This window comes from Comamonas sp. 14P8.1.4 (genome assembly GCF_057799285.1).
Window position 1 is genome coordinate 1 of record NZ_JBYOKN010000015.1, and the last position, 57,671, is coordinate 57,671.

At 60.6% G+C, this 57,671-nt stretch carries 43 protein-coding genes and 1 tRNA gene (1 of these 44 running past the window's edge); 15 read left to right on the forward strand and 29 right to left on the reverse strand.

Annotated elements, in window-relative coordinates; translation table 11 throughout:
• Positions 1-98: 98 nt before the first annotated feature.
• The gene (gene katG / locus AC27VO_RS15255; protein ID WP_488667570.1) at positions 99-2,282 is read right to left on the reverse strand and encodes a catalase/peroxidase HPI; all 2,184 of its coding nucleotides are present in this window, start codon (positions 2,280-2,282) and stop codon (positions 99-101) included.
• Positions 2,283-2,714: 432 nt separating this feature from the next.
• The gene (locus AC27VO_RS15260) at positions 2,715-3,257 is read right to left on the reverse strand and encodes a LuxR C-terminal-related transcriptional regulator (RefSeq protein WP_488667571.1); all 543 of its coding nucleotides are present in this window, start codon (positions 3,255-3,257) and stop codon (positions 2,715-2,717) included.
• Between the two features lie 78 nt (positions 3,258-3,335).
• Between AC27VO_RS15260 and AC27VO_RS15265 the strand changes: the two genes are divergently transcribed.
• The 4 genes from AC27VO_RS15265 to AC27VO_RS15280 all read left to right on the forward strand — a co-directional run bounded on the left by AC27VO_RS15265 (position 3,336) and on the right by AC27VO_RS15280 (position 6,672).
• Positions 3,336-4,055 (forward strand): CoA transferase subunit A, encoded by a 720-nt coding sequence (locus AC27VO_RS15265; RefSeq protein ID WP_488667572.1) that lies wholly within the window; start codon positions 3,336-3,338, stop codon positions 4,053-4,055.
• A gap of 1 nt (position 4,056) precedes the next feature.
• Positions 4,057-4,695: a 3-oxoacid CoA-transferase subunit B gene (locus AC27VO_RS15270; RefSeq protein WP_488667573.1), complete on the forward strand. Its 639-nt coding sequence runs from the start codon at positions 4,057-4,059 to the stop codon at positions 4,693-4,695.
• Positions 4,696-4,796: 101 nt separating this feature from the next.
• On the forward strand, positions 4,797-6,146 hold the full coding sequence (locus AC27VO_RS15275; RefSeq protein WP_488667574.1) for an HD-GYP domain-containing protein: 1,350 nt from the start codon (positions 4,797-4,799) through the stop codon (positions 6,144-6,146).
• Positions 6,147-6,438: 292 nt separating this feature from the next.
• Complete coding sequence (locus AC27VO_RS15280; RefSeq protein WP_488667575.1) at positions 6,439-6,672, forward strand: DUF6566 family protein; 234 nt, start codon at positions 6,439-6,441, stop codon at positions 6,670-6,672.
• Between the two features lie 157 nt (positions 6,673-6,829).
• Here AC27VO_RS15280 and selD read toward each other — a convergent pair whose 3' ends face one another.
• The 13 genes from selD to fdnG all read right to left on the reverse strand — a co-directional run bounded on the left by selD (position 6,830) and on the right by fdnG (position 24,875).
• Positions 6,830-7,897 (reverse strand): selenide, water dikinase SelD, encoded by a 1,068-nt coding sequence (gene selD, locus AC27VO_RS15285; RefSeq protein ID WP_488667576.1) that lies wholly within the window; start codon positions 7,895-7,897, stop codon positions 6,830-6,832.
• Positions 7,898-8,088: 191 nt separating this feature from the next.
• Positions 8,089-8,781 (reverse strand): fimbrial biogenesis chaperone, encoded by a 693-nt coding sequence (locus tag AC27VO_RS15290; protein ID WP_488667577.1) that lies wholly within the window; start codon positions 8,779-8,781, stop codon positions 8,089-8,091.
• 19 nt (positions 8,782-8,800) lie between these two features.
• Positions 8,801-10,159, reverse strand: coding sequence for a fimbrial protein (locus tag AC27VO_RS15295; protein WP_488667578.1), 1,359 nt, complete (start codon positions 10,157-10,159; stop codon positions 8,801-8,803).
• A gap of 14 nt (positions 10,160-10,173) precedes the next feature.
• Entirely contained in the window at positions 10,174-12,774 is a 2,601-nt protein-coding gene (locus AC27VO_RS15300; protein ID WP_488667579.1) for a fimbria/pilus outer membrane usher protein, read from the reverse strand.
• 1 nt (position 12,775) lies between these two features.
• Positions 12,776-13,522: a fimbrial biogenesis chaperone gene (locus tag AC27VO_RS15305; RefSeq protein WP_488667580.1), complete on the reverse strand. Its 747-nt coding sequence runs from the start codon at positions 13,520-13,522 to the stop codon at positions 12,776-12,778.
• A gap of 66 nt (positions 13,523-13,588) precedes the next feature.
• Positions 13,589-14,221, reverse strand: a complete 633-nt coding sequence (locus AC27VO_RS15310; RefSeq protein WP_488667581.1) for a fimbrial protein — start codon at positions 14,219-14,221, stop codon at positions 13,589-13,591.
• Between the two features lie 1,317 nt (positions 14,222-15,538).
• Positions 15,539-15,634, reverse strand: a tRNA-Sec gene (locus tag AC27VO_RS15315).
• 62 nt (positions 15,635-15,696) lie between these two features.
• On the reverse strand, positions 15,697-17,628 hold the full coding sequence (selB, locus tag AC27VO_RS15320) for a selenocysteine-specific translation elongation factor (protein ID WP_488667582.1): 1,932 nt from the start codon (positions 17,626-17,628) through the stop codon (positions 15,697-15,699).
• 56 nt (positions 17,629-17,684) lie between these two features.
• Positions 17,685-19,100 carry an L-seryl-tRNA(Sec) selenium transferase gene (gene selA / locus AC27VO_RS15325; RefSeq protein ID WP_488667583.1) on the reverse strand — a complete coding sequence of 472 codons (1,416 nt, stop codon included), beginning with the start codon at positions 19,098-19,100 and terminating at the stop codon, positions 17,685-17,687.
• Positions 19,101-19,171: 71 nt separating this feature from the next.
• Positions 19,172-20,146, reverse strand: coding sequence for a formate dehydrogenase accessory protein FdhE (gene fdhE / locus AC27VO_RS15330; protein WP_488667584.1), 975 nt, complete (start codon positions 20,144-20,146; stop codon positions 19,172-19,174).
• 106 nt (positions 20,147-20,252) lie between these two features.
• Positions 20,253-20,879, reverse strand: a complete 627-nt coding sequence (locus AC27VO_RS15335; protein ID WP_488667585.1) for a formate dehydrogenase subunit gamma — start codon at positions 20,877-20,879, stop codon at positions 20,253-20,255.
• Positions 20,876-21,805, reverse strand: coding sequence for a formate dehydrogenase subunit beta (fdxH, locus tag AC27VO_RS15340; protein ID WP_488667586.1), 930 nt, complete (start codon positions 21,803-21,805; stop codon positions 20,876-20,878). The genes AC27VO_RS15335 and fdxH overlap by 4 nt, the downstream gene beginning before the upstream one ends.
• 13 nt (positions 21,806-21,818) lie before the next feature.
• Positions 21,819-24,875 carry a formate dehydrogenase-N subunit alpha gene (fdnG, locus tag AC27VO_RS15345; protein ID WP_488667587.1) on the reverse strand — a complete coding sequence of 1,019 codons (3,057 nt, stop codon included), beginning with the start codon at positions 24,873-24,875 and terminating at the stop codon, positions 21,819-21,821.
• A 367-nt stretch (positions 24,876-25,242) separates the two neighbouring features.
• Between fdnG and mnmH the strand changes: the two genes are divergently transcribed.
• The 3 genes from mnmH to AC27VO_RS15360 all read left to right on the forward strand — a co-directional run bounded on the left by mnmH (position 25,243) and on the right by AC27VO_RS15360 (position 27,926).
• Positions 25,243-26,304, forward strand: a complete 1,062-nt coding sequence (gene mnmH, locus AC27VO_RS15350; RefSeq protein ID WP_488667588.1) for a tRNA 2-selenouridine(34) synthase MnmH — start codon at positions 25,243-25,245, stop codon at positions 26,302-26,304.
• A gap of 90 nt (positions 26,305-26,394) precedes the next feature.
• On the forward strand, positions 26,395-27,285 hold the full coding sequence (locus AC27VO_RS15355; protein ID WP_488667589.1) for a pirin family protein: 891 nt from the start codon (positions 26,395-26,397) through the stop codon (positions 27,283-27,285).
• Between the two features lie 134 nt (positions 27,286-27,419).
• On the forward strand, positions 27,420-27,926 hold the full coding sequence (locus AC27VO_RS15360; protein ID WP_488667590.1) for a retropepsin-like aspartic protease family protein: 507 nt from the start codon (positions 27,420-27,422) through the stop codon (positions 27,924-27,926).
• Between the two features lie 218 nt (positions 27,927-28,144).
• Here AC27VO_RS15360 and AC27VO_RS15365 read toward each other — a convergent pair whose 3' ends face one another.
• Positions 28,145-29,740: a methyl-accepting chemotaxis protein gene (locus tag AC27VO_RS15365; protein WP_488667591.1), complete on the reverse strand. Its 1,596-nt coding sequence runs from the start codon at positions 29,738-29,740 to the stop codon at positions 28,145-28,147.
• A 242-nt stretch (positions 29,741-29,982) separates the two neighbouring features.
• Here AC27VO_RS15365 and AC27VO_RS15370 point away from each other — a divergent pair, with 242 nt between their 5' ends.
• On the forward strand, positions 29,983-30,201 hold the full coding sequence (locus tag AC27VO_RS15370) for a hypothetical protein (protein WP_488667592.1): 219 nt from the start codon (positions 29,983-29,985) through the stop codon (positions 30,199-30,201).
• A 75-nt stretch (positions 30,202-30,276) separates the two neighbouring features.
• Here the strand turns inward: AC27VO_RS15370 and mmsB are convergent, their stop codons facing one another.
• The 8 genes from mmsB to AC27VO_RS15410 all read right to left on the reverse strand — a co-directional run bounded on the left by mmsB (position 30,277) and on the right by AC27VO_RS15410 (position 36,586).
• Complete coding sequence (gene mmsB, locus AC27VO_RS15375) at positions 30,277-31,176, reverse strand: 3-hydroxyisobutyrate dehydrogenase (RefSeq protein WP_488667593.1); 900 nt, start codon at positions 31,174-31,176, stop codon at positions 30,277-30,279.
• Positions 31,177-31,238: 62 nt separating this feature from the next.
• The gene (locus AC27VO_RS15380) at positions 31,239-31,382 is read right to left on the reverse strand and encodes a hypothetical protein (protein ID WP_488667594.1); all 144 of its coding nucleotides are present in this window, start codon (positions 31,380-31,382) and stop codon (positions 31,239-31,241) included.
• A 4-nt stretch (positions 31,383-31,386) separates the two neighbouring features.
• Positions 31,387-31,776, reverse strand: coding sequence for a TfoX/Sxy family protein (locus tag AC27VO_RS15385; RefSeq protein ID WP_488667595.1), 390 nt, complete (start codon positions 31,774-31,776; stop codon positions 31,387-31,389).
• Positions 31,777-31,779: 3 nt separating this feature from the next.
• On the reverse strand, positions 31,780-32,370 hold the full coding sequence (locus AC27VO_RS15390; RefSeq protein WP_488667596.1) for an MOSC domain-containing protein: 591 nt from the start codon (positions 32,368-32,370) through the stop codon (positions 31,780-31,782).
• A 48-nt stretch (positions 32,371-32,418) separates the two neighbouring features.
• Positions 32,419-33,585, reverse strand: coding sequence for an acyl-CoA dehydrogenase family protein (locus AC27VO_RS15395; RefSeq protein ID WP_488667597.1), 1,167 nt, complete (start codon positions 33,583-33,585; stop codon positions 32,419-32,421).
• A 74-nt stretch (positions 33,586-33,659) separates the two neighbouring features.
• Entirely contained in the window at positions 33,660-34,088 is a 429-nt protein-coding gene (locus AC27VO_RS15400; RefSeq protein ID WP_488667620.1) for a lysozyme inhibitor LprI family protein, read from the reverse strand.
• Positions 34,089-34,150: 62 nt separating this feature from the next.
• Positions 34,151-34,870, reverse strand: coding sequence for a lysozyme inhibitor LprI family protein (locus AC27VO_RS15405; RefSeq protein ID WP_488667598.1), 720 nt, complete (start codon positions 34,868-34,870; stop codon positions 34,151-34,153).
• A gap of 192 nt (positions 34,871-35,062) precedes the next feature.
• Complete coding sequence (locus AC27VO_RS15410; protein WP_488667599.1) at positions 35,063-36,586, reverse strand: CoA-acylating methylmalonate-semialdehyde dehydrogenase; 1,524 nt, start codon at positions 36,584-36,586, stop codon at positions 35,063-35,065.
• A 134-nt stretch (positions 36,587-36,720) separates the two neighbouring features.
• Here AC27VO_RS15410 and AC27VO_RS15415 point away from each other — a divergent pair, with 134 nt between their 5' ends.
• The 6 genes from AC27VO_RS15415 to rssA all read left to right on the forward strand — a co-directional run bounded on the left by AC27VO_RS15415 (position 36,721) and on the right by rssA (position 48,979).
• On the forward strand, positions 36,721-37,620 hold the full coding sequence (locus tag AC27VO_RS15415; protein ID WP_488667600.1) for a LysR family transcriptional regulator: 900 nt from the start codon (positions 36,721-36,723) through the stop codon (positions 37,618-37,620).
• A 140-nt stretch (positions 37,621-37,760) separates the two neighbouring features.
• On the forward strand, positions 37,761-40,934 hold the full coding sequence (locus AC27VO_RS15420) for a bifunctional diguanylate cyclase/phosphodiesterase (RefSeq protein ID WP_488667601.1): 3,174 nt from the start codon (positions 37,761-37,763) through the stop codon (positions 40,932-40,934).
• A gap of 202 nt (positions 40,935-41,136) precedes the next feature.
• The gene (smc, locus tag AC27VO_RS15425) at positions 41,137-44,661 is read left to right on the forward strand and encodes a chromosome segregation protein SMC (RefSeq protein WP_488667602.1); all 3,525 of its coding nucleotides are present in this window, start codon (positions 41,137-41,139) and stop codon (positions 44,659-44,661) included.
• A gap of 27 nt (positions 44,662-44,688) precedes the next feature.
• Positions 44,689-45,885, forward strand: coding sequence for a cell division protein FtsZ (locus tag AC27VO_RS15430; RefSeq protein ID WP_488667603.1), 1,197 nt, complete (start codon positions 44,689-44,691; stop codon positions 45,883-45,885).
• 18 nt (positions 45,886-45,903) lie between these two features.
• Complete coding sequence (ligA, locus tag AC27VO_RS15435) at positions 45,904-48,009, forward strand: NAD-dependent DNA ligase LigA (RefSeq protein WP_488667604.1); 2,106 nt, start codon at positions 45,904-45,906, stop codon at positions 48,007-48,009.
• Position 48,010: 1 nt separating this feature from the next.
• On the forward strand, positions 48,011-48,979 hold the full coding sequence (gene rssA, locus AC27VO_RS15440; protein ID WP_488667605.1) for a patatin-like phospholipase RssA: 969 nt from the start codon (positions 48,011-48,013) through the stop codon (positions 48,977-48,979).
• 54 nt (positions 48,980-49,033) lie between these two features.
• On the opposite strand, the gene AC27VO_RS15445 is transcribed toward rssA, so the two are convergent.
• Positions 49,034-49,318: a hypothetical protein gene (locus AC27VO_RS15445; protein WP_488667606.1), complete on the reverse strand. Its 285-nt coding sequence runs from the start codon at positions 49,316-49,318 to the stop codon at positions 49,034-49,036.
• Positions 49,319-49,456: 138 nt separating this feature from the next.
• Here AC27VO_RS15445 and AC27VO_RS15450 point away from each other — a divergent pair, with 138 nt between their 5' ends.
• Positions 49,457-51,958: a YgiQ family radical SAM protein gene (locus AC27VO_RS15450; protein WP_488667607.1), complete on the forward strand. Its 2,502-nt coding sequence runs from the start codon at positions 49,457-49,459 to the stop codon at positions 51,956-51,958.
• A gap of 39 nt (positions 51,959-51,997) precedes the next feature.
• Here the strand turns inward: AC27VO_RS15450 and AC27VO_RS15455 are convergent, their stop codons facing one another.
• The 4 genes from AC27VO_RS15455 to AC27VO_RS15470 form a co-directional block, all read right to left on the reverse strand.
• Positions 51,998-54,448 carry a putative bifunctional diguanylate cyclase/phosphodiesterase gene (locus tag AC27VO_RS15455; RefSeq protein ID WP_488667608.1) on the reverse strand — a complete coding sequence of 817 codons (2,451 nt, stop codon included), beginning with the start codon at positions 54,446-54,448 and terminating at the stop codon, positions 51,998-52,000.
• A 17-nt stretch (positions 54,449-54,465) separates the two neighbouring features.
• Positions 54,466-56,001: a methyl-accepting chemotaxis protein gene (locus AC27VO_RS15460; protein WP_488667609.1), complete on the reverse strand. Its 1,536-nt coding sequence runs from the start codon at positions 55,999-56,001 to the stop codon at positions 54,466-54,468.
• A gap of 109 nt (positions 56,002-56,110) precedes the next feature.
• On the reverse strand, positions 56,111-57,028 hold the full coding sequence (locus AC27VO_RS15465; protein WP_488667610.1) for a CoA transferase: 918 nt from the start codon (positions 57,026-57,028) through the stop codon (positions 56,111-56,113).
• A gap of 207 nt (positions 57,029-57,235) precedes the next feature.
• Positions 57,236-57,671, reverse strand: partial view of an amino acid aminotransferase gene (locus AC27VO_RS15470; RefSeq protein ID WP_488667611.1) — the 3' end only. The gene runs 761 nt beyond the window's last position; only the last 436 of its 1,197 coding nucleotides appear in the window; its start codon lies off the right edge, out of view; its stop codon occupies positions 57,236-57,238.

Genomic DNA, 57,671 nt, shown 5'->3' on the forward strand with positions numbered 1-57,671 from the left:
TGCGTGGATGGGGTGCGGCTTTTCTTGGGCATAAAAAAACGCCCCGAAGGGCGTTGGTGAAGTGGGCGGAAGTTCAACCTTGCGCCCATCTCTGTCTTTTACTTCTTCAGATCGAAGCGATCCAGTTCCATGACCTTGACCCAAGCGGCCACAAAGTCCTTGTAGAACTTTTGCTGGTTGCCCGCTTCGGCATACACCTCAGCCAGAGCGCGCAGGATGGCGTTGGAGCCAAAGACCAGGTCTACACGGCTGCCGGTCCACTTCTTGGCACCTGTCTTACGGCATACGCCTTCGTAGTCGCCGTTTTCCAGGGCTTTCCACTGTGTGCCCATGTCCAGCAGGTTGACGAAGAAGTCGTTCGTCAACTTGCCAGGTGCCTGTGTCAGCACGCCCTTGTCGCTGCCATCGGTGTTGATGTTGATGGAGCGCAGGCCGCCGACCAGGACGGTCATCTCAGGGGCTGTCAGTGTCAGCAGCTGGGCCTTGTCGATCAGCAGGGCTTCCGCAGGGGCCGCAAACTTGGCCTTCAGGAAGTTGCGGAAACCGTCAGCCACAGGCTCGAGCACGTCGAACGATGCTGCATCAGTTTGTTCGGCGGATGCGTCAGTACGGCCGGGTTGGAACGGCACAGTGATCTGCACGCCTGCATCCGCCGCAGCCTTTTCGATACCCACACCGCCCGCCAGCACGATCAGGTCTGCCAACGAGATCTTGAAGTCAGCACGGATGCTCTCCAGCTTCTCCAGCACCTTGGCCAGTTGCGCAGGGTTGTTGGCAGCCCAGTCCTTTTGAGGGGCCAGGCGAATGCGGGCACCGTTGGCGCCGCCGCGCTTGTCAGAGCCGCGGAACGTCGAGGCAGATGCCCAGGCAGTACCCACCAGCTCTTGCACGGTCAAGCCCGAAGCCAGCAGCTTGGCCTTGATGGCATCGATCTCTGCTTGGCCCACGGGTGCGTAGAACGGTGCAGGAATGGGATCTTGCCAGATCAGCTCTTCCTTGGGCGCTTCAGGGCCCAGGTAACGGGCACGTGGACCCATGTCGCGGTGGGTCAGCTTGAACCAGGCGCGGGCAAAGGCTTCGGCAAAGGCCTGTGGGTTTTCCAGGAAGCGGCGCGAAATCTTCTCGTAGGCTGGGTCCACGCGCAGGGCGATGTCCGAGGTCAGCATCGTCGGCTTGCGCTTGGCACCACCCGCATCGGGTGCGGGGATCACGTCACCGGCATCCTTGGCTACCCATTGAATGGCGCCTGCGGGGCTCGTGGTCTTTTCCCACTCGAAACCGAACAGGTTTTCAAAGAAGAAATTGCTCCACTGGGTGGGGGTTTGCGTCCAGGTCACTTCCAGTCCGGAGGTGATGGCATCCTTGCCGTGGCCGGAGCCAAAGCTACTCTTCCAGCCCAGGCCTTGGGATTCCAGGGCATCGGCTTCAGGGTCGGCTCCCACGTGGCTGGCTGGGCCGGCACCGTGTGTCTTGCCGAAGGTGTGGCCACCAGCAATCAAGGCCACCGTTTCTTCGTCGTCCATCGCCATGCGGGCGAAGGTGTCGCGAATGTCATGGGCCGACGATTGGGGGTCACCATTGCCGTCCGGACCTTCGGGGTTCACGTAGATCAGACCCATCTGCACCGCGGCCAAGGGGTTGTCCAGATCGCGCTCACCGCTGTAGCGGCTGTTGGGGTTGTTGGTAGGGGCCAGCCATTCTTTTTCAGAGCCCCAGTACACGTCTTGGTCGGGTTCCCAGGTATCCGCACGGCCACCGGCAAAGCCGAAGGTGCGGAAGCCCATGGTTTCCAGTGCCACGTTGCCAGTCAGCACCAGCAGGTCAGCCCAGGAGATTTTGTTGCCGTATTTTTGCTTGATGGGCCACAGCAGGCGGCGCGACTTGTCGATATTGACATTGTCAGGCCAGCTGTTCAGGGGGGCAAAACGCTGCTGACCACGGCCTGCACCACCACGGCCGTCCTGCATGCGGTAGGTACCGGCAGAGTGCCAAGCCATGCGGATGAACTGAGGGCCATAGTGGCCAAAGTCAGCAGGCCACCAGTCTTGGGAATCGGTCATCAAGGCGCGCAGGTCACGCTTGAGGGCTTCGTAGTCCAACTTTTTGAATTCTTCGGCGTAGTTGAAGTCTTCGCCCATGGGGTTGCTTTTGGCGGAGTGCTGATTGAGCAAATCCACGCGCAGCTGGTTGGGCCACCAGTCACGGTTGGTGGTGCCACCACCCTTGGCAGCAGTGCCGGAGTTTTGGCCTTGGTGGAAAGGGCACTTGGATTCTGTAGTCATGCGTGATCTCCGTTGTTACGTGACCTGTTGGGACAGGCTCGGGGGGCGAAAATATCAATAAATTATTGATATTGGAAGCTTTAATCGATAGCTTTATGCAATCGATTGATGAATTATGCAGTACGAATGCCGTGCAGGGGGCCTTTTGCGGTATTGAAATTTCTTAGCTGGGCCATAGACAAAACCTCAGACAGATCAGGAGGGGGCATACGCCACGCACGATGTGCTGCACATGTGCACCAGACCAGTCTAGAGCGCCTGTTTTCTGCAGGCAAGCGCACTACATCAAACACGCAGCTTGAACGAGCCAATGGCAGTTGTGCCTGAGGATTTCCCCGACGCAGGTGTTTCCACGGGGCAGTGCCTGCATGGGGGGCAGTTGCAGCCTGGGTCTGCGTGTTGGGCACATGGCTATGGCCATGGGGATCACCATCATGCGGTCAGCAGCTTGTGCACCAAATCGGCAGTGGTGAGGGCGTCGTACTTGCGCATCAGCCGTGCGCGGTAAATTTCTACCGTGCGGTGGCTGATCAGCAGGGCGCGACCAATTTCTTTGGACGTCAGCCCTTCGAGCAAACGTGCGGCAACTTCCCGCTCACGCCCTGTCAGCGTGGCTTTGACGGGGCGTTGCTCGCTCATGTCTTCAAAGCTCCAGATGCCCGCTGCATGCGGGTTCTCGCGGTCCAGTGCGCGCCCGCTGACATGGCACCAAAAAGCTTCTCCGCTGCCGCGCTTCATGATGCGGTTGTCGGAGTAAGTGCCTCTGGCGTTGAGAATGGGCGCCATGCGTGCACCCTGGCGCTCATATTCATCGGCAGTGGGGTAGAGCAGCTGAAACGATTGCCCCACCAGCAATTCGCGGGAGATGCCAAACATTTCGCAGACCCGCTGGTTGCAGTCCACCATGATGCGGTTGCGTGAAATCACCAGCCCCACGGGCGCGAGGTCAAAGGCAAGGCGGTGATCAAGCTCCATGGTGCAACTCTCTAAGAAATACTACGTATGCTGCTACGTAGTATCGTATGAAGCAGTGATCGCAAACAAGGAGACAACGTGAAAAAACTCTATCCTTCCGCGCAAGCTGCCTTGCAGGGCGTGGTGGCGGATGGCCAACTGCTGGCCGTTGGCGGCTTTGGTCTGTGTGGCATTCCCGAAGCGCTGATCGATGCATTGCGCGACAGCGGTGTCAAGCAGCTGACCGTGGTGTCGAACAATGCGGGGGTGGATGGTTTTGGTCTGGGCAAGCTCCTGGAGACGCGCCAGATCAAGAAGATGATTTCGTCTTACGTGGGTGAAAACAAGGAATTCGAGCGCCAGTACCTGGCAGGCGAGCTGGAGCTGGAATTTACCCCGCAAGGCACGCTGGCCGAGAAGCTGCGCGCAGGGGGCGCTGGCATTCCGGCATTTTTTACCAAGACGGGCGTGGGCACTCTGGTGGCAGAAGGCAAGGAGCTGCGCGAGTTTGATGGCGAAACCTACGTGATGGAACGTGCCATCGTTACCGACGTTTCGCTGGTCAAGGCGCACCGCGCGGACAAAAGCGGCAATCTGCAATTTCGCCTGACGGCGCGCAACTTCAATCCGGCGGCTGCGACAGCTGGCAAGGTGTGCATTGTGGAAGTGGAAGAGATCGTGGAAGTCGGTGAGATTGCGCCGGACGACATCCATCTGCCTGGCATCTATGTGCACCGCATCGTGCACAACCCGCATCCGGAAAAGCGCATTGAAAAGCGCACCATCACCGAGACAAAGACCGAGAAAGCAGGAGCTTGATATGCCTTGGACGCAAGATCAAATGGCCGCGCGTGCGGCGCAAGAGCTGGAAGATGGCTTCTACGTGAATCTGGGCATTGGCATTCCCACGCTGGTGGCCAACCACACGGGAAGCAAAGAGGTGTGGCTGCAGTCTGAAAACGGCATGCTGGGCATTGGCCCTTTCCCCACCGAAGCGCAGGTGGATGCTGATTTGATCAATGCGGGCAAGCAGACGGTGACCACGATTGCGGGCTCCTCCATCTTTGGCAGCGACCAGTCGTTTGCCATGATTCGCGGCGGCAAGATCAATCTGTCCATTCTGGGCGCCATGCAGGTGTCCGAAAAAGGCGATCTGGCCAACTGGATGATCCCCGGCAAGATGGTCAAGGGCATGGGCGGTGCCATGGACCTGGTGGCGGGCGTCAAGCGCGTGATCGTGCTGATGGAGCACGTTGCCAAGAAAAAAGATGGCACCACCGACTTGAAGATCCTGCCCAACTGCAGCCTGCCGCTGACCGGTGTGGGCGTGGTAGACCGCATCATCACCGACCTGGGCGTGATGGATGTGACCCCGCAGGGCCTGCAATTGGTGGAGCTGGCCGATGGCGTGAGCTTTGAAGAGATTCAGCGCCAAACTGGCGTCACGCTGCTGCGTTAAGACCACAACCCCAGCGCATAGGCATCCAGCCCGCCATTTGGCCGGCTTTTTTGCAGCCAGCATCCACTAATATCAGCATTGTTACCACTTTATTACAGAGCATGGATTCGCAGACCGCTGAGGCAGCAGACACCGTTTTGGACAGCGCATCGTTAATCAACGACCCGCATTACTTGCAGGCCGTCTCCAAAATGGCCGACGCACAAACGGTGACGACGGGTGGCGCCATCTACTCCGCCAGCGGGCTGAAGCTGCTGGACACCGGGGTGCGTGTGGACCACCACCTGTATGAGCGCCTCAAGCAACACCGCCTGTCAACGCCCATTGAAGAGCTGCTGCAGGCCCAGAACGTGGTGGATATTCCCAGCCTGGAAGCGCAGGTCATGCTGCTGTCTGGCTCCACGCTGCTGGGGCAGCAGCTGTCTGCGCACCTGGGGGCGCAGCACTACATGCTGCTGGAGGTGCTGCGGCACATGCCGTGGCCGCAGCAGGCCAGTTTCAAGATGACGGTGATGCGCCATGAGCTGCCTGAGCTGTTTGAGCACAGCGTGCTGATGATGATGTCTGCCGTGTTTCTGGCCGTCAAACAGCGCCTGTCGATGCCCGACTGCGCAGAGCTGGCCGCTGCCGCACTGCTGCACGATGTGGGCATGCTCTACATGCCGCCAAGCTGGAAGAACGTGCGCCACAAGCTCACGGCGCCAGAGCGCAAGCAGCTGGCGGCGCACAGCATCACCGGCATGCTGGTGGTGCGCGAGGCCGGCGTGTATTCGCAGCGCGTGGAAGCGGCGGTGCTGGAGCACCATGAGCGCCTGGATGGCAGCGGCTACCCGCGCCACGCCAAGGGCGAGGCCATCTCGCCTTGGGGGCGCATTTTGATGCTGGCCGAAGTGATTTCGGCCTTCTACAGCAAGTTCACGGATATGCCGGCGCAGCGCCTGTCCCTCATGCTGCGCATGAACCACCGCCGTTTTGATGCAGCGCTGACGCCGCACGTTTACGCGCTGCTGGCCAACGATGCGGGCCCCGTGGGGACAGCGGCGCACACCAGCGCCGAGGTGCGCGAAGTGATTGCCACCTTGGGCGCTGTCATGCAGCACTGGGAGCTGTGCAAACGCAAATTTCCCCAGGGCTGGCAAGCGCTGCCCGGGGCTGACGCGGCCCATTACGTGGATGCGCGATTGCAGGGCTTGGAGAAAGCGCTGGCCGAATCTGGCTCTCACCCGCGCCAGCAGGCCGACTGGCTGCAGATGTTTGAGGATGACGCCAGCAGCATGGCCGAGCTGGTGCTGATCAACAAAGAAGCCCTGTGGCAAGCCGACAGCTGTGTGGATGCCTGCGTGCGCCAGTGGCCGCAGTTGTTGACGCCCGCCAATGCGCTGCAAGAAGCGGTGGCGGACTGGCTGGTCAACTGCCGCACGGTGCTGGGCGCGCACGCTGCGGCACAGTGAGTGCGGGGTGTGGCGCAGATCGGTCCCAGTGGGGTGGGGGCGCACAGCAGTAGGCGCGGGGTCGCGGTAGCCTTGCTTTTTTTATAGCTGCTAGCGCTGGCCCAATCGTCATTTCAGCGTCTTTTGTACCGCATGTTAAGAAAGAACATGCGCAAGCTGCTCTTGTTTTGTTGTCATCGCACTGACACAAGCACCGCTTAAGCTGGTGCCTGCCCACACACAATGAAACATGCAGCACAGCCGCAGCGGCGGCGCACAGACGCTGTGGTGTCACAGCGGAAAGGACAGTTTGATGGAACACCACCACCTTCAGCGCACCACCGTAGAGCGCTTTACCTTTGTCTCGAACGCGCAGCACGCAGATGGCGCCGGGTTTGTCTCGCAGCTGAGCATTGACAGCGGGGAGGGCAATGCCCGCAGCCAGCGCTTTTTCACCTTCAGCCCAGTATTTGAGACGGCGGAATGCGCCATTGCCTACGCGCAGGAGCAGGCGCGCCACTGGATGCAGCACAAAGCCTTGGCATAGGCGCGGTGCACGACGCGTGCCCCAGGCCTGCGTTGGCGTACTGCACCATGCCCATGAAGAAAGCCCTTGGCCATCAGGACAAGGGCTTTCTTCATGGGCACAAGAGCCAGCCCGGCGCGCAGCGCTCAGACCACTGCGTATCAGGCAACTGCGTGTATCAGGCCACGTGCACCTGGGCCGCACCAGCGGCCATGTGGCCCACCACGCAGGCGTCGGCAAAGCCACCACTGCGGAAAATAGCCAGCACCTGGTCCACCGTCTCGGGGGTGCACGACACCAGCAAACCGCCGGAAGTCTGTGGATCCGTCAGCAGCGCGCGCTGGGTATCGGTCACTGAATCGGCCAGCGCAATCGCATCGCCGTACGAGGCCCAGTTGCGGCCTGATGCGCCAGTGAACACGCCTTGCTCGGCCAGCGCCATCACACCGGGCAGCACGGGCAGGGCGGCTACATCCAGGTGTGCACTCAGCTGGGCACCGCGTGCCAGCTCTAGGCTGTGGCCCAGCAGGCCAAAGCCTGTCACATCGGTTAAGGCATGCACGCCGTCCAGCTTGGACAGCTCGGCACCAGGGCGGTTGAGCTGGGTGGTGGCCTGCACCATCGATTGGTAACCTGCATCATCCAGCAGGTTCTTTTTGAGGGCGGCCGACAAAATGCCCACGCCCAGGGGTTTGCCCAGAATCAGCACATCGCCAGCCTTGGCATCGGCGTTGCGCTTCATGTGCTTGGGGTTGACGATGCCAATGCCCACCAGGCCGTAGATCGGCTCCACCGAGTCGATGGAATGGCCCCCCGCCAGCGGAATGCCCGCCTCCTGGCAGACGGAGGCACCACCTTCCAGGATGGCCGCAATAGTCTCGTGCGGCAGCACATTGATGGGCATGCCCACAATCGCCAGTGCCATCAGTGGCGTGCCGCCCATGGCGTAAATGTCGCTGAGCGCATTGGTCGCTGCAATGCGGCCAAAGTCACGTGGATCATCCACGATGGGCATGAAGAAGTCGGTGGTGGCAACAATGGCCTGCTCATCGTTGATGCGGTAGACGGCGGCGTCATCGGCCGTTTCTGTGCCCACCAGCAAATTGGGGAAAAACTGCTTGGGCAAGGTGCTCTGACCAATCAGCTTGGCCAGCACGCCGGGAGCAATCTTGCAGCCACAGCCACCGCCGTGGGACAGTGAAGTGAGGCGAGGGACGCTGGCGGTGGTGTCAGAAGCTTGTGTCATGGTGATTCAATGGCTGCACGCAGCACTGAAAGTGGCTTGCACAGAGAAATAGGAATGGGCGATATTGTGCGCCAGTTGCGGCCTAGCATGGCGGATGCGGTTATGGACGCTGCATGAGTCCACAACCGTAAACCCGGGCATCACACCAAATCAATGGAAACGGGGTGCACTGGAGGCCGCGGTGGCGCAGCTTAGCGCAAGTCAAATGTACTGCGCTGCACATTGCCACCATCATCGATCCAGCCATACTCCAGCGTGCCGGGCAGCTCCAACGCGCGCGGAGACACAAGCGGTACATCCCGCTGCGTAAAGGGCGCAATCAGCTGGGCAGGCAACAGTGGCTGTGCCGTTGGGCGCTGCTGGACACCGGTCAGGGTGATGAAATAGGGGCTGGGGTTGATGATTCTGAGGGTTTCGGGGGCTGTGGTGTTGGCTTTAAACATGAGCTGGCGCGCTCCAGTGTCGCTTTCATTACGCAGTGCATGGGGGCGGTAGAAGACTTTCATTTGGGTGCGCAGTGTCACGGTCAGCTGTGCCGCAGTGGTGTCCGTGGGCTGGGGCGGAATCTCATAGATGTTGAGCCAGTAGAGGGATTCGCGATCAGGCGGCACCGTGTCGCCGGTGGGAATAAAGCGCAGGCTGCGTTGCTCGCCAGGTGCCATGCGGAAGATGGGCGGCAGCGGAAGCAAAGGGCCCTGGGCATTGGAAGGGTCAGCAGCCAGTGCACCGTCGTCTACCCAGACCTGCGTGAGTACGGGATAGGGATTCTGGTTGACCAGCAGCAAGGAAGCTTCTCGATCTGCTTCGTGAAACACCACGCGCGTGCGCTCGGCAGTGACACCTGCAATGGCTGTGGGGGCGAGCAGAAGGGCACAGGCCGCCATGGTTGCTGCCCAAAGCTGCTTATTGCACACGGATGACCACTTCTGCGGTGGCCTGGACTTTGCCCGCTGTGACCGGTGGCTGTGTGCCTCTGTCGAGTTTTTCCAAGCGGGCGCGAAATACTTCACGGTATTGATCGATGCCGTTACTGCTGTCCACCTTGTTGGAGGCCGGCCCGACCACAGGGTACCAGCCCTTGGCATTGGCTGCCGAGCTGCCCAGAGCCGAATTTTCGTTTTGCAGCAGATGGATGGGGCTGCCATCGCGCAGTATCCGTATGCCAACGCCGCCTGCAGTGCCTGGGGTGCCGTAGTTGTCTGCGACCAAGTGGCTCAGGCCACCTTCGGCGTTGGCCAAGCCCAGCGTGTTGGCTGCACTTTGCGCACCAGCTGATGCCTTGATACCCATGGCGGTGCCATTGATCGCGACGCTGGAGGCAGCTCCGGATTGGCAGCGGAAGCTCACTTCAAATGCAGCTTCGTGGTTGGCCCCGTTTTGGATTTCTCCCACGGAGATAGAAGAAAACGTCACCTGGGGGGTGACATTGTTCACCGTGCACGTGGGGTAGCGTTTGAGGGTTACCCGGTTGTACAGACCAATAGCGCCGGGCCAATTAGTGTGGAAACCGCTCCAGTTGCCATTGTGGGTTTGGCCCACATTGGGGTAGGAAAGCCCAGGCCCTTTGATGGCGATATAGGCTGCGGGCTGGCTGTAGGCATACAGCTGCGAAGGGGTGTTGGGTGAGTAGTAACGCGTGTTCTCCAGCGGTGCGCTGAAAAGCTCCGCCCTCACAGCGCTGAGGTTTTTTGCTTTCACCAGCTGAAAACCACGGGAATCGATATCAAGGTTGGTGAGACGGCGCTCGCGCCAGATATCGGTAAAGAACTGCCCAGTTTCCATGTGGGTCAAGCGAAGCAGCACGTTGGGCCATGCAGTGCGATAGGCTGCCTGTAGTCCAATGGAGTTGCCCACCGCGTCGCCGCCTGCGTACCAGCCGCTGAACTGGTTGTCTGCATTGGTGGAAAACATCTCATACACGGCATCGCCTGCGGCACAGCGGAAGAAGACCCTCTCGGGGTCATACCCCGCAGAAAACCCATACATGGCAAGTGGCGCCACGGAGCTGGCAATCAAGGTGGGGTAGGGCTGAAAGCTGGGGTCGCTGACGTTGATGACAGTCGGCAAGCCCAATGAGCCGTTGCAGGTGTCACAAGCTCCGCTCCAGCTCGATGCGGTGCCTTCACCGGGACGAATCTGGTTGTTGCTGGTGGTGGTGGTACTTCCAACGCTGGTGACTTTGTAGCAAGTCGCCCATGTGGGCAGGGTGAGCAGTGCAGCTGCCAGCCCGAAACACCAGGATAAATGTAGGCGTCGTGACATAAATCAATCCTTGGTCAACCGCCGGTGGTGGTGGGTGCACAGATGGCCTCCAGCCGGATCAGCCGCTGGGGTTTCCTGTCTTTAAGGGCGTAGGGCAGCTGGCAGTGTTCATGGGGGGCATGGCCCCACTGCACACGCAAGAGCGCACTTTTGACATCGGTGCGCACATAGATTTGCCCGCCTTGACCGACGATGCCAATGTTGGTCCCATCGGCATTGAGAACGTTGGCGCCCAGTGGCACAGGGCTGCCATCTTCAAGACGTGCAGTGAACAGCAAGGCTTGGCCGAAGGAGGTTTGGAAGGGCACATGCACGACAGCACCCGCGTAAGGGGCAACCTTGCGTTCAGACTCGATCAGTTCAGCATGGTCGCTGATGCCTCTGGAATCCAAACTGATGGGGTTGTAACGGTAGGGAGTCAGCGAAGGGGCCAGTGCAAAGCCATTGGCATTGACTTGGGCACCTTGACCGCCGCGTACGGTAGCGCCCGCAGCGCCTTTGGCTTCCACCAGCGCAAACGTATCGCCTACATAGGGCCCTAAAGTCACGTCTCCCCGGTGAGCGACCAGTGCGCCGCGCACACTGGCATTCATTTGCTGGTAGTTTTTGCCGGATGCATAGCCCCCCCCCAGGGTGGCATAGGGCAGGCGCTGTTGCACGGTGCTGCTCCAGCTGGTTCCCAGGCCATCGCTGTCATGGTTGGCGTTGATGCCATAACTGGTGGTTTGCTCTTTGCCTAGGGTTCCATTCAAGCTGGCTTGGTAGAGCGTTCCGGGCATATCGCCCGAATGGCTGGAGGCCGATGTGCTGAGTGTTGGCGCACGGCTGCTGTGCCCCAGCGGGATGGACACCGTGAGCATCACGGTATGGTTGCGGCGGCCGAGTGTGCCCTGTTCTGTCGGGCGCAAAGGGTCGTAAGGCAAAGGATTCCAGAGGGTGTCGTTCAGCTTGGTGTACGACAGGCTATAGCTAATGTTGCGATAAGTTCCCGTGTAGCCGAACTGCAGCTGCCGGTTGCGATTTTTGCCGCCGTAGTACGTACTGGTGGCACCGGAAAGGTACAAGCTGCCATAGTCTCCCAGACTTTGGCTAATCAAGAGCGTCAACTGATTGCGCTGCTTGTAGCTGGGAGAATTCCAGTCTTGCCCTCGGTGTCCATAAGCACGCGCCCCGAGCACATCCCCGAGTTCACGGTAGCCATCGGTGGAGTGGCGGTAACCGGCCAATGTCAATGTCGTGGCGGTGCTTTGAAAGGTTCGACTGTAATTGACGCCCACACGCCAGCCTTGTTTGCGCGTGTGATTCTCTCGAGTGCTGGAAAAGGTGGCATTCAGGCCCCAGGCACCAATGCGGCTTGCCAAGACAGCGCCGCCGAGCATAGCCCAGTAATCCTGCGCAAGCTGAAGACCCGAGTTGAGCGTCAGCTGATTGCTGATGCCGCGCTGGTAGGTCATATCTGCGAACAGGTCATGGCTTGCCCCATAAATGCGGGCCTGACCCACTGCCAGGCTGTAGCGTGACAGGCCGGGCCGCATCGACTCGGGCACGGAGGAAAACGGCACTGTAAAAGTCGCCACGCTGCCATCTGCTTCAATCACTTGAACATCCAAATCGCCAGCATGGTTGGCACCGTAGAGGTCTTCAATCAGGAAGGGGCCAGGTGCAACTTGGGTCTCGTAGATTTTTTGCCCGTTTTGTTGGATGGCAACGCGTGCGTTGGTTTTGGCAACTCCCCGCACCCTTGGTGCATAACTGCGTTGGGATTCAGGCAACATTCGATCATCTGATGACAGTCGCAATCCCCGGTAGCCCATGCTAGAAAAAAGGTGCCCCTCTGTGTAGTTGTCTCCCAAGGTCAGCTCACTGCGCCACTTCGGTAATGCGCGCTGTGCATAGGTGCGGATGGCATTCCAACTGGTGGAGGTGTGCTGTGCGTAGCGTGAGTGGTTAAAACTGGACTGGTGCCTGAGGCGCCAGAGGCCAAAATTAATGCCTGTGTTCAGGCCGACGAAAGCATAGTCGGAGTGCCCGGACAATGCACCGCCGTAGCGCGCGCTGTACATGCTGGCGTCGTAGTTGGCAAACAGCATGGTGTTACCTGCATCCCAGGCCTCTGGGCTGACATAGCCGCGGGGGCGGATGTGCAATGCAGCTTGCGGAATCTGCAGGTCCAGCCGCAGTCTGGCGATGTCCAGCTTGTAGGCGGAGCCCGGCAGGCGCTCCTGTAAAGTTCGGCAGCTGTCTGCAGGCAGGGTCGGGCTGGAATCGGGTTTGGCGCCTATGCGCTGTGTGAGAAATAACTCCTTAAAGCAGGGGCCGATGGTGTGGGAGGGGGCTTGTTCCCTAAACTCCACCGCGTCGCGGGTGATGTAGTCGCCGTTGACGTAAAGATCGACGAAATAAGTGCCTTCATCGATTTGATCTGGGTTGTTAAATCGCGCAAGTTGGCCGTTGCCCAAACGCGAGCCCATCAGCAACTTGCTGTCGAATTGATAGCCTGTCTCAGTGGGGGCTGGTGCAGCGAAACTGTGCAGCGGCAACAGGGTGCAAGCTGCCGCACATAAACAACGCAAAGTCTGTACAGATACGACGGAGTGGTTATGGCGCCAGCACATCTCAGGGGCGCAGCGTTTTCAGAAGCTCTACACGAGCTCCGTAGTCGTTGATCAACTGGGCGCGTAATTTGACCGGGTTGTCTGCAATGTCTGCAGCGCTTTCCAGCAGCCAGCGCGCTTTGGCGCCTGGGGCCACCATCTCTGCTTTCAACGGAATCTCTTGGGTGTTAGTTACCAGGAACGCGCTACCAAACGAAGCGAAGTAGCCCGTTGGGTTCTCCACTTCGACGACCCATCTGGACGTTTCTTGCTTGAGCTGAAAGCGCAGATTTTGGGGTAATTCTTCTGGAGCCCCGGCAATGTCTGCGGGCCGATAAAAGAGTTTTAAGCGGTTTCGCAGCATTAAAAGCATCTGATTATTTTTAGAATGTGCGGCATTTCGTGGTGGTATTTGTAAAATGTTCAGATGAAACAAGGACTCACGATCTTGGGGGAGCGTCTGATCCCCAGTGTAGATAATCCTCAAGTTCTGACCGGTTCCCGCTTCCATACGAAATATGGGCGGAGTGATAAAAAATGGTGTTTTTACAAGCTCAGGTGATTTGTCAATTTCATCCTGATCAATCCAAGATTGAACAATGTTGGGGAATTCGTCCTGATTGGTCAGTCTCACCGTTTTTTCTCGATCACCTCCGTTGTAGATGACACGTGTTCCAGTGACCACCACACTGCCTTGGGCAGAAATGCTGATCAATAAAAAACAAATACCTAAAGAAAAGTATTTTTTAAAACGTAAAGCGCTGAACATTTTGAAATTTAGATAAATTTTTTACAAGCACTTCTTTGTTATTAATTATTTTGAAGTGCTAGAAAACTATTCGTACCGAACGGTATAGGTCACTGCACCCAGTACGGGACCTGTAGTCACAGCCATGTCTTCGGAAACGTATTGCACTGCATACTCATAGGTGGTGCTGCTCTCTTGCGCAGGCAAAATAATATCGCCGACTGGGACTGGCCCGCCCCCGATGAGAGACACGGCATCACCACTTGGCGCATGCAGGAGCTGGAGAGCCACACCTTCGGCGCCACCTGATGCAGTGTTACGAAGGTTGCCGCTAGGGGTGGCGTTGGGGGCCTGAAAGAGAACTGTGAAAGTTTCGTCAACACTTGGGGCAACACAGTTCGTAAGCTGTAAAGTGAATGTCGTTTCTCCCGCTACTTTACCTACCTGGCCTTGTAGCGCACCTACAGTGACACTGGGCAGTACCACGGTCGGATCCGCTTTGCCATCAATTACTGCCTCGCAAGTTTGGTCAGTTACTTCTCCATTAAATACAATCGTATTTGCGGAGAGTGCTGGAAAAGCTGTAACCAGCAGCCCGGACATTAATATTTTTTTTAAATTTATCTTTGAATTTGAATTGAATGGCATATAAAATCCTTGTATTTTGGTGAGTGAATGTTTAATTAATTGATTATAAATAATATTATTTGCTGCCTCCATTTTTGTAGTTGCTGAATCTATTTTTTCACTTTTAAATTAAAGCGTATCTTTTTGAAAAAAATAAGTCAACGGAACATTGGTTAATGATTGAATCAATGCGTAAATCATTTTGATGTAGGTCTAATTAACGATATTTATCTTTATAATTCTTCGGGGAGAGTTGTTGGAAATGTTATTTTTTGTCAAATGGTTAAATATATTTAACTTTTTATTTGATGTTAATAAGGTCTTTGTTGTAAATAAAACTGTTTGCAGTGATTTATAAAAAACCAGCCGTGGCTGGGCCAAGATTGCCTCTGAGTGCAGTCAAGCTCAATATGGCTGTCTGGATGTGCAGTTCTTTGAATTCGTGCACAGAGTTTCGGGGCATTGCACGTAAGCCCATCTGTTTAATAGAGCTCACTTTGGTTTTCACCAAATTTCATCAGTAGTTAGTCACACCAATGTTCCCTAATACCTGCCCAATTGCCAGCACGCGGCAACTACTACATTGCGATGCTTAAAGGCAATCCCGCTATGGATCCGTTCGCTCTTTCGGATCGGAATGACCGATGTGCTGTACTGCCGTGCTCCCGTTTCAGGGGGCTGCATGTCGTACGCCATCCCCTATGAGGCTTTCCAGCGTTCCTTTTTCGGTAACGGCTGTAGTAAGCCTGGTAGCGCAGAACCATCGTTCACATTTCTGTAAGTCACAGATGGCTCGAATCTGCCATGTTTTCGCATCAATGTATGTCAATGGCACCGGCGTTCAGCCCCATGCTTTATGCATTTCCACTTGCCTAGGCCTAAGAAATTGATTTCCGCCAAGTCCAGCAGTAATCACAGGCCCGCTTGGCTATGGGTGTGGGGAAACTGAGCATTTAGATTGAGTTATCGTCTGCGCAATTTGCGAAAGTCTGGTGCTGGCCACGCAAGACCACGTAGTTGCAGCACAGGTTGAACCAAGACCGTGGTTCATTTGAGTGCCAGGACAAGCAGGTTCTCTGGAACGCCAAATACCCGAGAACTCAGGGCTTGGCTCCCGTTTGTCTTTTAAAGCGGCAAACCAAGACCAGTGTTTATTCAGCCAGATTAATAACGAGCCACGAGATTTAAGTGCGGCAGTTGTCCTGCTTCCATTTGATCGTGTGGCAGCAGGGTTTAGAGTCCAAGTTGCATGTGGCAATGCCTACAACAGGCGGTGCGCCAAAGACCATTGTGATATCGATGCGATCTTCACCGGGACACTGAAGGCCGCTGGGTCACTTGGATGTAGCACTGGATGCATCACCTGCACAATAAAAAAGCCTTGGTCAGTTGTGACCAAGGCTTGGTATGTGGCGGAAAGCAGCTGGAGTCGAACCAACCCGAGAGTGGCTAACACCCTCCACCGGGTTTGAAGCCCGGCCGCACCACCGGGCACGATTGCCTTCCTAAGAAGATGGTGCCCATTGTATCGCTGCGCACGAGCGGTGCTGCGGCAATGGGGCTGAATTTCATGCCGGGGTGCTGCGCGGATGCCACTGTGCGTCGGGGCGCAGCACGTGGGCGTCGCGCACGCGGCGGGTGTAGCCCAGGCGGTCAAAGCATTCAATGATCTGAATGGCGCGTTTGCGGCCCAGGCCCGTGGCATCACGGAAGGCGCGCGCCACCACTTCACCGTTGGGGGTGGTGCTGGCCAGGGTGTGGATGGTGTGGGCCAGCTCGTCCATGCTGGCGGCTGTGTAGAACAGGTCTTTGACGACCTGGAACAACGCACCCTGACGTGCCAGTTTGCGCAGCAGCTGGCGCACCACTTCTTCGCCCGTGCCGGTGTCTGCGGCCAGGTCGCGCACCCAGGGTGGGTCAAAGCGGCCGGCTTGCAACTTGGGTAGCAGCTGCTCAGCCAGCGCCTGCTCGGCAGCGGTGAACTGCACACTGTGGCTGGGCAGGTGCAGCCAGGCACCGCTGCTGGCCAGTTGCTGCGCGCCGAGCAATTGCTCCATCAGTGCGCGCCAGAGTTTGTCGTGCTGGCTGTGGATCAGGCCTGGCCAGGCCATGCGGCGCAGGCGGGCAGCGTTGATGCCAGGCTCATCCGGGTATTTCTCGTGAAAGCGCGCGATGGTGTCCATCACCTGCTGCTGCAGGTGTTGCCAGCGCGTGCTGTCAATCAGCAGGGCATCGCCATCGGGCTGGGCAATGCGCTGCGTGTCTGGTAGATCCAGCCCTTCCATGGCGCGGCCAGACAGACGCTGCAACTGCGCCAGGCTGATGCCATGGCCTGCCTGGGCCACCAGCGCAGCGGGACTGCGCGTGAGGATCAGCGATTCCAGCGCCTGCAGATAGGTCAGCCGCTCGGCGCTGCGGCGTTTGCGCGCGGGGGCATAGGGGTCGAGCACCATGCCGCCAGCAATAGTGCGGCTGGCCTGGGCGTTGCGCAGGATCAGGCGGTCACCGGGCAGGGTGAAGACAGGTTGATCCAGCACCAGTTGCGCTGCAACCTCGGTGCCGGGCTCAATGGTGCCGTCCTGCAGCAGAGCAACGTGGGCGGTGCAGCGCTGGGTGCCAATGTGCACGTGCACAGCGGTCCATTGCTGCATGGGCGGTGCTTCTGCCAGCAGGTGCAGGCGAATGTCAATGCGGTCCGTAGCCTGCAAAACGCGGGCATCGGCGATCCAGTCGCCGCGCACGATGTCTTCCTTGGCAATGCCGGCCAGGTTCAGTGCGCAGCGCTGGCCTGCCACGCCTTGCTGGGCGGTCTGGTTTTGTGCGTGGATGCTGCGCACGCGCACGGTTTGGCCGCTGGCCGAGTGTTGCAGCATATCTCCCACGGCCACTTGACCGCTGAAGACCGTGCCGGTGACCACCGTGCCTTGGCCGGGCAGGGTGAAGACACGGTCCACCGCCAGGCGGAACAGGCCGTCTTGCGGGCGGGCGGGCATCATCTGCGCCTGCACTTCCAGGTGCGCGCGCAGTTGCTGGACGCCAGGGTCGCCAGCTTGGTTGGCGGCCGTGGGGAAGATGGGGCTGTCGTGCAGCGAAGTGACGGAGAGGATGGCTGCAATCTCGAGTTGGACCTCTTCCACGCGTTGTGGCAGCACGCGGTCCACCTTAGTCAGCGCGACGGTGCCTTTCTTGACGCCCAGCAGCTGCAGGATTTCCAGATGTTCCAGTGTTTGGGGCATGACGCCGTCGTCTGCGGCCACCACCAGAAGCGCGTGGTCAATGCCAACGGCACCAGCGGCCATGGTGTGGACAAAGCGCTCGTGGCCAGGCACATCGATGATGCCCAGCACATCGCCGTTGGGCAGGGGCGCGTAGGCATAGCCCAGCTCAATGGAGATGCCGCGCGCTTTTTCTTCTTTGAGGCGGTCGGTTTCAACGCCGGTCAGCGCGCGCACCAGGGTGGTTTTGCCGTGGTCAATGTGTCCAGCGGTACCGATGATCATGCAAACACTTTCAGAGTCAAATGGGCTTCTAGCGCTTATCTGGTAAGCGCTGATAGCTATGAATTATTGAGGGATAGCGCAGACAGCTGCTGAGTGAACTGCGCTTGCATGGGGGTCTCCAGGCAGCGCAGGTCCAGCCACAGGGCGTCGTCATGCAGGCGCCCAATGACGGGGCGGGGCAGGGCGCGCAGGCGTGCTTCCAGCTGCATCAGCTGGCGCCCCGCTTGCTTGCCACTGGCGGGGCAGAGCTTCAGCCCCCAGCTGGGCAGGTTGTCCACGGGCAGTGCGCCGCTGCCAATTTGGCTGTGCATGGCTGCGGTTTCCACCACCCATGCAGCGCCCAGCACGGCTTGCAGCTGTGGCAACAGGCTTTCTGCCTGTGCTTGCATGGCCGCTTGCGGGCGGGTAAACAGGCGCAGCGTGGTCAGGCGCTCGGCCAGTTTTTCGGGGTGCAGGTACAGGCGCAGCGTGGGCTCCAGTGCCGCCAAGGTGAGCTTGCCCACGCGCAGGGCGCGTTTCATGGGGTTCTTTTTGATTTTGGTAATCAAATCCTTGCGCCCAACGATGATGCCTGCCTGTGGGCCACCCAGCAGCTTGTCACCGCTGAAGGTGACGATGTCGGCACCGGCATCGATGGTTTCACGCACCGTCACTTCGTGGGGCAGGCCCCAGTCGCGCAGATCCACCAAGGTGCCGCTGCCCAGGTCCACCAGCATGTTCAGCCCACGCGCATGGGCCATGCTGGTGACTTCGGCGTCAGACACCGCCTTGGTGAACCCCACCACTTCGTAGTTGCTGGTATGCACCTTCATGAGCAGGGCGGTCTCGTCCGTTACGGCCTCTGCGTAGTCTTTGGCGTGTGTGCGGTTGGTGGTGCCAACCTCGACCAGCTGGCAGCCTGCGCGTTTCATGATGTCGGGGATGCGGAACGCGCCGCCAATTTCGACCAACTCACCGCGCGAGACGACCACTTCTTTGTCGGGGGCCAAGGTCGACAGCGCCAGCAATACAGCGGCAGCATTGTTGTTGACGATGGTAGCGGCTTCAGCGCCCGTGAGTTCGCAGATCAGCTGCTCAACCAAGTCATCGCGGTCGCCACGGCCGCCGGTTTCCAAGTCATATTCGAGATTGGCTGGATTGGTGAGCGCCTCTACCACCGAATCAACCGCCTCTTGCGGCAGCAGCGCGCGGCCAAGGTTGGTGTGCAGCACCGTGCCGGTGAGGTTGAAGACCGATTTAAGGCGCGGGGCAAAGCGCTCGCTCAGGCGGCTGTGCACGGCGGTGACCAGGGCAGTTTCTTCGACGTGTGCCGCTTGCAGATGGCCTTCACGCAGTTGGGGGCGTAGCCCCTCTAACACTTGCCGCACTGCATCGGTCACGCTGGTGCGGCCGTATTCAGTCTGCAAGCCTTGCAAGACGGGGTGTTGGAGCAGTTTGTCTACCGATGGCAGACGCGGAGCGGAAGTGTTCAAAGTTCAGGCTCTTTTAGAAAGCGCAATAAAGAAAGGCCGCCGCAGCGGCCTTTCGGCGGGGTGGGCAGCGCTTATTGTGCCGCAGGGTCGATCAGCTCCGATGCCTGGCCATCCGACTGTTCTTCGGCCACAGCCACAAACAGCAGGGGGTTGGCGCTGGAGCGCTTGAATGCGGTGCTCTCGCTCATCAGCAAGTCCAGCATCAGGCTGGCCAGATCGTCTGCCAGCGGCTCGGCCATGGGGTCTTTTTCCTGGTTGATGATCTTGCGGTAGGTGCCGCATTCATCGCAGGTTTCCGCCATGATCACATCCTTGCTGCCTTCCACAGTCTGGTAGTGGATGCCCTTGGTGGATTCGCAGTGCGAGCACTTGACGCGCACCATGTGCCATTCGGTGCAGCAGGTGCCGCAGTGCAGGTAGCGGTGGCCGTTGGCCTGGCCACCAATGCGCAGCACGCTGGCCACAGGTTCGCTGGCGCAGACCGGGCAGATGGTGGCGGGGTCGGTGTAAGGCACGTCGGCCACCTGCAGCGCAGCAGCACGCTTGGCGTAGGTGACCTGCAGTGCCGCCATGATGAACGGCGCCATGCCAATGTGACGGGCTGCCACTTCTTTTTCCAGCAGACGCTGGGCGATTTCGTCACGTTCTTCGTGGCCGAGTTCGCGCAACGAGGCAATCAGAGGCTGCAGTGGCTCGGGCATGCCTTCGTTGCCCGAGAGGGTGTCGAGCATGGCATCCAGCACCAGGTGCCAGGCGGGGTCGATGTGCTCTGCAGCGGGCAGCAGTGACATGGAGAACTGCTGGGCACGCTCCATGGTGCTGGTATCCAGCGCCTGCAGCGTGACAGATGCTGCCGCGGCATGCTGTGCATCCACGATTTTGGCGGCAAATTGCAGGTAGTCAGCAATCGGGTTGCCGTCTGCCAATTGGCGCAGGCGCGCTGCACGTTCAGCAAACAGGCTGGCAACTTGCGGCAGCAAGATGCGTGGGAAAGAGGTCTTGTCCAGCGCTTCGATTTCGCCGGGTTGAAGAATGCGTTGTTGCATAAAAAGGAATCCCTAAATTGAAACCGCCGGTACGCCCAGCGATGGGCATACCGGCGGTAATCAACAAGCGTCTAAGTGACTTCTATTTTCGGACTGATCGCGAGGATCAGTCTTTTTCGCCAGTCATCTTGCGATACCAGCCGCGGTGGTGCTGCTTGGCCCAAGCACGGGTCACTGTGCCATACAACATGGCACGGATGGTCCCGCTGGTCCAAATAGCCGCATAGACGTGCATGATGATTAGGCCAATCATCCACACGGCGCCAATCGCGTGCAGGGTCGATGCTGCGCGGACCAGGTCCACAGGCAGATTCCACCAGGCGCGCCACATCAGGAAGCCCGAAATGGTGATCAAGGCCATACCAATGACCAGACCCCAGAACAGCATCTTCTGACCGCCGTTGTACTTGCCTTGTTCAGGCATGTTGTGGTCATCGCCTTCGATCATCTTGTTCACGTTCTTGAGCCACTCGATGTCGCGCGGCTCAATTACGTTCAGACGCCAGAAACGGAACGCCATGATGATGAAGAAAACAGCCATCACCACCCCGATGTAGGGGTGCAGGATGCGGGTCCAGGGACCACCACCGAACAACTGGGTCAGGGGGAAGAACGCTGGATGGAAGAAGGCCAGGCCAGAGAGCGCCAGCAAGATGAAGCAAATGCCTACCACCCAGTGGTTGGCACGCTCCGATGCGTTGTAGCGCACGAGGTCGCGTGGATTGCGTTTCATTGGCCGTTCTCCTTCTTCTCGGCTGCAGCATCCTTGCGGTCCATTTCATCTTCCAGGTCCTTGGAGACTTCGTTCGGTCCCATGGTGATGTAGTGGAACAAGCTGCCGACAGCGGCTGCACCCAAAGCTGCCATGGCCAAAGGCTTGGCAACACCCTTCCACAAGGAAACCATGGGACTGATCTTGGGATCGTCGGGCAGGCCCTTGTAAAGCGATGGCTTGTCAGCGTGGTGCAGCACATACATGACGTGTGTGCCGCCCACAGCTGCTGGGTCATACAGACCGGCTTGCTCGTAGCCGCGTTGCTTCAAGTCCGTGATGCGCTTTTCTGCCACATCGTGCATGGCCTTCTTAGTGCCAAACTTGATGGCGCCGGTTGGACAGGTCTTGACGCAAGCGGGCTCGCGGCCCACCGCCACGCGGTCCGAACACAAGGTGCACTTGTACGCCTTGTTGTCCTTCTTGGAGATGCGTGGAATGTTGAAGGGGCAGCCGGTACGGCAGTAGCCGCAACCCACGCACTGGTCTTGCTGGAAGTCCACGATGCCGTTGGCGTACTGCACGATCGCTCCGGGCGATGGGCAGGCTTTCAGACAGCCAGGATCTTCACAGTGCATACAGCCGTCCTTGCGGATCAGCCATTCCAGATTGCCGGTTGCTTCGTTTTCGTACTCAGCAAAGCGCATGACGGTCCAGGAGTTCTCGGTGAGGTCCGTGGGGTTGTCATACACACCTGCGGCCAAAGTACCAACTTCGTCGCGCAGGTCGTTCCACTCCATGCAGGCAGTTTGGCAAGCCTTGCAGCCAATGCATTTGGAGACGTCGATCAGCTTGGCCACTTCACCGCTGTACGCCTGGCGTTGGCTGGGCGCGGGGGTGGTGGTCGCAGAACGACGCTTGATATCGAGGGACATGGTTGAAGACATCAGCTATTCCTCCTTATGCCTTCTCGACCTTGACCAGGAAGGTCTTGGACTCGGGGGTGTTGCTGTTGCCATCGCCAATCGACGCGGTCAGGTTGTTGGCCATGTAGCCCTTACGCCCTGTCGTCGAGAAGCCCCAGTGAATTGGAACGCCCACGTGGTGGATGGTCTTGCCGTCAATTTGCATCGGCTTGATGCGCTTGGTCACCACGGCGGCTGCCTTGATGAAGCCACGCTTGGACGAAACTTTGACCTTTTGGCCGGTTTCGATGCCCAGCTCCTTGGCAAGCGCTTCACCAATTTCCACGAACTGCTCAGGCTGAACAATGTTGTTCAGCTGAACGTGCTTGGTCCAATAGTGGAAGTGCTCGGTCAGGCGGTAAGTGGTACCCACGTGTGGGTATTCCTTGGGGTCGCCAGCCGTTCCCTTGGTGGATTCCAGCACGCGCGCAGCAGGGTTGATAACGGCCAGCTGGTTCTCTGGATACATCGGGTTGTAGCCCAATGGGTTATCAAACGCTTCGTAGTGCGTAGGGAATGGACCTTCGTTCATGCCCTTGCGAGCGAAGAAACGGGCCACACCTTCGGGGTTCATGGTGAAGGGGTTGCAGCTTGGAGGCAGTGTTGCGCCAATATCTGGCACATCCGCACCCACCCACTTGGCGCCATCCCACTTGATCAGCACGCGGTTGGGGTTGAAAGGCTTGCCGTTGGTGTCGCACGATGCACGGTTGTACAAGATGCGGCGGTTGGCAGGCCATGCCCACGCCCAGTTCAGCGTATTGCCGATACCTGTGGGGTCGCTGTTGTCACGGCGGGCCATTTGGTTGCCCGACGAAGTCCAGCAGCCCGACCAGATCCAGCAGCCCCCCATGGTGGAGCCGTCGGCACGCATTTCGCCAAAGCCAGCCAGCTGTTCGCCAGCCTTGCGGATCACCTTGCCATCTGCATCTAGCAGATCGACCAGCGCCTTGCCGTTGTATTCCTTGGCAATTTCCTCGGACGAGGGGTGCGCTGCCTGGGCGTAAGGCCACCACAGGTTGACGATAGGTTCAGGGAACTTGCCGCCATCGGCTTGGTACAGCTTCTTGAGGCGCAGGTGCAGACCCGACATGATCGCGATGTCAGTCTTGGCTTCACCAGGAGCGTCAGCAGCCTTCCAGTGCCACTGCAGTACGCGAGAAGAGCTCACCACAGCACCATCTTCTTCTGCGAAGCAGGTGGTAGGCAGGCGGAACACTTCGGTCTGGATGGACGCGGTATCCACGTCATTGAATTCGCCGTGATTCTTCCAGAACTCCGACGTTTCAGTGACCAGCGGATCCATCACCACCAGGAACTTCAGCTTCTTGAGGCCTTCGCGAACATTGTTCGAGTTGGCCAGCGATGCCAATGGGTTAAAGCCTTGCGCAATGTAGCCATTGATCTTGCCCTGAACCATCAAGTCAAAGACTTGCAGCATGTCGTACTGCTTGTCTAGCTTGGGCAGGTAGTCAAAGGCCCAGTTGTTTTCGGCTGTTGCCGCAGGACCCCACCAAGCCTTCATCAGATTGACGTGGAACTTGGGTGTGTTCTGCCAGAAGTTCATCTGACCGGGACGCAGCGTCTTGGGCGTGCGCGCGGTGATGTACTTCTCGTAGTCTTGTTCGCTTTCGTTGGGCAGCGACAGGTAACCCGGCAACGAAGCAGACAAGATACCCAGGTCAGTCAGACCCTGGATGTTGGAGTGGCCGCGCAGCGCGTTCATACCACCGCCAGCGACACCAATATTGCCGCACAGCAGCTGAATCATGGCGCCTGTACGCAGCATCTGTGCGCCGGTGGTGTGCTGTGTCCAACCCAGGGCGTACATGATGGTGGCGACACGGCCAGCCACAGCGGTCGAGGCAAATTGCTCAGCCACGTGAAGGAACTTCGCCTTCGGTGTGCCGCAAATGCTTTCTACCTTCTCTGGGGTATAGCCAGCGTAGTGGCGCTTGAGCCACTGGTACACGCAACGGGGGTGTTGCAGTGTGGGGTCAACCTTCACGAAGCCGTCTTCACCCATTTCGTAGTCCCACGACGATTTGTCGTAAGTACGGGTTTCGGGGTTGTAGCCCGAGAAGATACCTTCGTCGAACGCAAAGTCTTCACGCACGATGAACGAGAAGTCTGTGTAGTTCTTCACGTATTCGTGGTGAATCTTGTCGTTGGTCAACAAGTAATTGATGATCGCACCGAGGAACACGATGTCCGAGCCCGAACGAATAGGGGCGTAGAAATCGGCTACCGAGGCAGAGCGATTGAAACGAGGGTCGACCACCATGAAGTGAGCACCGTTGTGCTCTTTTGCTTCGGTGACCCACTTGAAGCCACATGGGTGAGCTTCTGCGGCGTTACCACCCATCACGAGAATCACATCAGCATTCTTGATGTCTTCCCAGTGATTTGTCATCGCGCCACGGCCAAATGTTGGGGCAAGACCTGCCACCGTTGGGCCGTGTCAGACACGTGCTTGGTTATCGAGCGCCAGCAGACCCCAGGAACGGGCTACCTTGTGTGTGACGTAACCGGCTTCGTTGCTTTCAGCCGAAGCTGCCAGCATGCCGGTGGTGAGCCAACGGTTGACCGTTTGACCCTTGTCGTTCTTCTCAACGAAGTTGGCGTCGCGGTCTTCTTTCAGAAGTGTTGCGATACGGCCCAGAGCTTCGTCCCACGACATGCGCTTCCACTCATCGGAGCCAGGAGCGCGGTATTCGGGGTACTTGAGACGGTTGGGGCTGTGCACGAAATCGAGCAGCGAAGCACCCTTGGGGCACAGCGTGCCGCGATTCACTGGGTGATCTGGATCACCTTCAACGTGCATCACGGACATCTTGGCATTCTTCACACCGTCGCTGTACGAATACATCAAAAGACCACAACCGACCGAGCAGTACGTACATGTCTGCCGTGTGACGGTGGTTGCGGCCAGCTTGAACTGGCGTGCTTCAGCCAAGGCCGCGGTGGGCGAGAAGCCCATCACTGCCAAGCTGGATGCCGCCAGACTCGAGCCAGTCACTTGCATGAACTGGCGTCTGGATAGTTGCACCATGGGGTTACCTTTTTAAAACTTGACGCTTGTAGGCGAAATTCTAGTTATATGTCTCATACAAGACACATTCTTCAACCCCTAAACCCGACAGGGCTGGCTGGAGAATGTGTGCATATGTTTGCATAGATCGCTTCTGGGTATACCGCTGCAAACCCTTGGCAGCGTGTAAGACTGCACCTGCAGCACCGATGTATGGGGGCGGCGCTGCACGGCGTCAGGATCGCGGCGACAATTGAGGCATAGCAAGGATCTCTGCGGCTGCAGAGGCGTGTCGAGGCTCGACCAACCCTTTCTTTCCTGCCAGCCGCGCCGTGTGTGCGCCTGGGTGTGTCGAGCCTGAGCGCCCGCCTAGCATTGTTGAATTGAGATGTCCCACCGCCAACCCGTTCGCGTCACTGAACTTGGGCAATACCCCACGATCATTGATGCGCGCACCCCTGCAGAGTTCGAGTTAGACCATATCCCTGGCGCCATCAATTGCCCTGTTTTGAGCAATGAAGAGCGCGTCACCATCGGCACCATCTACAAGCAGGTCAGCCCGTTTGAGGCCAAGCGCCTGGGCGCGGCCATGGTCGCCGCCAACCTGGCCAAGCACCTCAAAGAAACCTTCTCCGACAAGCCTGCCAACTGGAAGCCGCTGGTGTATTGCTGGCGCGGCGGTTTGCGCAGTGGCTCCATGGTGACCTGGCTGCGCCTGGTGGGCTGGGATGCCCAGCAACTGGCCGGGGGCTACAAGTCATTTCGCCAGCATGTGGTGTCGCAAATCGATGAGCTGGTGCCGCAGCTGCAGTTGCGAGTGTTGTGCGGTGCCACGGGCAGTGCCAAGACACGCGTGCTGCACGCAATGCAGGCGCAGGGCGCACAGGTGGTGGACCTGGAAGGGCTGGCGCGCCACAAAGGCTCGCTGCTGGGCAGCTTGCCCGGGATTGCGCAGCCAAGCCAAAAGCACTTTGACACCTTGCTGGCACAAGCACTGCAGGCGCTGGATGTGAGCCAGCCGGTTTATATCGAGGGTGAAAGCCCCAAGATTGGCCGCGTGGCCTTGCCATTGCTGCTGGTGCAGCACATGCGCAAAGCCCGCGTGGTGGAGATTCAGGCCAGCACGGCAGCACGACTGGAGTTTCTGCTGCGTGACTACGCTTATCTTGGCGATCAGGTGCCTGAGCTGTGCGAACGCCTGGGCTTCCTCAAGGAAATTCAGGGCAACGAAACCATTGCCCGCTGGCAAGCCTGGGCGCGTGAGGGGGATCTGCCCGCGCTGTTTGAAGAGTTGATGCTTCTGCACTATGACCCGCAGTACCAGCGCTCGCAGTCCAAACACTTTGAGTGCTGGGCGCAGCGCAGCAGCGTGCCAGCCCAAGATTTGTCAGACAAGGCCACCCACGCACTGGCAGCGCAGATTCAACGGTTAGAGTGCGAAAGCGCCTGAGCTGCGGCACCAAAGCCGGGCTTGGGGCGGGCGGTGGGGCTGAACCACCGTATGTCTGTGTCTGCATCCCTCTATGTGATTGGAGCTCTCATGTCTGTTGCGACCCCTTTTTCTCCCGCTGAACGTATCACTGCTCGCAAGGGCAGTCTGGGTGAAGGCATGGAGATTGCGCGGGCGCTGCCCACCAAGCAGCGACGCATGATTGGTGCCTGGTGTTTTCTGGACCACCTGGGCCCCATCGCTTTCCCGCAAGGGGCAGGGCTGCACGTGGGGGCACACCCGCACACCCGGCTGCAAACGTTTACCTGGATGATTGAGGGCGAGGTCATGCACCGCGACAGCCTGGGCTATGCGCAGGTCCTGCGGGCCGGGCAAGTCAACCTGATGACTGCAGGCTATGGCATTTCGCACACCGAAGACTCCGTGCGCGACGGCGAGCGCTTGCATGCGGCCCAGCTGTGGGTTGCGCTACCCGATGCGGTGGCCGACCAGGCCCCTGCGTTTGACCACTATGCCCAGGTGCCGCAATGGCAGGAACAGGGCTGCGACTGGTCGCTGATGGCGGGCAGCTACGGCCCGCACACCGCACCCACACAGCTGTACAGCCCCTTGCTGGGGCTGGAAGTGCTGGCTGGTGTGAACGGCGGGGCGGTGCAGCTGCAGGCCGACAGCCGCTTTGAATATGGCTTGCTGGCATTGACCGGAGGCTTTTCCATCGACGGTGCAGACTTTGCCCAGGATGAGCTGGCCTACTTGGCGCCGGGGCGCACCCAACTGGCAGTGCAGCTGCTGCCCGGCACGCGCTTGCTGGTGGTTGGGGGCACGCCGTTTGCCGATAAGGTGACAGTGTGGTGGAACTTTCTGGGTACCGACCTGGAAGCCATCCGAGGCTACCGTGCCGAATGGGAGGCCGGAGCCGCGCGTTTTGGCCAGGTGGAGGGCGGTGCGCATCGCCGCCTGTCGGCGCCCCAGGTGCCCTGAACGCCACAGCCACGCTGTGTTAGTGCACCAGGCCGCGTAGCTTGGTACCGATACCTGCCGATACCTTCTGTGCGCAGGTAACCGCAAACGGTTGGCTGTGTGCAGTGCCAAAAATAAAGAGAGGGGAACGATCTGTGACCGCGCAACCGAATGCCGCGCGCCGCTCGCTGTGGCGTATTCAGGCAGGCATGGCCGTGTTTTGGGTGCTGGTGCTGGGCCTGATGTATGTGGCCATGGACCGTTACCTGCAGCCCACAGCCCCGGTGGTGATGGCCGATGGCGGCCTGCAGCTGCAGCGCCAGCGCGACGGCCATTTCTACGTGGACGGCAGCGTGAACGGCCAGAGCGTGCGCTTCATGGTGGACACGGGTGCCACCACCATCGCGGTGACCGATGCGCTGGCCGCGCAAGCAGGGTTGCACGGTGGGGAGGAAGTGCAGTTTCACACCGCCAATGGCATACGCACCGGGCGCTTGGTGCGGGCCGATCGCATCACCGCCGGGCCGCTGCAGGTGCGCCATCTGACCGTCGGTACGGGCTACACGGGCAGCAGTCCGCAAGACGCTTTGCTGGGGCAGAACTTTTTGCGGCAGTTCGAGGTGCGCATCAGCGGTGATGTGCTGGAGCTGCGCCGCAAATAAGCGCCCCCAGCGCTATCGCTGCCCTGACAGTGCCGCAGGGTTGGCAGCCGGCAGGCCACCCGGCTGCCCACCCTGTAATCCCTCAGCGCCTGCAAGGTGCAAGCAAGGTACAGGCACGGCGCAGGATTTCAATAAAAATAGCTGCTAGCGTAGGCTGCATAATGGCTAGATGCTGTTTTTATCGCAGGCTTTCAAGCGTTGGCTGCAGCGTTGGATGCCTATGCCGCAATCGCCAGCACCGTGGGCGCGGCGTGGCCGGGCATGGTGAACTGCTTGATGGCCTTGTCTAGCACATGGGCCTGGTCGTGCAGCGAGGCAGAGGCTGCGCTGGATTGCTCCACCAGGGCTGCATTTTGTTGCGTCATGTGCTCCAGCTCATCCACGGCATGCAGCACGCCAGCGATCTGGCGGTGTTGCACGCGGGCGGCTTCGGAGATTTCGGCAATCACCTGGGCCACGCGGTCAACGCTGCCCACAATATCGTCCATGGTGTCGCCCGCTTGGTGCACCAGGGAGGTGCCGCTGTCCACACAGGCGGTGGAGGTGGTGATCAAGGTCTTGATCTCCCGGGCCGCATCGGCGCTGCGGCCTGCCAGGGCACGCACCTCGTTGGCCACTACGGCAAAGCCCCGGCCTTGCTCGCCCGCGCGCGCCGCTTCGACGGCGGCATTGAGCGCCAGGATGTTGGTCTGAAAGGCAATGCCGTCGATAACGCCGGTGATGTGCGCAATCCGCTGCGCACTGTCTGCGATCTGCGCCATGGTCTCCACCACGCTGGCGGTCACTTGCTTGCCGCGCTGGGCCACGTGGGTGGCGGTCTGTGCCTGCTGGTGGGCCACTTCGCTGGAATGTGCGTTGTGCTGCACGCCCTGGCCCAGCTCTTCCATGGCACTGGTGGTGGTTTGCAAATGCGTGGCCGTACCCTCGGTGCGCTCGCTCAGGTGGTGGTTACCACTGGCAATTTCGGCGCTGGCTGTGGAGACCTGGCCCGCCGCGCTTTGTACCTGTGCCACCAGGCGGCGCAGGGCGTTCTGCATCTCGGCCATGGACTGCACCAGCTGGCCCACCTCGTCGTGGTTGAGGGGCGTGATGTCTTGCGACAGATCGCCGGCGGCCACGCGCTGGGCCATGTCGCGGGCCATCTGCAGCGAACGCATGATGGTGCGCACACTCCAGAAGGTCAGGGGCAGCATCACGCCCATGGCCACCAGCACGAGCGCGGCCATCAGCGTTTTCATCTGCAGCGCTTGCTCTGTCATCTGGCTACGTGCCTGGTCCAGCTCGGACTGCGCCTGCATGACCGCAGCGCTGAGCAGGGCGTCGGCATCGTGGATGGCTGTGCGCACCAGCTCGGCTTTTTCGGCACCCTCGGCAGGGCTCACCAGCCCCTTGCGGACTTCGGTGAGCACCGGTTTCACGTCCAGCCCGTAGCGCTCCAGCGAGGTGTTCACCACGCCGAGTTTTTGCGCGTAGTCTGAGCCCTCGGGCTGCAGCATCTGCAGCATCTGGGTGCGTTCGCGGACGCTGCTCAGCGTGGTCTCCCAGCGGCCCAGCATTTCCTGCACCACGTCGGAGTTGTCTGCGTTGACGATGGTGTTCTTCTCTGCCAGCTGCAGATTCCCTAGATTGGTGCGCAGCTCGCTGATGTCAGTGAGTGTCTGCACCCGGGTGGCGAACACCGCTTGCACGGTGTTGCCGGTGCGCTCCAGCGCATAAAAGCCGGCCGCGCCAATGAGGCAGAGCATGACCAGGCAAAACAGCGTGCCGCAGTACAGGCGGCTTTTGATCGACAGATTGGCTATGAACTTCATCATGGAATCCCTTGCAACGCACTGCAGCCCGTGGCTGCATCATGTGTAAGTATTTGTTGCAACATTCGCGCCAGCTTGATGGTCAAGGAGCGGCCGCTGCCTGCCTGCGCTGGGCCGTGAAGGTGCGCTGGCTGACGTGGGTGCGCACTGCCTTCCTACGCGCGCGACGGCTGCGTTTGGCTCGAATCAAATGCATGCCGCGCAGCGAGGGGCTGGGCGGCGTCACTCTCAATAAGGAAGCAGCCATGGCTGGAGCAAAACTGATTGGCGTCGTGCTGGTGGTTCTGGGGGCGCTGGGCCTGATTTACGGTGGTTTTTCCTATACCAAGGAAGAAACCGCCGCCAAGATCGGCCCCATGGAGATCAAGGTGGCGCAGAAAGAAAACGTCAACATTCCGCTGTGGGCAGGCATTGGCGCCATCGTGATTGGTGGCGCGCTGCTGGTGATGGGGCGCAAGTCCTAAAGTGCGGCCCCGTCGGGGTGACGCAAAAAAGCCCGCTGCTGCGGGCTTTTTTGTGGGTGGAAAGTACGCAGCCGCTTATGGCTTGGCTTGCAGCGTCTGAATGATGCTGGAGAAATCCAGCGCCCCGCGGCCCGCAATGCTGTGCTGCGCATACAGTGCGCGAGCCAAGCCACCAAGCGGGGTGCTGGCCTTGACGGCCATGGCGTTCTCCTGCGCCAGGCCCAGGTCCTTGAGCATCAGGTCGGTGCCAAAACCGCCGGCATAGCCCTTGCTGGCCGGGGCGGTCTCGTGCACACCGGGGAAAGGGTTGTACTTTTCCAGTGCCCAGTTGCCGCCGGAGCTGCGGCGCATGATCTCGGACAGCACCTTGGGGTCCAGCCCATTGGCCACGCCCAGGGCGATGGCCTCGCTGGTGCCAGCCATCAAAATGCCCAGCAGCATGTTGTTGCAGATCTTGGCGGTCTGGCCAGCGCCCACCGCGCCGGCGTGGAAGATGTTGGCGCCCATTTTTTCCAGATAGGGCTTGGCGCGCTCGAGCTGTGAGGCCGTGCCGCCCACCATGAAGGTCAGCGTGCCGGCGATGGCGCCGCCCGTGCCGCCCGAGACGGGCGCATCGATAAAGTCAATGCCTGCGGCATCGGCGGCCTTGGCCACCTTTTGGCTGGTGGCAGCGGCAATCGTGGAACTGTCGATCACCAGTGCACCGGGGGCAATGCTGGCCAGCAGGCCGGGCGCGCCGTCCTTGCCCAGGAACAGTGCCTCCACATGCGGGCTGGCGGGCAGCATGGTGACCACCACTTTGGCACCTTGCACCGCATCTTGTGCGCTGAAAGCGGCCGTGGCACCTTCGGCCACCACTTTGGCGACGGCGTCCTTCGACAAGTCAAAGGCGCGCACGTCGTGCCCGGCTTTTTGCAGATTGATGGCCATGGGCGCGCCCATATTGCCCAAACCGATGAATGCGATGGTGGTCATGAAGGTCTCCTTGTAAATATGGATCTAAGTTTTGATAGCTGTTCGCGTAGGTGGAATAAGCGCTAGGGGCTGAAAAAGCTTTGAATCTGCAGCGTGCAGTCGGCGGCTATGCGCGCGGCGCGTTGGGCAAGTCTGGCGCGCAGGTTGTACGCAATGCGGTGATGGCAATTCGGTGGCGCGGTGGACATGTGGATGTGGGCGAGCATGGGCTTATTCCTCCCCAAACACGCTGCGCCGGGGCGTGGGTTTGCGCCGGGGGCTGGCTTTGGCCTGTGGGTTGTAGGCCAGTGCGGTGTCGATCCAGTGCTGCCACTGCGCGCGCGTGGCGTAGGCGCTGGGCTCGGCCCAGAAGTAGCCCTTCATACCGCCGCGCGGATCCAGCTCACGCAGGCCCGGCTGCTCGGCCATCTGGGCATGCTGCGTGGGCGACAGGCGCAGCAGCAAGTCCTCACCTTTGATGCCGAGGCACAGCTTGCCATCCACAAAAAAGCAGTGGCTGCCAAACAGCATGCGTTCTTCCACATCGTCGCGCTGCGCCAGCGCCTGGCGCACGGCAGCAATCAGGTGCAGGATTTCGTCTGAGAGTGGGCGGGCGGGCATGGGCTAGACACGTTCCATAGGGTGATGGGGGGCATTGGGCAAGATGATGTCGACGGTGTCTTGCGCTTGCACACGGCCTGCTTGCAGCACGATGGCCATGACCCCGGTTTTGCGCAGCAATCGGCCCTCTGGGGTGCGGCCCAGCATCGCGGCCAGCAGCCCTGGTTGCCACGCCTCAATCTGGGGGCAGGGGTTGCGTAGTCCTGTGAGCTGCAGCACGGCACCTTGGCCGAAATGCAACTGCGTATGCTGCGGCAGCGCAATCAAGGCCTGCCAGTCCAGCTGCGCACTGGCAGCCAGTGTGATGTTTTCACCCAGCTGGCCTGCTTGGACGTCAAAACCCAGCGTACGCAGGTGCGTGAAGAGCGAAGCGCTGATGAGGTGTACCTGCCGCAGATTGGGTTGATCGGGGTTGGCCTTCACGCGTGAGCGGTGCTGCACGGTGCGCCCGCAGTGTGCGTCGCCTTGCACGCCCAAGCCAGCCAGCAGATCGATGTGAGGAACCGTGGTTTTGGAAAACCGATGCGCATCATCGCTATGCACCGCCAGCACCGGCACTTGCAAAGCAGGCAAAAGGGTGTGTGTGTTGGGCATTGAATGGGCCTCTAGCCTTTGTGGGGTCTACGTCAACAGCTATGGTTGTTAACGAATGGCTTGCGGCGCATCCCCTTCCAGCATGCGCCGCGCAATGATGATGCGCATGATCTCGTTGGTGCCTTCCAGAATCTGGTGCACGCGCGCATCGCGCACCAGGCGCTCGAGCGGAAAGTCACGCAGATAGCCGTAGCCGCCGTGCAGCTGCAGGGCCTCGTTGCAGACCATGAAGCCCGCATCGGTGGAAAAACGTTTGGCCATGGCGCAGTAGGTGCTGGCATCGCGCGCACCGGCGTCGAGCTTGCTGGCCGCCAGCCGCACCATTTGGCGCGCGGCAACCAGCTCGGTGGCCATGTCGGCCAGCTTGAACTGCAGGGCCTGAAAGCTGGCAATGGCTTTGCCGAACTGCTTGCGCTCGTGCAAATAAGCCTGTGCCTGGGTCAGAGCCCCTTGCGCCGCACCGACCGAGCAGGTGGCGATGTTGATGCGCCCGCCGTCCAGGCCCTTCATGGCAATTTTGAAACCTTCACCTTCGCGGCCCAACAGGTTCTGCGCGGGAATGCGCACGTTGTCAAAGTTGATGACCCGCGTGGGCTGGCTGTTCCAGCCCATTTTTTCTTCCTTCTTGCCGTAGCTGATGCCTTCGGCGTTGGCAGGCACGGCAAAGGCAGAGATGCCCGATGCGCCGGAGTTGGCATCTCCGGTTCTGGCCATCAGTACCAGTACATCGGTGCTGCCGGCGCCGCTGATGAAGGCTTTGCTGCCGTTGATCACATAGTCATGGCCTACCAGCTCCGCCCGGGTCTTGAGCGAGGCGGCGTCAGAGCCTGCGCCGGGTTCGGTCAGGGCGTAGCTGGCCAGTTTTTGGCCACTGGTCAAAGCCTCGCCCCATTCGGCACGCACGGCATCGGTGGCCCAGGTGCCCAGCATCCAGGTGGCCATGTTGTGGATGGTGATAAAGGCGGTGGTGGATGGGTCGGCGGCGGCCAGCTCCTCGAACACTAGCGTGGCATCCAGGCGCGGCAGGGCCAGACCGCCTGCAGCTTCCGGTGCATACAGGCCGCAAAAACCCAGCTCACCCGCTTGGGCAATGGCTTCACGCGGGAAGGTGCCGTCAGCATCCCACTGGGCAGCGTGCGGGGCCAGTGCACTTTGGGCAAAGGCCCGTGCTGTGTCGGCGAATGCACGCTGGTCTTCGGTCAGCTCAAAATCCATGTGTTGTCTCCGCGGTAGTTGTTGTGTCTGCTCGCCCCATAGATGCCAGGCGTATCAGTGATGGCTGGAGGGCGTCACGGCGGCGCTCCGTGGTGCAGCCAATGCTTGAGCACCACATTGCGCGCCTGAATGTGCTCGACCAGGCAGTCGTGGTAGCGGCTGGGCCAGTCGCTGCGGGTTTCAAAGGCCTGGGTGACCTGCTTGCACTGGGTGATGCGCTGGCGGGTCCACGCGCTTTGTTCCTTGCGCAGGGCGGGGCGTTCATGGGCGGACAAGGCCAGCATCACATCGCCGTAGAGGATTTGGTGCTGGGTATCGGCCGCCTGGAACGCCTGAATGGCACAGGCATTGGTTTCGGCCATGCTGCCGCCCGGAACACAGGCGGCACCGGCCTGCGCGTGGGCTGCATGGGCCAAGGTGTTGGCGAAAATAAGAGCGGCCAGCCTTGGTATTGCAAGGCTTAGAGGCCAGTTTTGTTTGAAGCCATGCAACCGGGAGAGCATCGCTGCTGCACCGCCATGGACGGTGTACAACCGGGCGAAATCGCGCTGGGAGGCGGCGGCTGTCATGGCTGGGCCTGCCTGCGGGTCAGAGGAAGCCATTCGCTTTTGTAGCGCATTAGGCGCTCCAGTGCCGTGCGGGTGCGGCAGGCCAGCTGGTCTTGCTGTGCATGGGCGTAGCCGTTGGGCTGGCAGTCTTGTGCGCGTTGCTGCTCCCAGCGCTGTTGTTCGGTATAGAAGGTCTCGGCCTGCGCGGCAGGCAAGCCCAGCGCGATCGTGCTGTAGAACACCTGCACGTTTCTTTCGATCACCGCATTTTGCTTGTCCAGGCAGTCTGTGCTCGGTGCATCGCCTGGGGCGCAGAGGGACGTGGTGGAGGCTTGCATGGCGTGCTTAATGGTGTGGCGAACGCTGTCCAGCCACTGGCTGCGCTCCATGGTCCAGCGACTGTGGCAGGGCTCGGCCTGTGCCGTGCTGCTGGGTGCGGGGTTTGGGTCGTTCTGAGGCGTACAGGCTGCTGCGCGGCGCTCGCCCCAGTCGCGCTGCTGGGCCTGAAGCTGCGCGCTTTGTGGGGGGGGCAGCAGGGCCTGCAGCGACTGCAGGCTGTGCTGCAGTGCGGCCTCGGCGGGCGCGGTGGAGGTGGAGGTGGTTGCACATTGCGCCTGGGCGCAGTCCGCACTGGCGGGTGGATTTGGCAGCGCTTGTGCGTAGGCCATGCCGGGCAGCAGTGACAGGCAAGCGGCGTGCAGGGCACGTGGGCCCTGCAGCGCGCGACGGGGAAGCAAAGAAAACCAATGCAAAGGCATGTCGGGGGGGAAGATCAGCTCAAAGAGGGGCTAAGGATAACGGGCCTTGCTGTGCGTGATCCGCCCCCTGTGTGCGGGGCGGGTGCAGTGGTGGCGCGCTGGGGGCTTGCCCCGGGGCATGGCGGCCGCAGCCCCCTGTGGGGTGGCTGTGCGCGGCACATCGTGTCCCCATCACTTCAGGCTGATGGTGGTGTTCACACCGTGGCTGGTGGTCGAATCATCGAACCAGCGTGCGGTCACCGTCTTGGTCTGCGTGTAGAACATCACCACCTGCTTGCCGTAAGGGCCCAGATCACCCAGCTTGGAGGCGCGGCTGCCGGTGAACGAGAACAGGGGCACTGGCACAGGGATTGGCACATTGATGCCGACCTGGCCCACATCGATGTCTTCCTGGAACTTGCGTGCTGCGGCGCCGCTTTGCGTGAAGATGGCCGTGCCGTTGCCGTTGGGGTTGGCGTTGATGAAGGCAATCGCTTCGTCAATGTCGGCGGCTTCGGCAATGCACAGCACGGGACCGAAGATTTCCTGGTCATAGACCGACATGCCGGGCTTGACGCCGCTGAAGATGGTTGGGCCCACAAAGTTGCCCTGGTCGTAGCCCGCTACCTGGGGCTTGCGGCCGTCCAGCTCCAGCTTGGCGCCATCGGCCAGGCCACGCTCAATCAGACCTTCCACACGGGACAGGGCGGCGCACGACACGAGTGGGCCGACATCGGTGCCTGCCTCGGTGCCGCCGCTGACCTTCAAGGTCTTGGCCTTGGCGACCAGCTCGGGGATCCACTTTTGCGCTTCGCCCACCAGTACCACCACCGACAGCGCCATGCAGCGCTGGCCTGCGGCACCGAAAGCGGCACCGGCTAGAGCGTTGAGCGATTGCTCCTTGTTGGCATCAGGCATGACGATGGCGTGGTTCTTGGCACCCATCATGCATTGCACGCGTTTGCCGTTCAGGCTGGCGCGGTTGTAGACATGGGTGCCGACCTTGGTCGAGCCGACAAAGCTGATGGCTTTGATGTCGGGGTGGTCGCAGATGGCGTTTACCGCGTCTTCACCGCCGTGAATCACGTTCAGCACGCCGGGGGGCACGCCCGCTTCCAGTGCCAATTCGCACAGGCGCATGGTCACCATCGGGTCTTGCTCGGAAGGCTTCAAGACGAAGGTGTTGCCGGTGGCAATGGCCATGGGGAACATCCACAGTGGAATCATGGCGGGGAAGTTGAAGGGTGTGATGCCCGCGCACACGCCCAGCGGCTGGTTGATGGTGTAGGTATCGACGCCATTGGCCACGTTGTTGGCCAGCTCACCGAGCTGCAGCGTGCCGATATTGGCGGCGTGCTCCACCACTTCCAGGCCGCGGAAGACATCGCCTTCGGCGTCGGGCAGGGTTTTGCCTTGCTCGGCCGTCAAGATGGCGGCCAGCTCTTTCATGTTTTCGCGGATCAGCTGTTGCAGCTTCAGGAAGATGCGGGCGCGGGCGCCGATGGGGGTTTTCTTCCAGGTCTGGAAGGCTTCCTTGGCGTTGGAGACGGCCAGATTGATTTCTTCGGGCGTGGCAAACGGCACGCGGGCCAACACCTCTTGGGTGGCGGGGTTGACCACATTGCGCCACTGCGTGGTCTTGGACTCAACCAGCTGGCCGTTGATCAGCAGCTTGACGGTGGGGGCGAGCACGGCGGATTTGTCAGGGGCGTTCATGGTTGTCTCCAGGGCTTGAATAGGTGTGATGACTTCGGTGAGCCATTGCATTCATCGTAGATGTGCAAATCTGCTTGGGCAATACGCGTTTACGCACCTTGGCTTTGCAAAAAAGCACAGGCAAACTGCAGGGCATGGACTGGGATCACCTGCGTTTTTTTGCGGCTTTGGCACAAACCGGTACTTTGGCGGGGGCTGCGCGTGCGCTGGAGGTGGAGCACACCACGGTGGCACGGCGCATTCAGGCGCTGGAGCAGCAGTTGGGCCATCCGCTGTTTGTGCGTGAGGCTTCGGGGCACAAGCTCAATGCAGCCGGTCAGCAGCTGTTACCGGTGGCCCAGGCCATGGCACAAGCTGCACGGGGGGTGGAGCGTTTGTCTCACCCCTCGGTGGCAGCGGCTTCGGAAGTGGCGGGGCTGGTGCGCGTGGGCGTGACCGAAGGGCTGGGTGTGCAACTGTTGGCCGCACCCCTGGCGCTGCTGGCCAGGCAGCACCCCAAGCTGTCGGTGGATTTGTTGGCCTTGCCGCGACTGATGCACCTGTCCCGGCGGGAGGTTGACATCGTGATTTCGCTGGAGCGCCCCAAGCGCGGTACGGTGGTAGTCAGCAAGCTGGCGGACTACCACCTCTATCTATATGGGGAGCGGCAATACCTGGCGCGCAAGCCGCTGGTGCGCAGCAGCGAGGATTTGCGCCACCACCAGTTCATTGACTATGTCGATGACATGCTGTTTTCCAAGGAGCTGCAACTGCTGGCCCAGCTGCACAAGCCGGTGCAGTACGTGTTTCGCAGTACCAGCATTGCCGCTCAGTACGCCGCCGTACGCGTGGGGGCGGGCCTGGCCGTGCTGCCCGCGTTTTTGGCCGATCGCGACCCCTTGCTGCAGCGGGTGCTGCCTGAGGCGGCACAGTTTGAGCGCACGTTCTGGATGTCCATGCCCGAAGAGGCCAAAGGACTGCTGCGCATCCAGACCGTCTGGCGCCTTATCAAGCAAGTGATGGCCGAGTACCACGCTGGTTTAAGGCCGATTTGACCTGGGTTTATGCGCGTTATTAAAGCCTTGGGTTTGTTGTTGGGGGGGCTGCGCACGGTTATGCTCAGGGGATAGGTAATGTTTGTTAGCAATTGCTGCACCACCCATCGATCGAATCTCCGTACTTCTGCGCCTCGTTTATGACATTTCGCTCCAAGCTTGAACAGCAGCTGCACATCTGGTGGCCAGCAGCAGCGGTGCTCACGGTAGGGTGCGCGTTAAGTCTGGGCTTGTGGCAGGCCCTGGAACACCGCCAGTCACAGACGGTGCAAGAGCGCCTGCAAGAGCAGGCACAGTTGTTTACCACCACGCTGGAACAACGTCTGTACGCCTATGCAGATTACGTGCAGGTGATGGGGCCTGTGCTGGAGCAAACCCCCAGTGCAGCCTATGAGGTTTTCAAGTCGCTGCGCGGCGCGCAGGACAGCAGCACCCGCTACCCCGGGGTGGAGGTGCTGAGCCTGGCGCGGCGCATGAACGCGGCCGATTACGCCGTACGCAGGGCCCAGTTGCTGCAGAGTGTGCCCGCACAGCTGCGGGTGGATGAATCCTTGATGCCTGCGTGGCCCTTGCAGCAGTCTTCGTATTTCATTGTCGATGAGGTCTGGCCGCTGAGTGCCCGCCAGTCGTTGCTGGGTCTGGATGCAGCGCAGCAAGCGCCTGTGCAGGCGCAGCTCGCGCGGGTGCAGCAGGGGGCTGGTGGCCCGGTGATGAGTGCCCCATTTGCCCTGCAGGATGCGACCAAACCCGCCACGGGGGTGCTGATCAGTGTGCCGCTGCATGGCGGTGCGGTGCAGACAACGCCGCAAACCCTGGAGGGTGTGTTGAGCCTGCAGGTGCAGGTGGATGCCATGGTGGCGCAGTTTGAGTCGCGGGGCATGCTGCCGCACACATGCATTGCCATCACAGACATCACCTCACGGGATGCCGCAGGGGCTTTGCCTATTTTTGCGTCGCAGGGCTGGGGGGAGGCTTCGCCCTCTCTGGCGCAGACCCAGCGCAGTATCGCCGTGCTGGGGCGGCAGTGGTCTTTGAGTTTTGTGGCCAGCGATGCCATGTTGTCGCCGGTGGAGCGCGCGTTCCCGCTGATTATTGGTGCCAGCAGCCTGGGTGCGACCTTGTTGCTGGCTGCCGTAGTGCTGCTGCTGTCCCTGCAGCGCGCCCGTGCGCAAGGGCAGGCCAAGGTCAAGCACCAGCTGCTGCGCGAGCGCACCGGCCGACTCAAAGCTTTGTTCAACCAGTCTGCGATTGGTGTGGCCGAGATTGAAGCGGCGACGGGGCGCTATGTCAGTGTCAACACCCGTTTCTCGGACATCGTGGGTTATGACTGGGATGCGCTGGAGGACATGGATATCTATGCCGCCATTCACCCGGATGATCGCCCGGAGTGTTTGCGCCTGGAGCGCCAGCTGTGCGAAGGTCGGCTGGAGCACTTCACCACCACGCAACGCATGGTGCGTGAAGATGGTGGCGTGATCTGGGCGGAAATCTGGGTGTCGCCGCTGCAAAGCATGGACGGCAAGGCACAAGGCCGCCATTTCATGCTGCTGATGGATGTGACGGAGCGCCACCGCCTGCAAGCGCAGTTGCAAGCCCGTGAAGCCTATTCCAGCGAAATGCTGCGCTACATGCCTGTGGGCTTGGTGGTGGTGGGGCCGGTGGGCAATATCGAGTTTGTGAACCACCAGTTCGAAGCCATGACCGGCTGGGCGCAAAGCGATATGTCGGATGAGTCGACCATGTGGCGCCACCTGTGTGTGGATGTGCAGCAGCATGCTGCCTTGCTGCAACGCCTGAATGCAGGCCGCTGCGAGGTGGTGCCCAACGGGGTGAACATGCCGGCCATGGAGTACTTGCTGCGCAGTAAGGACGGCCAGGAGCTGGTGATGGAAGTCTCTGGCCGTTTTCTGGGTGGACGCATTTTGCTGAGTTTTGTGGATGTCAGCCAGCGCAAGGCGGCGGAGGCCGAGATCCGCTGGCTGGGGTATTACGACACCTTGACGCAGCTGCCCAACCGCCGTTTGCTGCTGGATCGGCTGCAGGAGGCGCTCACGCGCAGCCAGCGCGCGCACAGTCCCAAGGGGGCGTTGCTGCTGCTGGATATTGATAACTTCAAGTCGCTCAATGAAACACTGGGCCATGAGCACGGCGATGCCTTGTTGCGCCTGGTGGCCACACGTTTGAGCAGCTGCATCACCGGGCGCCATACGCTGGCGCGCCAGGGTGGTGATGAATTTGCGGTGGTGCTGGAGGATTTGCCCCCAGACCCGCTGGAAGCGGGGCGCTGTACCGAGCAGGTGGGCGGCGCCATTTTGCAGGCCTTGCGCACGCCGTTTTATCTGAATAACCAGGATTTCCACGTCACCGTCAGCATGGGCGCGGTGGTGTTCTGCGGCCCTGGTGACTCGGTGGAAGAGTTGCTCAAGCGCGCAGATCTGGCGCTGTACCAGGCCAAGAGCGTGGGGCGCGATACCCTGCAGTTCTTTGACCCGAGCATGCAAAAAGCCGTCAGCGCCCGCGTGGAGATGGAAAAAGACATGCGCCTGGCGCTGGAGCGCCATGAGTTTGATCTGTTCTTCCAGCCCCAGGTGCAGCGCGACAAGGTGATTGGTGCCGAGGCGTTGCTGCGCTGGCGCCACCCCACCAAAGGGTTTATTCCGCCTGCGGTGTTTGTGCCTGCGGCGGAAGAGTCGGGCCTGATCTTGCCGCTGGGCGAGTGGGTGCTGTATGCCGCCTGCCGCCAGCTGGCGCACTGGGCGAAAGACCCGGCGATGGCGGGTCTGACCATGTCGGTCAACGTCAGCCCGCGCCAGTTCTATCAGCCTGATTTTGTCGAGCAGGTGCAGCAGGCCTTGCAGGTCACCGGTGCCCGCTCCAGCCAGCTGGAGCTGGAGTTGACAGAGGGCATGCTGCTGACCGATGTGGAAGACACGATCCGCAAGATGGTGCAGCTCAAGGCGATCGGTGTGATCTTTTCGCTGGATGACTTTGGTACGGGCTACTCGTCGCTCAGCTACCTCAAGCGGCTGCCACTGGACAAGCTCAAGATCGACCAGAGCTTTGTGCGTGAGGTGGAGACCAGCGTTAACGACGCCACGATTGCACGCTCCATCATTGCGCTGGGCAATAGCCTGGGCCTGCAGGTGATTGCCGAAGGCGTGGAAACCGAGGCACAACGCGCCTTCCTGGCGGCCAACGGCTGCAGCTATTGGCAGGGCTTTTTCTTCAGCCGCCCGCAGCCAGCGGACAAGTTCGAGGCCTGGGTGCACGTGTACGGCAACCAGCACAGGCTGGATCCGGTGGCCAGCCACTGAGCCCCCCAACGTGGCCCATCTTGCAGGGGCGGTGTTGCGCCAGCACCGCTCCTAATTGAAGAGCTTTCAGCGCTTGCTACATCTGCGCAAAAGCCAATTTTGTTACAAACTTCGCAGGGGCGGCTGGCAAGCGCTTGTAACCGAGCGCGTTATCATCGCTGTTCGTCCATCTCGCTTTGCCTGCTTCTGAGACAGATCCTCCGTGCGCCTTAACTCCATCAAGCTCTCTGGTTTCAAGTCTTTTGCTGAGCCAACCAATTTTTTGCTGCCTGGGCAATTGGTGGGTGTGGTGGGCCCCAACGGCTGCGGCAAGTCCAACATCATGGACGCCGTGCGCTGGGTGCTGGGAGAGTCGAAAGCCAGCGAGCTGCGTGGCGAGTCCATGCAGGACGTGATCTTCAACGGCACCACGCACCGCAAGCCAGCCAGCCGCTCCAGCGTGGAGCTGGTGTTTGACAACAGCGACCACCGCGCAGGGGGGCAGTGGGGGCAGTTCACCGAAATCGCCGTCAAGCGCGTGCTTACGCGCGATGGCAACAGCAGCTACTTCATCAACAACCAGCCGGTGCGCCGCCGCGATGTGCAGGACGTGTTTCTGGGCACAGGCCTGGGGCCACGCGCCTACGCCATCATCGGTCAGGGCACGATCAGCCGCATCATTGAGTCGCGCCCGGAAGAGCTGCGCCTGTTCCTCGAAGAAGCTGCGGGCGTCTCCAAATACAAGGAGCGCCGCCGCGAGACCGAAAACCGCTTGGGCGACACGCGCGAGAACCTCACCCGGGTGGAAGACATTCTGCGTGAGCTGAACGCCAACCTTGACAAGCTGGAAAAGCAGGCCGAGGTCGCCGCTCAGTACAACGCGCTGCAAAGCAGCGTCAGCCTCAAGCAGCACCAGCTGTGGTTTCTGAAAAAGCAGGACGCCGAGGGCGATCTGGCCAAGATTCGCCAGGAAGGCCTACAGGCGGTCAATGATCTGGAAGAGCGCATGGCTGAGATTCGCCACATCGAGGCGGATCTGGAAGCCGTGCGCCAGGCGCACTACGAAGCCGGGGACAAGGTCAACCAGGCGCAGGGGCGCTTGTACGAAGCCACGGCCGAAGTGGGCAAGCTGGAAGCCGAAATCCGCTACGTGGTCGAAGGGCGCCAGCGCGTTGAGCAGCGCATGCAGCAGCTGGCCGAGCAAATCACCCAGTGGGCGCAGCGCAAGGAAGATGCCGACGTGGAGCTGGAGAATCTGGCTGCCAATGGCATGGATGCCGAAGAGCAGTCCGAAATGCTGGCTGCTCAGCTGGAAGAACAAAGCCTGCGCCTGCCTGATCTGGAAGACGCCTTGCGCGCTACGCAGAACAAGGCCAACGACCAGCGCCAGCAAGTGGTGCAGGTGCAGCAGCAAATCCAGGTGCTGGCCGCTGAGCAGCGCAGCATCAACGAACAAAACCGCCAGCACGAAGGTCGCCTGGAGCGCTTGCGCAATGACCGCAACGCCTTGGCCACGCCGGACGAAGCGCGTCTGCAGCAGATCACCGCGCATTACGAAGACGCGGCCGAAATGGCCGAAATGGCTGAGGCGGCCCTGGCCGAGCTGCAAGACAGCGTGCCGCAACTCGACGATGACCGCCGCACGCGCCAGCAGTCGCTGAACAGCGAGACCGCCAAGCAGGCAGAGCTGGCTGCGCGCATGGAAGCGCTCAAGGCTTTGCAGGAAAAGGTCAAGACCGATGGCAAGCTCCAGCCCTGGCTGGCCCAGCACGGACTGGAAAGCTTGCAAGGCCTGTGGACCAAGATTGCGGTGGAAACCGGGTGGGAAAACGCCCTGGAAGCCGCTTTGCGCGAACGCATGGGGGCGCTGGAGATCAGCCGCCTGGACATGGTGCGCGGTTTTCTGGGTGCCGGTGCCAAAGAGGCGCCGCCGGCCCGCCTGGCGTTCTATTCCAAGCCGGATGCCGCCATCACGCTGCGTGGCAACGGCCTGCCTTTGCTGGCGGACTTGCTGCGCGTGGCCGATGTCGGTCTCAAAGCCTTGCTGACCGAGTGGCTGGCTGGCTGCTACACCGCGCAATCGCTGGATGAAGCGCTGAACCACCGCGCACAGCTGCAAGCGGGTGACACCATCTACGTACCCACCGGCCATGCCGTGACGGCGCACAGCGTGAGTTTTTATGCCCAGGACTCGGAGCAATCCGGCCTGCTGGCCCGTGCCCAAGAAATTGAGCACCTGGAAAAAGAGCTGCGGGCCCAGGCGTTGATCAGCGAAGAAAGCCGTACCGCCTTGGTCAAGGCCGAAGCCGCGTATGCCGATGCCTCACAACGGCTGGTGACCGCACGCCGCGAAGCCACGGAAGCGAAACAGTCTGCGCACGAGCTGCAGGTGGACATGCTGCGCTTGACGCAGCAGGCCGAGCAGGCGCGTGCGCGCACCGCGCAGATTGAGGCCGATGTGGCCGAAGTGCAAGCAGTGTTGGATGATTTGCAAGAGCGGGCTGTGGCCGCCGAGGCGCGCTTTGAAGAGCTGGACATGCAGTTGGCTGACAGCCAGGAGCTGCACGCCCAGCTGGACGAAAAGGTGATTGAGTCCGAGCGCAAGCTGGCCGAAAGCCGTGAGCAGCTGCGCACGCTGGAGCGTCGCGCACAGGAAGCGACCTTCAGCCAGCGCAGCATGCAGGCGCGCCAGGCGGAGCTGCAGCGCACGCTGGAGACGGCCGAGCAGCAAACCAAGGCCTTGCTGGAAGAGCGCGAACGCGCCTTGGCCGAGCAGGGGCGCTTGAACGATGCCGCCGCCCAAGGGGGGCTGCAAGATGCCCTGGCGCTGAAGATGGAGCGTGAGCAGGCCGTGGCCAGCGCACGCAGCGAATACGAAGACCTGACCAACAAGCTGCGTGCCAGCGATGACCGCCGCGTGCAGATTGAGCGGGCGCTGGACCCCATGCGTGCGCGCATCACGGAGTTCCAGCTCAAGGAGCAGGCGGCCTCGCTGGGCAGCGCCCAGTACGAGCAGCAACTGGCCGAAGCTGGCGCCGATCTGGCGGCCGTGGCCCAGTCGATTCTGGAAGGCAACGTCAAGCTGCATGGGCTGCAAAGCGAAATCGACCGCTTGCACCGTGAGATTGCTGCACTGGGTGCGGTGAATCTGGCCGCGCTGGAAGAGTTGCAACTGGCCAAGGAACGCAAGGTTTTCCTGGATGCCCAGATGGCCGACCTGACCGAGGCCATGACCACGCTGGAAAACGCGATCAAGAAGATCGACAACGAAACGCGTGAGCTGCTCTCGGGCACTTTCAATACCGTCAACGAGCACTTTGGCCGCATGTTCCCCGAGCTGTTTGGCGGCGGGCAGGCCAAGCTGATTATCACGGGCGATGAAATTCTGGATTCGGGCGTGCAGGTGATGGCGCAACCACCGGGCAAAAAGAACCAGACGATTCACTTGCTGTCCGGTGGCGAAAAAGCCCTGACTGCAATTGCGCTGGTGTTTGCCATCTTCCAGCTCAATCCCGCGCCTTTCTGTTTGCTCGACGAGGTGGATGCCCCCTTGGACGATGCCAACACTGAACGCTATGCCAAACTTGTGGCCAGCATGAGCCGTGGAACCCAGTTCCTGTTCATCAGTCACAACAAGATTGCCATGGAAATGGCACAACAATTGATCGGTGTGACGATGCAAGAGCAAGGTGTCTCACGCATTGTGGCTGTGGATATGGAATCTGCCCTGTCCATGGCGCACGCCTAAGTACGGATTACGGGACAGAGCAATTCCATGAGTACCCTTCAAATCAGTCTGGCCGTGGTGGGTGTGATCCTGCTGGGCCTGATCGTGGCCTACAACACCTGGATGCACCGCCGCAATGCACCCAAGCGTGCCGATGCAGAAACCCGCCTGGCTGAGAGCCAGTCCCGTTTCGACCCGGCGCTCGATGGCGTGGACGTCACCAACATGCCCGAGCACGCCCGCGAGCCGCTGGTGGACCCGTTGATGGATGCCACACCGGCCCATGAGGCGGGTGCCGAGGGCCTGGCCCATGACCCGGCGCTGCAGAGCGTGCCTGCTGGTGAGTTGGCGGAGGGCGCGACCGCAGGGGCAGCAGCCGCTGCCGAGTCTGGCGTGCGCACTGCCCAGCACAGTGCGGATCGCAAGCTGGCCCTGGATGGCCTGATTGACGCTATTGCACCCATCCGTCTGGAAGGCATCATCAGCGGTGATGCCGCCCTGGTGGTGCAGCCCACCACGCGCCGCGCTGGCAGCAAGCCTTTTCGCATTGAGGGGTTGAACGCTATCTCTGACGAGTGGGAAACCGTGCGTGCAGGCCAGCGTTATTCCGCCTTCCAGGCGGGGGTGCAGCTGGCCAACCGCTTGGGCGCGCTCAACGAGATCGAGTTTTCGGAGTTCGCTGCCAAGGTCCAGGGCTTTGGTGATGCGCTCAACGCCGCTGTTGACCTGCCTGACATGCTGCACGAAGTCAGCCGCGCGCGCGAACTGGACCAGTTTGCGGGTGAACATGATGCGCAACTGAGCTTCATGCTGCGCCCCCGCCGTGCGGCCTGGAGCCCCGGTTATATCGAGCAGCACGCGGCGGCGGCAGGTTTTGTGCCTGCGGCCATGCCCGGTCGCATGCAGCTGCCTTCTGGTGTGGCAGGCCACGCGCCGCTGCTGAGTCTGGCGTATGACGCGCAGGCTGCCCAGGCGGACAACCTGGACCAAACCGCTGTGCATGAAGTCTGGTTGAGCCTGGATGTGCCCCAGGTGCCACGCACCGAAGAGCCGTTCACCCGCTTGCGCGAAGTGGTGCAAAGCCTGTGCGAAGGCATGGATGGCATGCTGTGTGACCAAAATGGCTACCAGCTGCTGCCCCAGGTGCTGGATCCGATCGGTGCCGATCTGGAAAAGCTCTACGACAAGCTGGACAGTCGCGAGCTGTCGGCCGGCTCCATGCTGGCGCGCCGTCTGTTCAATTGATGGTGTCTTGGCACGTTCATGAGCGATACTTTCGACCTTTTTGGCGATGAAACGCCCGCCCAGCCTACGCTGACTGCTCCTAAAGCGGTAGTTACCAAGGTGGCGGGTCTGCGTCGCCAGCTGCAGCAATGGGCGCATGAGTACTACGTGCTCGACACCCCCTCGGTGCCCGATGGCGAGTACGACCAGTTGTTTCAGCAGTTGCAGGCCCTCGAAGGTGCATACCCCAGCTTGGTGACACCGGATTCGCCCACGCAGCGGGTGATTGGCGCCGTGCTGGACGGTCTCAATCCTGTGCGCCATGTGGTGCCCATGCTGTCGATCCGCACCGAAACCGATAACGAAGCATCGGGCGCAGAAGCCTTTGATGCGCGCATTCGCCGTGAGCTGGAGCTGGCAGACGATGCGCCCGCCGTGGAATACGTGGCGGAGCCCAAGTTTGACGGCCTGGCCATGAGCCTGCGCTACGAGAGCGGCAAGCTGGTGCATGCCGTCACGCGGGGCGATGGCGAGGTGGGCGAGGATGTGACGCACAACATTCGCACCATCCGCCAGATTCCACTGGTGCTGGATGCCGCCGATGTACCCCCGGTGCTGGAAGTGCGCGGTGAGGTGTACATGCGCCGTGCGGACTTCACCCTGCTCAATGAACGCCAGGAAGCTGCAGGCGGCAAGCTGTTTGCCAACCCGCGCAATGCGGCGGCAGGCTCGGTGCGCCAGCTCGACTCCAAGATTGCCATGCAGCGGCCGCTGTCGTTTTTTGCCTATGGCATGGGCGAAGTGACACCGGCAGCGCAGGGCGGCCCCGATTTCGCCACCCATTACGGCTTGCTGATGCAACTGAAATCTTGGGGTTTTCCGGTGGCAGCCCAGGTGCGTATTGCGCATGGCGCTTCGGAATTGGTAGCTTTTCACACCTTCATGGGGCAGGAGCGCCCGCAGCTGCCGTACGAGATGGACGGCGTGGTCTACAAGGTTAACAGCCTGGCCTTGCAGCGCCAGCTGGGCTTCGTTACGCGTGAGCCGCGCTGGGCTGTGGCGCACAAATACCCGGCCGAAGAAATGGCCACGGTCATGGACGGAATGGATGTGCAGGTGGGGCGCACCGGCAAGCTCACGCCTGTGGCGCGGCTGCAGCCTGTGAGTGTAGGTGGCGTGACGGTGACCAATGCCACGCTGCACAACCTGTTTGAAATTCGCAAAAAACGCGTGCGCGTGGGCGACACGGTGATCGTGCGCCGCGCAGGCGATGTGATTCCGGAAGTGGTGGGCAAGGTGCCGGGCGAGCGCCCCGCCTATGTACCCAACTTCCAGATGCCCAAGACTTGCCCGATCTGCGGCTCCGCCGTGGTGCGAGAGCCTGGTGAAGCCAACCACCGCTGCACGGGCGGGCTGTTCTGCCCGGCGCAGCGCAAGGAAGCACTGCTGCACTTTGCGGCGCGCCGCGCCATGGATATTGAAGGGCTGGGCGACAAGCTGGTTGACCAACTGGTTGACGGTGATGTGGTGCGCACGCTGCCCGATCTGTACCGCCTGGGGCTGATGGCACTGTCGTCCCTGGAGCGCATGGCGGAAAAATCTGCGCAGAACGTGCTGGCGGCGCTGGAAAAGTCCAAGTCCACCACGCTCAACCGTTTTTTGTTTGGCCTGGGCATTCGCCATGTGGGCGAAGCCACCGCCAAAGACTTGGCGCGCCACTTTGGCTTGCTGGACGCCATCATGGATGCCAGCGTCGAGCAGTTGCTGGAAGTGCGCGATGTCGGCCCTGTGGTGGCCGAGAGCATTCACACCTTTTTTGCCCAGCCCCACAACCGCGAGGTGGTGGAGCAGCTGCGTGCCTGTGGCGTGCACTGGGAAGAGGGCGCACCAGCCGAGAAGGCCCCGCAAATTTTGGCGGGCAAGACCGTGGTGCTGACCGGCACCTTGCCCACGCTGGGGCGCGATCAAGCCAAGGACATGCTGGAAGCGGCAGGGGCCAAGGTCAGCGGCTCGGTCAGCAAAAAGACCAGCTATGTGGTGGCCGGTGTAGAGGCCGGCAGCAAGCTGGCCAAGGCCCAGGAGTTGGGCGTGCCCGTGCTGGATGAAGCTGGCATGCTGCAGTTGTTACAAGGTAAGGACGTTTGATATGGCACTGGCCCCGCGCACTCCGAAGATTGGTTTGGCGCTGGGCAGTGGCTCCGCCCGTGGCTGGGCGCACATCGGTGTGCTCAAGGCCCTGACAGATGCGGGCATCAAGCCCGATGTGGTCTGTGGCGCATCCATCGGCGCGCTGGTGGGCGCCGCCTATGCGGCGGGTGAGCTGGAACGTTTTGCCGAGTGGGTGCAAAGCCTGGGCATGCGCGACGTGTTTGGCTTCATGGACTTCAACCTGGCCGGTGGCATGCTCAAGGGCGAGAAGCTGATTGATTTTTGGCGCCGTAACTTTGCCGACTTTGACATTGAAAATGCGGCCATGCCGTTTGGTGCGGTGGCCACCGACCTGCATTCGGGCGCCGAAGTCTGGTTGCGCCATGGATCGATTGCCAAGGCGGTGCGGGCATCGATTGCGCTACCCGGCCTGTTTACCCCGGTGGCGCGCGATGGGCGGTTGCTGGTGGACGGCGGACTGGTGAACCCCGTGCCCGCCTCTTTGGCTCGGGCCATGGGCGCCGATATCGTGATTGCCGTCGATCTGAACGCCGATTTGATGCAGCGCCACATGCGCCCGCTGGGCGTGGTGGCTTCCGAGCCACAGCAAGACAATCACCCGCCCGAAGTGGTGGAGGCGCAAAGCGCCGCGTGGATCAGCCGCCTGCAATCGGGCTGGCGCAGCTGGATGCCTGGCGGTGCAGGCCTGGCCAATCCCGATGCAGTGCCCATTCCTTCGCTGCTGGATGTGGTGATGACCAGCGTCAACATCATGCAGATGCGCATCACGCGCAGCCGCATGGCTGGAGACCCGCCAGAGCTGCTGATTGCGCCGCGCCTGGCGCACCTGGGGCTGCTGGACTTTCACCGTGCCCAAGAGGCCATGGACGAGGGCTACGCTGCAGCCCAGGCCGCTTTGCCGGGCCTGGTGCATTTTGGCTGGAAGGCCCTGGATACTGAAAAATAAATAGCTGCTAGCGCTTGTCTGGTAAGCGCTGCAGCCTGTTTTGATGGTGAATGCCTAGCGACGGCGCACAGCGCCTGCGCGCCCGGCCTTGCTCCAGTCATAGACCTCGCCGTCGGGGGTGCGGCCATTTTCCACGGCCGATACACCCATGATGCCCACCATCTCGCGCAACTCCGAAGAGATGCAGATGTGTGCATTGCGCGGGTCGGCGCGCAAATGCTGGCACTGGGCCAGGGCCTGGCTCATCTCGCGGTCACTGTAGGCTTGGCAGTGAGGCTGCCAGACGGGCGGCTGGCCCTCGGGTTCGGCGTTGTGCAGGTGAAAGACGACGATGCTCATGGCGGTGCAGGTGTTTCTGGGGCAAAAGTGCTTTGTAACGCAAGCTCTGGCAAGCTGCAGCGCTATAGACCTACTGCCCCCAATGTTGGTAGTGCAAACGTACACTGTGGGGTTAAATTTTCCCGCACGAATCCCCCGATGAACGCACCGATTGATGTTTCCTTTTTTCAGCGCGATGCCAAGCCGCTGACCAGCTATCGCCCGTACTGGGCGAAGCGCTTCGGCACGGCCCCATTCCTGCCGATGACACGCGCAGAAATGGACCAGCTGGGCTGGGACAGCTGCGACATCATTTTGGTGACGGGCGATGCCTATGTGGATCACCCCAGCTTTGGTATGGCCGTGATCGGCCGTGTGCTGGAATCCCAAGGCTTTCGCGTGGGCATCATCGCCCAGCCTGACTGGCAAAGCGCCGAGGCCTTCAAGGCACTGGGCAAGCCCAACCTGTTCTGGGGGGTGACGGCGGGCAATATGGATTCGATGATCAACCGTTACACGGCGGATCGCAAAATTCGCACTGACGATGCCTACACCCCCGGTGATGTGGGCGGTAAGCGCCCGGACCGTGCGGCCATCGTCTACTGCCAGCGCTGCCGCGAAGCCTTCAAGGATGTGCCCATCGTGCTGGGCGGCATCGAAGGCTCGCTGCGCCGCATTGCCCACTATGACTACTGGAGCGACAAGGTGCGCCGCTCCATCGTGGTGGACAGCAAGTGCGACATCCTGCTTTACGGCAACGCCGAGCGTGCGCTGGTGGAAGTGGCCCACCGCATTGCGCGGCGCGAACCGGTGGAAACCATCACCGACGTGCGCGGCACGGCATTCTTTCGCCGCGCTTCGGAAGAGGGTTGGTTTGAGGTGGACTCCACCGTGGTGGATGAGCCCGGTGTGGTGGAAGCCCCCATCAACCCCTATATGACCACCAGCGAGCAGGCTGCGGCCCAGGGTCAGACCTGCTCGAAGGAAGATGCTTCCAATGATGTAGCTGCAAGCACTGGTGCAGCCTGTGCTAGCGGCCAAAAAGATGCGCAATCGGCACTGCCTGCGGTGCAGCCGATTCAGTTTGTGCCCAATCTCTCGCTGCGCAGCAAAAGCAAGCTGCCTCCGCGTGACAAGACAGTGTTGCGCCTGCCCAGCTACGAGCAGGTCAAGAGCGACCCGATTCTGTACGCCCACGCCAACCGCGTGCTGCACCTGGAGACCAACCCCGGCAATGCCCGCGCCATGGTGCAAACCCACGGCGAAGGCACGGCTGCGCGTGATGTGTGGTTGAATCCGCCACCCATCCCGCTGACAACGGCCGAGATGGACTGGGTGTTTGGCCTGCCGTACGCTCGTGGCCCGCACCCCAGCTATGCCGATGAGAGCGGCAGCCACGAGGGTGCGACCAAGATCCCCGCGTGGGAGATGATTCGCACCTCGGTGAACATCATGCGCGGCTGCTTTGGTGGCTGCACCTTCTGCTCGATCACCGAGCACGAAGGCCGCATCATCCAAAGCCGCTCGGAAGACTCGATCATTCAAGAGATCGAAGACATTCGCGACAAGGTCAAGGGCTTTACTGGCACCATTTCGGACTTGGGCGGCCCCACGGCCAATATGTACCGTTTGGGTTGCTCCAGCCCCGAGATCGAAAAGCATTGCCGCAAGCCCAGCTGTGTGTTCCCGGGTATTTGCCAGAACTTGACCACGGACCATGGTCCGCTGATCAACATCTACCGCCGTGCACGCAAGCTCAAGGGCATCAAGAAGATCTTGATCGGCTCGGGCCTGCGCTATGACTTGGCGGTTAAATCGCCCGAGTACGTCAAAGAGCTGGTGCAGCACCACGTGGGCGGTTATCTGAAAATTGCTCCTGAGCACACCGAGGCTGGCCCGCTGAACAAGATGATGAAGCCGGGCATTGGTAGCTACGACAAGTTCAAGCAGCTGTTTGAAAAATACAGCGAAGAGGCCGGCAAGAAGCAGTTTCTGATTCCGTACTTCATTGCCGCCCACCCCGGCACCAGCGATGAAGACATGATGAATCTGGCCATCTGGCTCAAGAAGAACGGTTTCCGCGCTGACCAGGTGCAGACCTTCTACCCCAGCCCCATGGCCACCGCCACCGCCATGTACCACTCGGGTCGCAACACCTTGACCAAGGTGCGCCGCGAGATGCGTGACGAGCAGGAAGAGCGCGTGGACATCGTGCGTGGTGAAAAGCGCCGCCGTCTGCACAAGGCGTTCTTGCGTTACCACGATCCCAACAACTGGCCGCTGTTGCGCGAGGCGCTCAAGACCATGGGGCGTTCGGACTTGATCGGCAACAGCAAGAATCACCTGATTCCGACCTTCCAGCCCCTGGTGGACGGCAGCTACCAAACCGCGCGCAAGAAAAACAGCACGTCTTCGAGCAGTGCCAAGGCTGGCATGGGCTACACCACGAACAAGGATGGTAAGGCCGTGGCCCTGCGCCCGCGCAAGGTAGATGAACAGGCCCTGATGGAGCCCAAGGGCGATGTGCGCTTTCGCAGCAAGGCTGAGGCAGGGCAACAGCCACGCCCTGGCAAGCTGCTGACCCAGCACACCGGGCTGCCTCCGCGCGCAGGGGTCAAGAGCCGCAGCACCGGTGGTAAGCCGGGCAAGCCGCAGCGCTAAAACAAAAGGCCGACTTTGCAGTCGGCCTTTTTTATGTCTTCAAAACCGTGGGACCGGCGTTTTTTCGCTGCCCACGGGGGCAATTTGTGGGGGCGGCAGTGATGCCCGCAAAAAGAATTCGGCATTCAGCGGCACCGGGGGGGCAATGTAAAAGCCTTGGGCGTAGTCCACTCCCATAGCCTTGAGTGCTTCGAACGTGGCCGCATCGCTGACAAATTCGGCCACCGTGGTCTTGCCCAGTACGCGCCCAATGTGGTGAATGGCTTCGACCATGGCATGGTTGCTGGGGTTCTTGAGCATGTCTTGCACAAAGCTGCCATCAATCTTCAGGTAGTCCACAGGCAGTTGCTGCAGGTATTTGAAACTGGCCATGCCAGAGCCAAAATCGTCCAGCGAGAAGCGGCAACCCATCTCGCGCAGCTCGGCAATCATGGAGGAAGCGCTTTCCATGCTGGCAATGGCGCTGGTTTCGGTGATTTCAAAGCACAGCTTCTCGGCGGCCACGCCGTACTCCAGGATGTTGTGGCGGATGAATTCCAGCAGTTCGTTGTCGCCCAAGCTGGCACCAGAGAGATTGATGGAGCAGGTGCTGATGTTGGCATCCTGGGACAGATAGGTGCGGACCAGCTTGAGCGCGTTACGCACCACCCAGCGGTCGATGTGGGGCATCAGGTCGTAGCGTTCAGCGATGGGAATGAAGACGGTCGGGGAGATGAAGTTGTTCGGCCCGTCTTGCAGCCGCAGCAGCACTTCGAAATGCACGCCGGTCATGCCCTTGGCCTGGGGCTTTAAGGGGTACACCGTTTGCGCCATCAGCGTGAACTGGTTGTTTTCCAGGCTGGAGCGCAGGCGCTGTACCCACTCCATATCGCCTTGGTAGCGCTGAAAAACGCGGTTGAAGGGGTTGTAGACCGTGATGCGGTTGCGCCCCGTGCTCTTGGCGTGCTTGCAGGCCTTGTCCGCCATGCCCAGCAGGGATTGCGCATCGCTGCTGTGGTGGGACTCGATGTGTACCACGCCAATGCTGACGCCGGTGTGCAAATTCTTTTGGTGCCAGTGCACATTGAGCTCGTGCACGCTTTTGCGCAAGCGCTCGGCCGTTTGCATGGCCGCATGCGACTGGCAGTTGGTGAGCAGCACGGCAAACTCATCGCCCCCTATGCGTGCGAGCACATCGCTTTCACGCAGGGCGGTGCGCAGCATGTGGCAGACCTGGCGCAGTACCTCGTCGCCGACGGCATGGCCGTAGGTGGCGTTGATCATCTTGAAGTGGTCCAGATTGAGCTGCAGCAAGCTGGCCTGCTGATTGCCAATGATCTGTTCCAGAAAGGTTTCGAACGCAGCGCGGTTTTGCAGGCCGGTGAGCGAGTCATGGCTTTCTTGCCATGCCAGCATGCGCATGTAGTTCTGCTCTTGCGAGACGTCATGCATCACCACCACATGGCCGGAGTGCTGGTCGTCGTGCTGCAGCGTGGTGATCGAGATGCGCACGGCCACGCTGTCTTTGTCTGCGCGGTTGATCCAATGGACGTTGCTGTCGGCCTTGTTCTTGGTGGTGTTGGAATGGGTGGAGGCTGGCGGGCCTGCGATGAGTTCGGGGATGAAACTCAGAATGTCTGCAATCTTGCGGTCCAGCAACTGCCCGACAGGCATGTCCAGCAATTGCAGGGCAGAGGGGTTGGCATAGCGAATATGCAGTTGTGCATCAAGGGTGATGACGCCATCGCCCAGGGCGGCCAGTGTCACGCTGCTGTGCTGGCGCTCCACCTCCAGCTCGTTGTGCGCTCGGTCACTTTCGGCAATGGCGCGTTGGACGGAGAGCCAGTAAAGTAGGCTCAAGACCAGTGCAGTCAACAAGTTGATGCACAGCAGCAGCTTGCTGAGTTGGCGTGAGTGGTAGCCCAAGGAGGCACTGAAGGCTTTGGCCAAAGGCATCACGGTGTTGTTGGCATCCGTGATCTGCTGGCTCCAGGCGTGAATTTCTGCGGCGGTGACGGGTTTGCTGGAGCTGCGCCGCTCCAGAATTTTTTCACCCAGTGCTTGCACCTCTTGAACATGGCTATCACCCTGGCGCCAGAGCTGGATCGTTGGCGCAAGTACCGGGGCATCCCAGACGTTGGGTAAAACCTGCAACAGGCTGTCGATGTCATCCGGATGGTTTTCCCCTTGGAGCAGGCCTTGGCGCACGGCCGCCAGGTTGTCGCCATGGCTATCCAGAATTTTGCGTGCACTGCCGACCCCCAGAGGTATGGCCAGTGCCCGCTGAAAATCTGCATAGTCTTGGGCCATGCCGCTCTCTGCATAGCGCTGCAGGTGCACAAAGGCGGTGGATAAGCCCTTGCTCCACAAACTCTCGCCGCTAACCACAACACGGACCGAAGAGATCAACATGATGCTGCCACTGGCAACGAGCAGCTGAACCCCGACGGCGCAGATGAAGAGCCAGCGCCGCCATTTGTATGCTTTGCGGGTGATGGTGTGGCTGGGCATGCAAGTTTCTCCTGAACTTAAAAAGCAGCTTGCATGGGGAAGATGGCCGCAGAGGGATGGGGCCGGGCTAGTGACGGTGCGATGGAAACGGTAGGTTCGACGTGCGTGGTAGGGTAGGGCGCTTCGGAAGGGGCACTTTTGACATCAATGACCACGCTCTGGAGCTGGGTGGCTTGCTCCAGCAACTGGGCGGCAGCAGCGGCGGATTGCGAGACCAGGTGTTCGTTGTCCTGTGCCATGGCTTCCAGGTTGTTGATAGCGGTGGTCGCTTGCTGAAGCGAGTGGGCCTGTGCGCTGGCCAGTTGGCTAAGTCGCTCAATCGCCTCAGCCATGCTGTGGGTGTGTTGCACAACGGCCTGGGTGCTGTTGCCCGCCGCCTGAACCAGGCTGGCACCCTGCGCTGCATGTTGCAGTGAGTTCTGAATCAAACTGCGAACATCCTTGGTGGCGTTGGCACTGCGCTGCGCCAGGCTGCGCACCTCGGAAGCAACCACCGAGAAGCCTTTGCCATGTTCGCCTGCACGTGCGGCTTCGACAGCTGCATTCAGTGCCAGCAGATTGGTTTGGAAAGCAATGGAGTCAATCAAGCCCACAATGTCGCCAATCTTGCGCGCACTATCGTGGATGGCATGCATGGTGGTGACCACTTGGCCAACTACGGCGCCACAGTTTTGCGCATCACGCGTGGCATGTGCTGCAAGTTCATGGGCGGAGGCAGATTCTGTGGCGCTGGCATGCGCGCCATCCTGGCTTTGTCGCACGCAGGCAGCGGTGGCCTGTAGCTGGGTGCTGGTGTCCTGGGTACGCTGCTCCAGATGCTGGTTGCTTGCGGCAATGTGGGCGCTGCCTTGCTGGACGACATCGGCGGTCACTCGCGCTTGAGAAACCAGCTGGTTGAGCTTGAGAAAGGCTTCGCGCACGGCCATGGCCGACGCGCTGCGCACTTGAATGGGGCGCACATCCAGGCTGAGCTGCCCCTCGGGAGTGGGTTGGCACAGCGTGTGCAGCTCGTGCGCTTCTACGGCTTCGGCACGCATGCGCAGGGCCATCACCACTTCCACCGCAGTTTGCACAACGACGAATGCCGCATGCATGAGCACGCGGCCAAAGTTGGGCTCGCTCATGCAGAACACGGGCCAGCCCAGTGCTTGCAAACGGTCAAAAGCAATATGGTGAATGGCAATGGTGGCTGCGGCAGCAACGATGGGGCGCCAGTCGCGGTAGACCAGCAAGAACGCCAGAAACACGAAGACGCCGAAATGCAATTCAGTCAACCCCATGGACAGCTGTATGTGCAAGCTCACCATGAGCATGCCGATGACGGCAAGGCTCATGCGGCTCCAGAGGGTGCCGGGTGCCAGGCGCCAAGCCAGCAGACCGATGACGGCCAGTGCGCTGGCCATGGCGGTGCCGGAAAGGGCTGGGCCGTTGATGGCGCCAAGCATGGCTGCTGCAACAGCACCTAACAACAGCACCCCTATGACCATGCGGTCGGCTTTGAGGGCCAGGGTTTTCAAACTGTTATCGGCAGCGACCGCCAGACGTTGAACCATCGACACAAACCTTTCAAGCGCAGCAGCAGGGCAGGCCTGTAGATGGGTTGAGAGTGGCTTTAGCGCAATGCGCTACGAGAGGTGGCAGGCCGCCGGGTGCTTGATGTAATTATTTGTGATCAGAGGAAATCAACTGTAGGGGGATGTCGCTTTGTGCTGCCATCGCCAATATTTCCGCGCCTGAGTGGCGCTGCATGAAGGTGGCAATGGCGGTGTGAACGGTGGGCGTGCGCATCTCGTCCACGCTGCCGGTGCAGTGTGGCAGGCCTGCGGCATGGCAGATGCGCTGTGCAAAGTGTGGCTCCAGCGCAGCCAGTGCCACCCAGGCGTCCTGGCAGCGGTACAGGCGATAACCGGCGTGGGCGCCGCCCACATCCCCGCTGGGTGTGGTCATGCCCCACTGGCGCGGCAGTGCCAGCCATTGCGCGGCCTGGGCCAGGCCGACGTGCAGGTAGTGCCCGCCGCCGCTTTGTGCGCGTGCCAGCAAGGTTTGCAGCACAGCTTCGCTGGCCATGATGGCGCCAGCCATGTCGGCGAACAGGCTGGCGGGGAGATGACCGCCGTTGACCAGGCCAGCTTCGCTTTGGTAGGTCAGGTCATGGCCAGCATGGTCCATGGCCTGTGGCGCGATGCTGCCGAAGATGCAGACCATGTTCAGGCGAGGGTGGCGGGTGTGCAGACTGTCCCAGCTCAGGCCCAGTTTTTCCAAGGCGCTGGGGCGAAACGAGGTGAGCAGCACATCCGTGCGCGTCAACTGGGTATGTAGCAGGGCCTGGCCTTCTGCCGTTTTCAGGTTGGCTTGCAGGACTTCTACCCCGTCGTGCAACTGCGCATACGCGTCTGGGTTGTAAGCCTGCATGGGGTCGGCGCTGCGCTGGGGGGGGGCGATGGGCTCCAGCTTGCTGCAGTGCGCGCCCATCTGGTGACAGCGCAGCAAGGCAGCAGGGCCTGGCAGGTTGAGCGCAAGACTCAGCACGCGAATGCCTTGCAATGGCAAAAAAGCGGAGGATGGGGCGGTGGCATGCATGCACGCTTTGTAGCAGTGTGTGCCGTGCAAAGTCTGCCGCCAAGGCGTCAATTGATAAATAGATAGCAGCTTGCGCTTGTTTTTATTGGCTTGTAATTGGTTTTAATTCGGAAATCAAGGCGCAAAGAGCGCTGCTAGCTATTGTTTTATGGGGTTGGGCATAAAAAAACCGCCCGAAGGCGGTTTTTGATCAGTTAGCAAAAAAGCTTAGATCACGGCGGCGATGGCCTTGCACACGTGCTCAATGTTCTTGCTGTTGAGCGCGGCCACGCACATGCGGCCGGTGTCTGTGCCGTACACGCCGAACTCGGAGCGCAGGCGAATCATCTGTTCCTTGGACAGGCCAGAGTACGAGAACATGCCGATCTGGGTGGTGATGAAAGACATGTCTTGCTTGACGCCCGCAGCCTTCAGGCCGTCCACCAGCTTTTGGCGCATGGCCTTGATGCGCACGCGCATCTCGCCCAGTTCTGTTTCCCACTGCGCACGCAGCTCGGGGTTGTTCAGCACGGCAGCCACGACCGCACCACCGTGTGTAGGTGGGTTGGAGTAGTTGGTGCGGATCACGATCTTCAGCTGCGACAGCACGCGTGCAGCTTCGTCCTTGTCAGAGGCGACCACGGACAGGGCGCCCACGCGCTCG

Coding starts and splice junctions, on each gene's coding strand:
- katG (WP_488667570.1), bottom strand. CDS start 2,282: ATGACTACAGAATCCAAGTGCCCTTTCCACCAAGGCCAAAACTCCGGC.
- AC27VO_RS15260 (WP_488667571.1), bottom strand. CDS start 3,257: ATGGAGCTTGATCACCGCCTTGCCTTTGACCTCGCGCCCGTGGGGCTG.
- AC27VO_RS15270 (WP_488667573.1), top strand. CDS start 4,057: ATGCCTTGGACGCAAGATCAAATGGCCGCGCGTGCGGCGCAAGAGCTG.
- AC27VO_RS15275 (WP_488667574.1), top strand. CDS start 4,797: ATGGATTCGCAGACCGCTGAGGCAGCAGACACCGTTTTGGACAGCGCA.
- AC27VO_RS15280 (WP_488667575.1), top strand. CDS start 6,439: ATGGAACACCACCACCTTCAGCGCACCACCGTAGAGCGCTTTACCTTT.
- selD (WP_488667576.1), bottom strand. CDS start 7,897: ATGACACAAGCTTCTGACACCACCGCCAGCGTCCCTCGCCTCACTTCA.
- AC27VO_RS15290 (WP_488667577.1), bottom strand. CDS start 8,781: ATGGCGGCCTGTGCCCTTCTGCTCGCCCCCACAGCCATTGCAGGTGTC.
- AC27VO_RS15295 (WP_488667578.1), bottom strand. CDS start 10,159: ATGTCACGACGCCTACATTTATCCTGGTGTTTCGGGCTGGCAGCTGCA.
- AC27VO_RS15300 (WP_488667579.1), bottom strand. CDS start 12,774: ATGTGCTGGCGCCATAACCACTCCGTCGTATCTGTACAGACTTTGCGT.
- AC27VO_RS15305 (WP_488667580.1), bottom strand. CDS start 13,522: ATGTTCAGCGCTTTACGTTTTAAAAAATACTTTTCTTTAGGTATTTGT.
- AC27VO_RS15310 (WP_488667581.1), bottom strand. CDS start 14,221: ATGGAGGCAGCAAATAATATTATTTATAATCAATTAATTAAACATTCA.
- selB (WP_488667582.1), bottom strand. CDS start 17,628: ATGATCATCGGTACCGCTGGACACATTGACCACGGCAAAACCACCCTG.
- fdhE (WP_488667584.1), bottom strand. CDS start 20,146: ATGCAACAACGCATTCTTCAACCCGGCGAAATCGAAGCGCTGGACAAG.
- AC27VO_RS15335 (WP_488667585.1), bottom strand. CDS start 20,879: ATGAAACGCAATCCACGCGACCTCGTGCGCTACAACGCATCGGAGCGT.
- fdxH (WP_488667586.1), bottom strand. CDS start 21,805: ATGTCTTCAACCATGTCCCTCGATATCAAGCGTCGTTCTGCGACCACC.
- mnmH (WP_488667588.1), top strand. CDS start 25,243: ATGTCCCACCGCCAACCCGTTCGCGTCACTGAACTTGGGCAATACCCC.
- AC27VO_RS15355 (WP_488667589.1), top strand. CDS start 26,395: ATGTCTGTTGCGACCCCTTTTTCTCCCGCTGAACGTATCACTGCTCGC.
- AC27VO_RS15365 (WP_488667591.1), bottom strand. CDS start 29,740: ATGATGAAGTTCATAGCCAATCTGTCGATCAAAAGCCGCCTGTACTGC.
- AC27VO_RS15370 (WP_488667592.1), top strand. CDS start 29,983: ATGGCTGGAGCAAAACTGATTGGCGTCGTGCTGGTGGTTCTGGGGGCG.
- mmsB (WP_488667593.1), bottom strand. CDS start 31,176: ATGACCACCATCGCATTCATCGGTTTGGGCAATATGGGCGCGCCCATG.
- AC27VO_RS15380 (WP_488667594.1), bottom strand. CDS start 31,382: ATGCTCGCCCACATCCACATGTCCACCGCGCCACCGAATTGCCATCAC.
- AC27VO_RS15385 (WP_488667595.1), bottom strand. CDS start 31,776: ATGCCCGCCCGCCCACTCTCAGACGAAATCCTGCACCTGATTGCTGCC.
- AC27VO_RS15390 (WP_488667596.1), bottom strand. CDS start 32,370: ATGCCCAACACACACACCCTTTTGCCTGCTTTGCAAGTGCCGGTGCTG.
- AC27VO_RS15395 (WP_488667597.1), bottom strand. CDS start 33,585: ATGGATTTTGAGCTGACCGAAGACCAGCGTGCATTCGCCGACACAGCA.
- AC27VO_RS15400 (WP_488667620.1), bottom strand. CDS start 34,088: ATGCTCTCCCGGTTGCATGGCTTCAAACAAAACTGGCCTCTAAGCCTT.
- AC27VO_RS15410 (WP_488667599.1), bottom strand. CDS start 36,586: ATGAACGCCCCTGACAAATCCGCCGTGCTCGCCCCCACCGTCAAGCTG.
- AC27VO_RS15415 (WP_488667600.1), top strand. CDS start 36,721: ATGGACTGGGATCACCTGCGTTTTTTTGCGGCTTTGGCACAAACCGGT.
- AC27VO_RS15420 (WP_488667601.1), top strand. CDS start 37,761: ATGACATTTCGCTCCAAGCTTGAACAGCAGCTGCACATCTGGTGGCCA.
- AC27VO_RS15430 (WP_488667603.1), top strand. CDS start 44,689: ATGAGTACCCTTCAAATCAGTCTGGCCGTGGTGGGTGTGATCCTGCTG.
- ligA (WP_488667604.1), top strand. CDS start 45,904: ATGAGCGATACTTTCGACCTTTTTGGCGATGAAACGCCCGCCCAGCCT.
- rssA (WP_488667605.1), top strand. CDS start 48,011: ATGGCACTGGCCCCGCGCACTCCGAAGATTGGTTTGGCGCTGGGCAGT.
- AC27VO_RS15445 (WP_488667606.1), bottom strand. CDS start 49,318: ATGAGCATCGTCGTCTTTCACCTGCACAACGCCGAACCCGAGGGCCAG.
- AC27VO_RS15450 (WP_488667607.1), top strand. CDS start 49,457: ATGAACGCACCGATTGATGTTTCCTTTTTTCAGCGCGATGCCAAGCCG.
- AC27VO_RS15455 (WP_488667608.1), bottom strand. CDS start 54,448: ATGCCCAGCCACACCATCACCCGCAAAGCATACAAATGGCGGCGCTGG.
- AC27VO_RS15460 (WP_488667609.1), bottom strand. CDS start 56,001: ATGGTTCAACGTCTGGCGGTCGCTGCCGATAACAGTTTGAAAACCCTG.
- AC27VO_RS15465 (WP_488667610.1), bottom strand. CDS start 57,028: ATGCATGCCACCGCCCCATCCTCCGCTTTTTTGCCATTGCAAGGCATT.